The sequence below is a fragment of the Microbulbifer harenosus genome (assembly GCF_005771435.1).
GTDB lineage: Bacteria > Pseudomonadota > Gammaproteobacteria > Pseudomonadales > Cellvibrionaceae > Microbulbifer > Microbulbifer harenosus.
Genome location: NZ_VANI01000004.1, coordinates 344,763 through 402,299, shown reverse-complemented (window position 1 = coordinate 402,299; position 57,537 = coordinate 344,763). Strand labels below are relative to the sequence as shown.

The 57,537-nt window shown below is 59.0% G+C and carries 52 protein-coding genes (2 of these 52 running past the window's edge); 15 read left to right on the top strand and 37 right to left on the bottom strand.

Annotated features, from left to right (window positions below):
* The 10 genes from FDY93_RS03995 to ampC form a co-directional block, all read right to left on the bottom strand.
* On the bottom strand, window positions 1-749 hold the 5' portion of the coding sequence (locus FDY93_RS03995) for an FUSC family protein (protein WP_138234441.1). It extends 265 nt beyond the left edge of the window; only the first 749 of its 1,014 coding nucleotides appear in the window; its start codon is at window positions 747-749; its stop codon lies off the left edge, out of view.
* A gap of 119 nt (window positions 750-868) precedes the next feature.
* Window positions 869-1,336 (bottom strand): MarR family winged helix-turn-helix transcriptional regulator, encoded by a 468-nt coding sequence (locus FDY93_RS03990; RefSeq protein WP_138234440.1) that lies wholly within the window; start codon window positions 1,334-1,336, stop codon window positions 869-871.
* A 140-nt stretch (window positions 1,337-1,476) separates the two neighbouring features.
* Complete coding sequence (locus FDY93_RS03985) at window positions 1,477-1,908, bottom strand: acyl-CoA thioesterase (RefSeq protein ID WP_138234439.1); 432 nt, start codon at window positions 1,906-1,908, stop codon at window positions 1,477-1,479.
* A 23-nt stretch (window positions 1,909-1,931) separates the two neighbouring features.
* Window positions 1,932-3,095 carry an iron-containing alcohol dehydrogenase gene (locus FDY93_RS03980; protein WP_138234438.1) on the bottom strand — a complete coding sequence of 388 codons (1,164 nt, stop codon included), beginning with the start codon at window positions 3,093-3,095 and terminating at the stop codon, window positions 1,932-1,934.
* Window positions 3,096-3,199: 104 nt separating this feature from the next.
* The gene (locus tag FDY93_RS03975; RefSeq protein WP_138234437.1) at window positions 3,200-3,889 is read right to left on the bottom strand and encodes a TetR/AcrR family transcriptional regulator; all 690 of its coding nucleotides are present in this window, start codon (window positions 3,887-3,889) and stop codon (window positions 3,200-3,202) included.
* 175 nt (window positions 3,890-4,064) lie between these two features.
* A complete protein-coding gene (locus tag FDY93_RS03970) occupies window positions 4,065-5,855 on the bottom strand; it encodes a tetratricopeptide repeat protein (RefSeq protein ID WP_138234436.1) in 1,791 nt (596 codons plus the stop codon).
* Window positions 5,856-5,884: 29 nt separating this feature from the next.
* Window positions 5,885-7,933, bottom strand: coding sequence for a DUF3857 domain-containing transglutaminase family protein (locus FDY93_RS03965; protein ID WP_171018880.1), 2,049 nt, complete (start codon window positions 7,931-7,933; stop codon window positions 5,885-5,887).
* Window positions 7,934-8,135: 202 nt separating this feature from the next.
* Entirely contained in the window at window positions 8,136-8,894 is a 759-nt protein-coding gene (locus tag FDY93_RS03960) for a 4'-phosphopantetheinyl transferase family protein (RefSeq protein WP_138234434.1), read from the bottom strand.
* Between the two features lie 21 nt (window positions 8,895-8,915).
* Window positions 8,916-9,128, bottom strand: a complete 213-nt coding sequence (locus tag FDY93_RS03955; protein WP_138234433.1) for a hypothetical protein — start codon at window positions 9,126-9,128, stop codon at window positions 8,916-8,918.
* 4 nt (window positions 9,129-9,132) lie between these two features.
* Window positions 9,133-10,365 carry a class C beta-lactamase gene (gene ampC, locus FDY93_RS03950; protein WP_246068447.1) on the bottom strand — a complete coding sequence of 411 codons (1,233 nt, stop codon included), beginning with the start codon at window positions 10,363-10,365 and terminating at the stop codon, window positions 9,133-9,135.
* 196 nt (window positions 10,366-10,561) lie between these two features.
* On the opposite strand from ampC, the gene FDY93_RS03945 reads away from it, so the two are divergent.
* Window positions 10,562-11,152 (top strand): NUDIX hydrolase, encoded by a 591-nt coding sequence (locus FDY93_RS03945; RefSeq protein WP_138234432.1) that lies wholly within the window; start codon window positions 10,562-10,564, stop codon window positions 11,150-11,152.
* A gap of 15 nt (window positions 11,153-11,167) precedes the next feature.
* On the opposite strand, the gene hutG is transcribed toward FDY93_RS03945, so the two are convergent.
* On the bottom strand, window positions 11,168-12,121 hold the full coding sequence (hutG, locus tag FDY93_RS03940) for a formimidoylglutamase (RefSeq protein ID WP_138234431.1): 954 nt from the start codon (window positions 12,119-12,121) through the stop codon (window positions 11,168-11,170).
* Window positions 12,105-13,334 (bottom strand): imidazolonepropionase, encoded by a 1,230-nt coding sequence (gene hutI / locus FDY93_RS03935; RefSeq protein ID WP_138234430.1) that lies wholly within the window; start codon window positions 13,332-13,334, stop codon window positions 12,105-12,107. The genes hutG and hutI overlap by 17 nt, the downstream gene beginning before the upstream one ends.
* Before the next feature lie 434 nt (window positions 13,335-13,768).
* On the opposite strand from hutI, the gene hutC reads away from it, so the two are divergent.
* From hutC to hutH, 3 genes are all read left to right on the top strand, one after another.
* Window positions 13,769-14,500, top strand: coding sequence for a histidine utilization transcriptional repressor HutC (hutC, locus tag FDY93_RS03930; protein WP_138234429.1), 732 nt, complete (start codon window positions 13,769-13,771; stop codon window positions 14,498-14,500).
* Between the two features lie 294 nt (window positions 14,501-14,794).
* Window positions 14,795-16,468 (top strand): urocanate hydratase, encoded by a 1,674-nt coding sequence (gene hutU, locus FDY93_RS03925; protein ID WP_138234428.1) that lies wholly within the window; start codon window positions 14,795-14,797, stop codon window positions 16,466-16,468.
* 130 nt (window positions 16,469-16,598) lie between these two features.
* Window positions 16,599-18,146, top strand: a complete 1,548-nt coding sequence (gene hutH, locus FDY93_RS03920) for a histidine ammonia-lyase (protein ID WP_138234427.1) — start codon at window positions 16,599-16,601, stop codon at window positions 18,144-18,146.
* A 141-nt stretch (window positions 18,147-18,287) separates the two neighbouring features.
* On the opposite strand, the gene FDY93_RS03915 is transcribed toward hutH, so the two are convergent.
* The 13 genes from FDY93_RS03915 to FDY93_RS03855 form a co-directional block, all read right to left on the bottom strand.
* Window positions 18,288-18,887: a LysE family translocator gene (locus tag FDY93_RS03915; RefSeq protein WP_138234426.1), complete on the bottom strand. Its 600-nt coding sequence runs from the start codon at window positions 18,885-18,887 to the stop codon at window positions 18,288-18,290.
* A gap of 113 nt (window positions 18,888-19,000) precedes the next feature.
* A complete protein-coding gene (locus FDY93_RS03910; protein WP_138234425.1) occupies window positions 19,001-19,594 on the bottom strand; it encodes a nitroreductase family protein in 594 nt (197 codons plus the stop codon).
* A 104-nt stretch (window positions 19,595-19,698) separates the two neighbouring features.
* On the bottom strand, window positions 19,699-19,995 hold the full coding sequence (locus FDY93_RS03905; protein ID WP_138234424.1) for a 2Fe-2S iron-sulfur cluster-binding protein: 297 nt from the start codon (window positions 19,993-19,995) through the stop codon (window positions 19,699-19,701).
* 70 nt (window positions 19,996-20,065) lie between these two features.
* Entirely contained in the window at window positions 20,066-20,926 is an 861-nt protein-coding gene (locus FDY93_RS03900) for an ABC transporter ATP-binding protein (protein WP_138234423.1), read from the bottom strand.
* Window positions 20,914-21,864, bottom strand: coding sequence for an ABC transporter ATP-binding protein (locus FDY93_RS03895; RefSeq protein WP_138234422.1), 951 nt, complete (start codon window positions 21,862-21,864; stop codon window positions 20,914-20,916). Before FDY93_RS03895 ends, FDY93_RS03900 begins: the two co-directional genes overlap by 13 nt.
* Entirely contained in the window at window positions 21,861-22,712 is an 852-nt protein-coding gene (locus FDY93_RS03890) for an ABC transporter permease (protein WP_205827963.1), read from the bottom strand. The genes FDY93_RS03895 and FDY93_RS03890 overlap by 4 nt, the downstream gene beginning before the upstream one ends.
* Window positions 22,702-23,739: an ABC transporter permease gene (locus FDY93_RS03885; RefSeq protein WP_138234421.1), complete on the bottom strand. Its 1,038-nt coding sequence runs from the start codon at window positions 23,737-23,739 to the stop codon at window positions 22,702-22,704. The genes FDY93_RS03890 and FDY93_RS03885 overlap by 11 nt, the downstream gene beginning before the upstream one ends.
* Before the next feature lie 2 nt (window positions 23,740-23,741).
* On the bottom strand, window positions 23,742-25,349 hold the full coding sequence (locus FDY93_RS03880; RefSeq protein ID WP_138234420.1) for an ABC transporter substrate-binding protein: 1,608 nt from the start codon (window positions 25,347-25,349) through the stop codon (window positions 23,742-23,744).
* 81 nt (window positions 25,350-25,430) lie between these two features.
* The gene (locus FDY93_RS03875; RefSeq protein WP_220446087.1) at window positions 25,431-26,225 is read right to left on the bottom strand and encodes a 2OG-Fe(II)-dependent halogenase WelO5 family protein; all 795 of its coding nucleotides are present in this window, start codon (window positions 26,223-26,225) and stop codon (window positions 25,431-25,433) included.
* Between the two features lie 16 nt (window positions 26,226-26,241).
* The gene (locus FDY93_RS03870; RefSeq protein WP_138234419.1) at window positions 26,242-27,528 is read right to left on the bottom strand and encodes an MFS transporter; all 1,287 of its coding nucleotides are present in this window, start codon (window positions 27,526-27,528) and stop codon (window positions 26,242-26,244) included.
* A 145-nt stretch (window positions 27,529-27,673) separates the two neighbouring features.
* Entirely contained in the window at window positions 27,674-28,909 is a 1,236-nt protein-coding gene (locus FDY93_RS03865) for an ATP-grasp domain-containing protein (RefSeq protein ID WP_138234418.1), read from the bottom strand.
* 13 nt (window positions 28,910-28,922) lie between these two features.
* The gene (locus tag FDY93_RS03860; RefSeq protein WP_205827961.1) at window positions 28,923-29,720 is read right to left on the bottom strand and encodes an iron-containing redox enzyme family protein; all 798 of its coding nucleotides are present in this window, start codon (window positions 29,718-29,720) and stop codon (window positions 28,923-28,925) included.
* Between the two features lie 49 nt (window positions 29,721-29,769).
* Window positions 29,770-30,183 carry a DUF2000 domain-containing protein gene (locus FDY93_RS03855; RefSeq protein WP_138234417.1) on the bottom strand — a complete coding sequence of 138 codons (414 nt, stop codon included), beginning with the start codon at window positions 30,181-30,183 and terminating at the stop codon, window positions 29,770-29,772.
* 284 nt (window positions 30,184-30,467) lie between these two features.
* Here FDY93_RS03855 and FDY93_RS03850 point away from each other — a divergent pair, with 284 nt between their 5' ends.
* From FDY93_RS03850 to FDY93_RS03815, 8 genes are all read left to right on the top strand, one after another.
* Window positions 30,468-31,370, top strand: a complete 903-nt coding sequence (locus FDY93_RS03850; RefSeq protein ID WP_138234416.1) for a LysR family transcriptional regulator — start codon at window positions 30,468-30,470, stop codon at window positions 31,368-31,370.
* Between the two features lie 222 nt (window positions 31,371-31,592).
* A complete protein-coding gene (locus FDY93_RS03845; protein WP_138234415.1) occupies window positions 31,593-31,982 on the top strand; it encodes a MerR family transcriptional regulator in 390 nt (129 codons plus the stop codon).
* A gap of 45 nt (window positions 31,983-32,027) precedes the next feature.
* Window positions 32,028-33,197, top strand: coding sequence for an isovaleryl-CoA dehydrogenase (locus tag FDY93_RS03840; RefSeq protein ID WP_138234414.1), 1,170 nt, complete (start codon window positions 32,028-32,030; stop codon window positions 33,195-33,197).
* 176 nt (window positions 33,198-33,373) lie between these two features.
* Window positions 33,374-34,981 carry a carboxyl transferase domain-containing protein gene (locus FDY93_RS03835; protein ID WP_138234413.1) on the top strand — a complete coding sequence of 536 codons (1,608 nt, stop codon included), beginning with the start codon at window positions 33,374-33,376 and terminating at the stop codon, window positions 34,979-34,981.
* 287 nt (window positions 34,982-35,268) lie between these two features.
* A complete protein-coding gene (locus FDY93_RS03830) occupies window positions 35,269-36,066 on the top strand; it encodes an enoyl-CoA hydratase/isomerase family protein (protein ID WP_138234412.1) in 798 nt (265 codons plus the stop codon).
* Between the two features lie 287 nt (window positions 36,067-36,353).
* On the top strand, window positions 36,354-38,366 hold the full coding sequence (locus tag FDY93_RS03825) for an acetyl-CoA carboxylase biotin carboxylase subunit (protein WP_138234411.1): 2,013 nt from the start codon (window positions 36,354-36,356) through the stop codon (window positions 38,364-38,366).
* Window positions 38,363-39,283, top strand: a complete 921-nt coding sequence (locus FDY93_RS03820; protein ID WP_138234410.1) for a hydroxymethylglutaryl-CoA lyase — start codon at window positions 38,363-38,365, stop codon at window positions 39,281-39,283. The genes FDY93_RS03825 and FDY93_RS03820 overlap by 4 nt, the downstream gene beginning before the upstream one ends.
* A gap of 98 nt (window positions 39,284-39,381) precedes the next feature.
* The gene (locus tag FDY93_RS03815) at window positions 39,382-40,650 is read left to right on the top strand and encodes a DUF945 family protein (protein ID WP_138234409.1); all 1,269 of its coding nucleotides are present in this window, start codon (window positions 39,382-39,384) and stop codon (window positions 40,648-40,650) included.
* Between the two features lie 129 nt (window positions 40,651-40,779).
* Here the strand turns inward: FDY93_RS03815 and FDY93_RS03810 are convergent, their stop codons facing one another.
* From FDY93_RS03810 to alaE, 3 genes are all read right to left on the bottom strand, one after another.
* Window positions 40,780-41,133, bottom strand: coding sequence for a DUF4870 family protein (locus FDY93_RS03810; RefSeq protein WP_138234408.1), 354 nt, complete (start codon window positions 41,131-41,133; stop codon window positions 40,780-40,782).
* A gap of 100 nt (window positions 41,134-41,233) precedes the next feature.
* Window positions 41,234-42,637 (bottom strand): ATP-binding response regulator, encoded by a 1,404-nt coding sequence (locus tag FDY93_RS03805; protein ID WP_171018879.1) that lies wholly within the window; start codon window positions 42,635-42,637, stop codon window positions 41,234-41,236.
* A 247-nt stretch (window positions 42,638-42,884) separates the two neighbouring features.
* A complete protein-coding gene (gene alaE, locus FDY93_RS03800; protein WP_138234406.1) occupies window positions 42,885-43,448 on the bottom strand; it encodes an L-alanine exporter AlaE in 564 nt (187 codons plus the stop codon).
* A 394-nt stretch (window positions 43,449-43,842) separates the two neighbouring features.
* Between alaE and FDY93_RS03795 the strand changes: the two genes are divergently transcribed.
* Entirely contained in the window at window positions 43,843-44,403 is a 561-nt protein-coding gene (locus tag FDY93_RS03795) for a PadR family transcriptional regulator (protein ID WP_138234405.1), read from the top strand.
* Window positions 44,404-44,437: 34 nt separating this feature from the next.
* On the opposite strand, the gene FDY93_RS03790 is transcribed toward FDY93_RS03795, so the two are convergent.
* The 9 genes from FDY93_RS03790 to panC form a co-directional block, all read right to left on the bottom strand.
* Window positions 44,438-46,486 (bottom strand): TonB-dependent receptor, encoded by a 2,049-nt coding sequence (locus FDY93_RS03790; protein WP_138234404.1) that lies wholly within the window; start codon window positions 46,484-46,486, stop codon window positions 44,438-44,440.
* A 168-nt stretch (window positions 46,487-46,654) separates the two neighbouring features.
* Entirely contained in the window at window positions 46,655-47,029 is a 375-nt protein-coding gene (locus tag FDY93_RS03785) for a VOC family protein (RefSeq protein ID WP_138234403.1), read from the bottom strand.
* 86 nt (window positions 47,030-47,115) lie between these two features.
* The gene (locus FDY93_RS03780) at window positions 47,116-47,535 is read right to left on the bottom strand and encodes a RipA family octameric membrane protein (RefSeq protein ID WP_138234402.1); all 420 of its coding nucleotides are present in this window, start codon (window positions 47,533-47,535) and stop codon (window positions 47,116-47,118) included.
* Between the two features lie 22 nt (window positions 47,536-47,557).
* Window positions 47,558-48,409: a universal stress protein gene (locus FDY93_RS03775; RefSeq protein ID WP_138234401.1), complete on the bottom strand. Its 852-nt coding sequence runs from the start codon at window positions 48,407-48,409 to the stop codon at window positions 47,558-47,560.
* A 478-nt stretch (window positions 48,410-48,887) separates the two neighbouring features.
* Window positions 48,888-50,825, bottom strand: coding sequence for an acetate--CoA ligase (acs, locus tag FDY93_RS03770; protein WP_138234400.1), 1,938 nt, complete (start codon window positions 50,823-50,825; stop codon window positions 48,888-48,890).
* A gap of 374 nt (window positions 50,826-51,199) precedes the next feature.
* Window positions 51,200-52,126, bottom strand: coding sequence for a histone deacetylase family protein (locus FDY93_RS03765; RefSeq protein WP_246068446.1), 927 nt, complete (start codon window positions 52,124-52,126; stop codon window positions 51,200-51,202).
* Between the two features lie 2 nt (window positions 52,127-52,128).
* Entirely contained in the window at window positions 52,129-53,994 is a 1,866-nt protein-coding gene (locus FDY93_RS03760) for a bifunctional acetyl-CoA hydrolase/transferase family protein/GNAT family N-acetyltransferase (RefSeq protein WP_138234399.1), read from the bottom strand.
* Window positions 53,995-54,465: 471 nt separating this feature from the next.
* Window positions 54,466-54,855: an aspartate 1-decarboxylase gene (gene panD, locus FDY93_RS03755; protein ID WP_138234398.1), complete on the bottom strand. Its 390-nt coding sequence runs from the start codon at window positions 54,853-54,855 to the stop codon at window positions 54,466-54,468.
* Between the two features lie 33 nt (window positions 54,856-54,888).
* Window positions 54,889-55,737, bottom strand: a complete 849-nt coding sequence (gene panC, locus FDY93_RS03750; RefSeq protein ID WP_138234397.1) for a pantoate--beta-alanine ligase — start codon at window positions 55,735-55,737, stop codon at window positions 54,889-54,891.
* A 230-nt stretch (window positions 55,738-55,967) separates the two neighbouring features.
* On the opposite strand from panC, the gene FDY93_RS03745 reads away from it, so the two are divergent.
* A complete protein-coding gene (locus FDY93_RS03745) occupies window positions 55,968-56,702 on the top strand; it encodes a DUF6515 family protein (RefSeq protein WP_138234396.1) in 735 nt (244 codons plus the stop codon).
* Window positions 56,703-57,024: 322 nt separating this feature from the next.
* Window positions 57,025-57,537, top strand: partial view of a biosynthetic arginine decarboxylase gene (gene speA, locus FDY93_RS03740; RefSeq protein WP_138234395.1) — the beginning only. The gene runs 1,410 nt beyond the window's last position; the window shows 513 of its 1,923 coding nt (coding positions 1-513); its start codon is at window positions 57,025-57,027; its stop codon lies off the right edge, out of view.

Sequence of the window (57,537 nt, the reverse complement as noted above, 5' to 3'; positions counted from 1 at the left end):
ATCAGCACCCAGACCGAGGGGCCGCATGACAGGATCAACCAAACCAACCCCGCGCCCAGCACGGTGCCGAGCATACGCTGCAGCGCACGGTGCATATTGGTGTGCAGATGTGCCCCCTGCATCACCGCCACCGCGCCCATTGCGGCCCAGGCGGGAAAGTGTGCGCCCATGACTTTAGCCGCGCAGGCCGCAGCCAGTGCACCGCTGCCGATGCGCATCGCAACCACTAGGTGCTGGCGGGGAGACCGCACTGGGTCAGCGGGGAAGGAGATGCCGTCGCGCGCTTGCTGGCGGATAAATTCCGTCAGTACACACACCACCCAGGCCAGTGCGGCCACACCGGCCGTCGCCGCGCCACGCTCCAGCACCGCCTGCCAGCTCTGCACCTCGCTCATCGACGCGCCGGCCGCGAAGATGAAGATCAGCGGACCCGGGGGACCGAACTTCCCCTGCACGGCCACCACCGCAAACAGTCCACACAGCACCGCGAGCAGTAGCAGTTGCACCGCAAACGGCGCGCCGAGCCAGATGGCCGCGGACACGCTGAGCACCGCAAAGGTTTGCCAGAAACCGCTGGCCAGTACGATCCGGTTGCGCCCGGTACCCTGGGCGAAACGCCCGAACAGTGCCGCCAGGGTACCGAGGGACGCGTAGCCAATCAGGTGCGACCAGGGGGAGAGATACACCAGCGGCAGCGCGATAACGCCTGTCAGCGCCGCCTGCATACCCGCCAGGGCGGAATTGCGCATAAATGGTTGCGGCGCCAATGCCAGGCTCTCGCGTACACGCGCAGGGCGCAGAAGATGGCGTGCTGCGTCCCTACGTCGTACCGGCTCGGCACGGCCCTCGGTTGGCCACCACCGACTCTTCACTGCGCCTCCGGTTTTTCCGGCTGCAGTGCATCGATCCGCTGCGCAATGTGTTCAAAGTGCCCGAGCATAGTGCTGATCTCCGCATCAGACAGATCCGCCAGCAGCGCTTCCTCCGCCCGCAACAACTGCGCGCGAATTTCCGCCACGCGTTTTCTGCCGGCAGGAGTGAGGTAGATCCGGCGGGCGCGGCCATCGGTGGTATCGGCACGGCGCTCCAGCAGCCCCTCGCGGGAAAGGATATCCAGCAGCCGGACCAGGCTGGAGCTGTCGATGCCCACCAGTGCCGCCAGCGTTTTCTGGGTCATGCCATCGCCACTCTCCTGCAGGTGCACCAGCGGAACCCAGGTGGCGTCGGTGAGCCCCGCCGCAGCGAGATGGGTATCGATGGCACGGCGCCAGCGCCGCGCCAGCAGGGAAAAGCGGATACCAAAGTGTTCGCGCACGTTACTTGAATGGTTGGTCATAGCATCCGGCCAATAAATTGATTTGCAATTCAAATTAATTTAACCGAAATATCGGCAACGGTCAAAGCAGGTGTCGACCATTCCGGGAACAACTGCCAGATGCGGGATTGCGGGAGACAGGCAACAAACCTGTCGTCTCGCTAGGTGATGCTCTCCAGTGCCGCACGGATATCGGCGGGAATCGGGGCGGAACGCTGAACCGCGCGCTCGACAAACACATGGGTGAAGCTTCCGCTGGCGGCCGCCTGCCTCTCCCCCGCAGCGAAGATTCCCACCCGGTACACCACAGAGCTGTTGCCCAGTTTCTCCACCCGGATACCAGCTTCCAGTTGCTGCGGGTAGGCCAGGGGGGCGCGGTAATCACAGCTGGAGTTGACCACGAAGGCGACAACAGGCGCACTGTGGACATCCATCCCACCCTCTTCAATCAGGTAGCGGTTTACCGCGCTGTCGAAATAGCTGTAATAGGTCACGTTGTTGATATGGCCGTAGATATCGTTGTCGTGCCAGCGGGTGGTGATGGGGTAAAACACGCGGTAGTGATCGCGCGTGAACGTATCGTCATGGGTCATGGCTGTGCTTACTTCCCGGTGCTTCAGAAGGCGGCGCGGTAGATCGCCAGGGCGTCTGCCTCGGTGACAGCGCGGGGGTTGTTGACCAGCAGTCGCTGCTGTTGCATGGCATCTTCTGCCAGTTGCGGCAGGCGATCTTCCGTTACCCCGCAGTCCCGCAGGCGGCTGGGCAGGCCCAGTTCGACAATCAGGCTTTCCAGCCAGTCGATTAGCTGCCCGGTTTTCTGCTGCGGGCTGCCGGTAACACACTGGCCACCCATCACAAGTGGCGCCAGCTCCGCGTACAGTGGGGCTGCCGCCGAGGCATTGAACCGCAGAACATGCGGCAGCACCAGGGAATTACTTAGGCCGTGGGGAATATGGAAGTGGCCCCCAAGCGGATACGCGAGCGCGTGCACAGCGGCCACCGGTGCATTGGCGAATGCCTGGCCCGCATAGAGCGCGCCCAGCAGCATTTGGCTGCGGGCGTTCAGCTCATTCCCGCGGTGGGTGGCGTTGGCGATATTGCCAGCGAGCAACCGCAGCGCCTCGCGCGCCAGCATGTCGGAGACCGGATTTTTTTTGTGCGCGGAGGTATAGGCCTCAATAGCGTGCACCATAGCGTCGATACCGGTAGCCGCAGTCACCTTCGGCGGTAGCCCCAGGGTGAGCTGTGGGTCCAGCAGCGCAGTGTCCGGTTGCAGGTGCGGGGAGACGATACCGGCCTTGGTGGTTTTGCCGGTAGTGATGATGGCGATGGGCGTCACTTCGGAACCGGTACCGGCGGTGGTGGGCACCTGCAACAGGGGTAGCCGCGGTCCGCAGATGCTACCAACACCGTAGAGCTCATCGAGTGACTGGCGACAATCGGGGTGCGCCAGCACCGCGACCACCTTCGCCACGTCCATGGCGCTGCCGCCGCCAAAGCCGACGATCATTTCCGCTCCGAGCGCACGCGCTGCATGTACCGCGGCCTCCACCGTGGCGCTGCTGGGGTCCGCCTCCACCCGGTCGAAGATGCCGAGGCGCAGATCCGAACGGTCAAAGCCCGGCAGCACGCCGTCCAGTAGACCCGCATTGAGAATACCGGCATCGGTAACCAGCAAAACCCTGCCCGCGCCAGCGGCGCGGCAGCTCTCTGCCAATAGCCTGGCAGCGCCGGCCTCACACACGATGGTTTTGGTGGTGGAAAAGGTGAAGTTCTGCATAGGTCCCCCGTCAGGTTCAGGAAACCATTGAACGACCGCGACCGGGCCTTGGCCATTACCTCAGATTTCCGGTGCTGCCGGCCGCGGACTCAGCCCTCTGCCGGTTACGACCGCAGGAAGCCGCGCAACAAGCGCTCGACCATCTCGCGGCCCTCGCGACGGTCAGAGGGGGCGCTGCCGACGGCGCTGAACTCGAGATACTGAACTACCGCCAGCAGCAGGGCGCCATCGGTCTTCAGGTGGTGGTTCGACAGAGGAGCGCAAAACTGTTCCGCGACTTTTTTCAGGGTGGCGGTGTACTGCTGAACTTCGCGTGCGAGGACGTCTGGCAGGAACTGCGCAAACATGAACTGGCTCTCAATGGTCAGCTGCCGCCGCCGCGACTCCAGCGCGCTGTCAAAATACGCGTCAAACAGATCGCCGATGCCAGTGATGTAGGCTTCCTTTTCTACCAGCACCCCATCCCTGTTTACACATTCCCGCATCAGCGTCTTCTGATTCTCACCGAGCTCCGCCAGCACCGGCTGCAGATTCTCGAGAAACAGATGAAAAGCCGACAACAGCAGATTGTCGAATGTCTGAAAATAATAGGTGGTCATCGCCAGCTGCACGCCGGCGGCTTTGGCGATGTTGCGGTGCGACAGAGACGAGAGACCTTCGTCCGCGATCAGGTTCAGAGTGGCGTTGAGGATCTTGCGCTTGGCGATTTCCCGCTTCTCTGCCTTCTTGTTGACGGCCGACTGGCGGCCACCACTGGCTGAAGTCTTGTGCTGAGTTCCACTACTGGAAACCATGGATCACGCCTCGGGCGAAAATTCTGGGAAACCTTGTACTTCAGTACATAAAGGCGCAACCCTATACAAAGGTCATTTATTGGTCAAACGTGCAATAAAACGCCGCCGAGGTGCAGCTTACCCCGCTGAGCGCGGCCGTCATGGTTCAGACGGCTGCCTGAAGACCCACAAATGCTTATTGCCGCAAACTTCCCTTTTCCAACTCCAGCAATGCCTGCCGGTGCCCTTTCTGTGCCGCTTCACTAAACGCTGTGCGCGCCAGCTCAGGGTTGGGATCCACGCCCTCGCCACTCAGGAATAGCTTGCCCATCTGGTAGAGACACTCACTGTCTCCGGCGGTGGCGCACATCATGTACCAGAGAACCGCAAGCTCCGGGTCGGCACCGGGCAGGCGCTGCTGCTGGTGCAGCTTCGCCATCCCTAACTGGCCGGCGCTATCCGACATGGCCTGCCAGTAGGCTTTCTCAGCGCCCGGGAAATCGCGCTCCCCCCATCTGAGATCACCCTGCAGAGCGTAGGCGGCATCCGAGTGCACCGCCAGCGCGGCGTCCAAAAAAGTATTGGCAAGCGCGATGCGCGCCGCGGACTGCGGTGAAGATGCGGTCAGCACCCGGCGCGCGTAGGCGACGCGGGCACCGGTGTCCCCCGCTTCGGCGATCGGCTGCAGACGCGGCAACAGGGCTTCCAGATCCGCGTCCTGCCATCCCTGCTTCAGTTCAGATTGCAATATCAGCAGTTGCGCGGGGAGGAATCCCTCTTCGGCCGCCCGGCGCACATACGGAATGCCCTGGTGCAGTGAGGCATCCCAGCGCTCGGAAAAAAAGTACGTAGAGAGCAGCATCCACGCCCGCCCGGGCTCCAGGCGCTGGTCCGCCGCCGCCATGAACTGCTCAAACAGTTCCTCATTCGGTTCAACGCCGAGGCCCTGGCGATAGGTAAATGCAAGCCCGACCATGGCATTCGCGCTGCCTTTCTGCGCGGCGGACATCAGGAAATCGACGCCCTCCGCCTGCGACAGCGAGGCCAGCTTACCGGTCAGCGCGAGTATCCCGAGGCGAAACTCTGCCGTCTCGCTGCCGGCGCCAGTGGCATTTAAAAACTGCTGTGCCGCCAGCTCCGCCTCACCGCTGTCTTCCAGCAGCCGCCCGAGCCCGATCTGTGCCGAGGGGGTAGCGCTCTCGGCCAGCGGACGCACGATCTGCTCGACGTAATTGCCACCGACACCAGCAAAGGGATAAGTTGCGCCGAGCAGGACATTAATCGCGCGCTCGTTTTCGAAGAATACTTCCCGCTGTACACCAGTGTCCGGATCTTCCGCGGTCACCACGTACACCAGTCCGATACCGCCCACCACCGGCTGCAACACACTGTCGCGCACCTGATAGCCGGCGAGATGCAGGATTTCACCCGCGTGGTCCAGCAGCGCGATTTCATAGGCGGTGTCTATGCTCTGACCGTCGCCACTGCCAAGCACGCCGCGCAAAATATACTGCACCGCGTTCTCGTGCTGGCGGGCAAGCTCGGTCTCACCGAGATACTGATAACACTCCTGCGCCGCCAGGTGCGGTTCAAGCTCAAGGAAACTCCGCGCGCTCCACAGCTCCCAGTCCATCGCGGAGCAATCGTTGTTTTCATCGGCGGCCAGCCGGTCCATTTCCGCCTGGAAGGACTCGCGATCGTCCACCGCGGTCAGCAGGTACGAACTCTGGAGATATGCGGACCAGAATTCCGCGAAGGGCACCGCGTCGGGATCGCGTCGTATTCTCTGCGCAAGCTCGTCCAACCTTGCGTTGGCCTCGCGATACATTTCCGGTGAAAAGGCGCTGGTATCGGCCGGTGCCGCAGCGGGCAGCGACTCGCGCGTTGACGTTAGCGGTGTGCCGGAGTCCACAGCCCCGGGCGCCGCGCAGCCACTCAGCAACGCAGCCAACCCCGCCCACAGCCAGTGTCTTTTGAAATTGGCCATAATTTTTCCTGTCTGATTTTCTCGCATCGCTATTTGCGCTCGAGCAGCTCCCGCGCCAGGTTGCGCGCGCGGTCGCGCCGCTCGTTCGGTGTCACCGATACGGGTGCCAGCCATATGGAATAGGTCAGGCTGGGGTCGAGCCGGTCGATGGCCTGCAGGTATTCGCCGAAGCGCTCCGGCGCAACGGATTTGTCCAGTGACTGATAGCGGTAATTCACCGTCACCTGTTTCGGCGACTTCTCCACATCGCGGGAGAATTCGAACCAGGGATTATTGATGGTCTCGGCATTCTGTCCATTCAGCCAGCGCAGATCGCCGCTGTTTTTGGCGATCACGGTGAAGCGCTCATCCACCTGCAGTTGCCCCGGCAAGCGAAATGGGTATTCGCGCTGGCGCGCCTTTGGCAGAGAAATATTCGCCACCACGCTGGCGGCAGCGAGCTTCAGCAGGTTCTGGCCGCCGCTGTTCTCGCCGAGATTGCGCAGCCGATATTTTTCCCGCACACGCAGCTCGTTGCGCCCTTCGACTTCCGTGATTTCCACCGGTTCGAGCTTTTCGATGGCGGGAAAATAGCGCGCGTAAAACTGCAGGAAATCATTGGTGACGGTGTCCACATCGCGGTAGCCGGCGTAAGCGCGCATGTCTTCCGCACTCCAGCCCACATAGTGGCTGATTACTTCGAACACCGCCGACTGGCGGTTGTGATCCAGGGTCAGGGTTTCCTCCACGGAAATGCGCGCGCTCAGCTGCTCCGCCGCCACCGGCTCGATTCTGGTGAGGCTTTCGCCCTCGCCGTCGACCACCAGCGCCCAGTTGAAATCCGGCAGCGACATGGCCTGCAACGCACCGCTCTGGCTGGTAGCGGTGGGGTCTACCCAGTAGCGCTTGCCGTCGAGTTCAAACGTGGTAATCACATGGTCAAACTGACCCGGGGACGGCAAGCGCGCATCCAGGTCCAGGTTTTCCACCGAAGACACCAGCGCCGGGTGCGCCTCAATGCCGAGGTGGCGCAGTGCCGCGATCAGCAGCACGGTTTTGTCCTTGCAGTCACCGAAGCGCCGGTCGTAGGTTTCCAGCGGCGATGACGGCAGGTGGGAATTCACTCCGTGTTCGATGCCGAAATAGCGGATGTGCTCCTGAATCCACTGGGTTGCAGCCGCGGCCTTGTGCGCGGGGCTGCCGCGCAGTTCCTGCAGCCAGCGGCCAAACTCCGCCGGCACCGGATCGGCGGCGGCGCCGTAGAGAGTATTCGCCCAGCCGTTTACCTGTTGCCAGTCGGTGTACTGGGTGTATTCGAGATAGGGATAGGGGGAGAGCCACTCGGGCACGCCGTCTTCCTGGCGCAGCGCCGCGCTGTTGCGGATGTCGACAAAGTAGCGGGTCAGTTCGCCTTCACTGCGTTTTTTGACCCTGGTGATGCCATCGCTGGTGCGCACATACAGCGGTTGTGCCTTAGGACTCAGCAGACCGATGTATATCCGTTCGATAGCCACGCCCCAGGCCAGCAGTTCACGGCCGAAGAAGCGGTCGCCCAGCACCGGATTGCTGCCGCGCACGGTGTAGCTGTACTCGACGATATCGCCGATACGCAGGTCTTTCAGCAGCAGCATCGCGGTCCAGCGCTCCGCGTACAGATCCTTGTCGAGCTCCTCTTCGCGCTGGAACAATTTGATGTCCGCCGATTGCAGTCGGTCGCTGCGCACACCGTCGCGCACCACGCTGACATCGTGAATGATCAGTTCTTCATAGGCCGGGGAGAAGCCCAGGCTGATGCTGGAAATCTGCTGCAGGCCCTGCTGGCGCAGCGGCTGCATCACGAAGCGGAAAAAGCGCTCTTTCTTGTCGCCGGCGAGATTGATCTGGCTGTCCAGCAGCAGATTGCGCAGACCGTCGTCTGCCGGTGCCTCGCCGCGTCCCTCGCCCTCCGGCAGCGCCAGCGGCTGTACCCAGTCGGGGCGCGGCGCCAGCTGGTATTCCGCCATGCTCACCGGCTCCGCCTCGGCGGAGGAAATGACCAGAAGGGTGACAATTGACCACAAGACGCGCGCGACGCGGCGCGGCAGCAACATCTGCTTCATTATTTTTTCACTGCATACAGACAAAAAGATGGACCGCAGGCGGCCTTGCTCATTGTGCGGCCGCCTGCGGTCCATCATATAGGCTGGACGGGGGGAGCACCACGCCCGGAAGAGCGGGCTGCGGCCGGTCAGAAAAATCCGGCAAACAGCCCAGGGGGATCAACCATGCAGGAAGCAGACCGACATCCTATTCAACAACTCGTTAACACACAGGTTCAGGAAACTTGCCACAGGTGACCGACTGAATCCATTTCTCACCCAGCGTGAACTGGCAGACGTAATCCCGCGTCAGGCCGTGTTTCGCGGCGAAGTGCTCGGTAAGGCGCAACACCAGCGTCTGCTCCTCAAGGCGCAGTTCGACGGCCTCGGCGACTTCGAAACCGAAATAATCCCGCACCGAAGGATACAGCGCTTTAAACAGGCTCTCCTTGGCGGAAAAGATGAGTGTGAGCGCGACCCGCTCGGACAGTCCCTGATTGCTGAGCAGTTCCCGCTCCTGGCGAGTTGCCACTATTGTGGCGATCTCGCGGCAGACCCGGGCGGGGATGAGAGCCTCCACATCGATACCGAGATAATCCATGTCCACACGGTGATTCACCGCGCATACCGCCACACGGTCCATATGGGAGATGGAGCCCACCACACCGTCCGGCCACAGCGGATTGCGCTGCTCGCCAATCCCCACCTGCACATCCCGGTAGCGCGCCGGCGCAAGGTCCTGCAGAGCCAGCCGCGCGACATAGCGCCCCGCGAGAAACTCTGCCTGTCGTTTGGGCACCGAACGCGCGATAGCCTCGGGCATGGCAATGCCCAGCTCCGCGTACAGCGTCGCCTGGTAGCCGGCAGAATCAAATTCACAGCGCACATGGCGCACGCCGGTTCTCGCGTCCGTTTCGGAGTGCACCGTGCCGACAAAGGGGCGTTCATTCACCGACATTTTCTTCGCGGCTGCGTCGCGCATGCAATATTCCTGCTTACACCGTCAGTTTCCGCTTTCGTTCAGCAGCTCTTGCCGTTCGCGCTCGTATTCCCGGTAATCTTTCTGGTATTGCGCCACGCACTCGGCATACTGGCTGTCCGGGTACCGCTCGCAGTGCTGTATGCGATTCTGTTGGATGCCATCGTATAGCTGCTGGTTGCTGCACGCGGCTAGCGCCGTGGCCGCGATTGCCATCAGGACATAGGTTGGTTTCACAGGGTCACTCCTTTTCTGTGGTTGCCGCAGTGGCCTGGGGGATCAAGGACTCCAGAATTTCATACAACACCGCTACCCGCTCTTCGTTGGGAAAATACTTGTTGGCAAGCAGCACGAAACCGAAGCGTTTTTCCGGAATGAACGCCACATAGGTAGAGAAGCCGCCGGTAGAGCCGGTCTTGTTGATCAGAACATTGTTCTGCGGTTGCAGCGCGGGCACAATCCCGCGCACCGGGTGGTCGCCGGCAATCATCGCCCGCGAATTTCCCGCCAGCAGCTGGCCCCGATCCACAGGTAGTGTGTACTGTTCCCACACCATGTCCTGCACATAGTAATCCGTTTCGAAATAGCCGTGACGGGTCTGTTGCAACGCTCGCCCCAGGTCCGCCCCCACTTTAACCATCTGCATCTGCGCCGCCAGGTACCGGGTCAGGTCGGCGGCGCTTGAGCGCACGCCGTAGGCTTCCCTCCCCAATAGCCCCATATCCAGGCGCACCGGCTGGTGACTACTGTTGTGACCCTCGGCATAGCCCGCCATTTTCTCCTGCGGCACGTCGATATAGGTCTCGGACAACCCCAGGCCGCGGAAGATGTGCTCCTCCATCGCGCGGGCGAACGGCTGGTTCAGACTGCGCGCCGCGACCAACCCCAACAGGCCGCTGCCGGGGTTGGAGTAGGTGCGTTTGCTGCCGGGTGTGTACTGTGGTTGCCAGGCGCGAAAATAGTCCAGCAGTTGCTGGTCGCTGCGCACTTCCGCCGGCACCTGTAGCGGGAAATGCCCGGCGGTGTGGGTGGCGAGGTTGAGTACAGAGACGGAATCCATGGCGCTGCCACGCAGCGGTGGCAGATAAGTACTCACGGGCTCGCCGAGATCCAGCGAACCTTTCACCGCCGCGTAGGCGGCCAGGGTGGCGGTAAAGGTTTTACTCACCGAGCCGATTTCAAACAGGGTGCGCTCGGTGACCGGCACCCCGCCTTCGAGGGCAGTGTCACCGACGTTGAAAAAAAAGGGTTCACCGTCAATAGTTAGGGCGAGCGCCATCCCCGGTATCTGGTATTTTTCCACCAGCGGCTCAATCGCGGCGATGACCACGGATTCGAGCCGCGCGGGCTCAGTGGCGGCAGCAGCCGGACCGTCTTCCGCTGCCTGCGCGGAGGCGAGGCCTACCACCCCCGCCATGAGCAGACCGGTGAGAGGAGGCCAGGCAGCCAGAATCCGGGAACGAATTGACGACATAACGTGATTCCTTGGCGGGCTGCCGCGTAACGGGGCCGGCGAAACCGCGGGTTATTATTGGGGTCTGACCATGCAGCGGGCAGTTAGTGCACTATAGCCCGAAACAAATTCCGGGCCCGCAACCGAACTCGAAAGCGCCGACACGGGTCGGATACACTCTGACAGTCATTGTGGTGAAAGAAGCAGTCCCGGGACCATGCGATCATTTGTGAAAAAAGCCATTCTCCTACTGCTGGCGCTGGGACTGCTGACGGCGAGCGCCTTTGTGGTATTTCCCGGGCTCAAATACGAGCTCTATCGCAAGCTGCCGCCGAAAATACGCTGGAATATCTCTTACGCACTCACCGACAAGTTTGTGGTGGGGATGGTCTACTTCGTCGAGCGCAACAATCAGCTGCTGCTGGTGCGCCACACTTACCAGGACAAGTGGGCACTGCCCGGGGGCTGGATGGAGCACAATGAGTCGTTCGAGGAGTCGGCGCGCCGCGAGTTGCGCGAGGAACTGAATATCAAGATCGACGAGTTCGAGGTACTGGAGGTGAACAAGGTGCCGCGCTCCGGAATCATTAATATCGCCATTCGCGGACGCCTGAAGGATCAGCACATCGCCATTGGCGACGGGGAAATCTACGGTTATCGCTTCTTCGACTTGCACCGGCTGCCGGACGATGTGATCTACACCCACAAGCCGTATATCAAGCGGTATCTGGAAATGCGCCGTCCGCCGCGGCAGCTGCCCCCGGAAGAGCCGCCGGCAGCGGCGCCACCGGAGCGGCAGTCACCCTGAGGGGGCGGCCGCCGGTCAGCCCTTGATGCCGTTGGCGATCTGGAAGATCACCCGCGCCGCGGTGCGCGCGGCGTGGTCCTCGATATCGAAGTAGGGGTTGAACTCGGCGATGTCCGCCAGGCATACCTTTTTCGATTCCAGCACCGTATCCAGCAGCGGTTCGAACAATTCAAACGCCACCCCGCGCCCGGCGGGCGCACTCACCGCCGGCATAATGGCCGCGGGGAACACGTCCAGGTCGACGGTGAGATACACGAAATCCACCCGATCGATAAAGTCGGCGATCTGTTTCTGTACCAGTTCGATGCGCCAGGGCACGATCTCGCGATCGGAGATTACCTGTGCCCCCAGCTCTTCTGCGCGCTGGTAGAGCGCGGGTGTGTTGGCGGTGGCGGCGGCACCCACGCACAGGTAGTGAAAAGGGCGACCGTTCAGGTCGCACTGCTCGGCAATCTGGTAAAACGGCGTGCCGGAGGAACCTTTCGGTGCCGGCAGACGGATATCCAGATGGGCGTCGAAGTTGATGATGCCGAGGGTCTTGTCCCGGTGCTGCTCGCGCATCCAGCGCGCAATGCCCTGATAGCTGCCGTAGGCAATCTCATGGCCACCGCCGAGCACCATGGGGAAATGGCCGGCGGCCATCAGTTCGGTAATACGCGCGCCAAGCATGGCCTGGGCGGACTCCAGGTCCTCCTTCTCCACCCGCACATTGCCCGCGTCGTAGAGCGGCGCGCGGAAGGTCTTCGGCAGGTTCGCCAGCGCCAGCCGCAGGATGCGCGGGCCCTTGGCCGCGCCGATACGCCCCTTGTTGCGGCGCACCCCTTCGTCACTGGCGAAGCCGAGGATGGCAAAACCGGGCGGGCTGTCGAGGTGCAGCGGCACGATGTCCTGGTGCCAGCGGCGGCCGGCCTTGCCGTCCTCCCTGTCGATCCGACCGCTCCATAAGCGCATATCAGCCAGCTGTAACATGGCGACCCCCAAAAAATACGTCTGCAGGTTGTAGCGCGCCCAGTTCATAGGCGAGCTGGTCCGGGCTCTCCATCGGCCACAAGACCATGTCGGCGCGCAGGCCGGCGCGCAGCACGCCGCGGGAACAGCAGATGCCGAGGGCGCGAGCGGCGGCGCGGGTGACGCCGGCGAGGGCTTCCGCCGGGGTCAGGCCGAACAGGTTGCAGCTCATGTTCATCATCAGCCGCAGGGAGGCAATAGGACAGGTGCCGGGGTTCAGATCGGTGGAAATAGCCATGGGCACGCCGGCGGCGCGCAGCTTGTCCACCGGCGGCACGCGGGTTTCTTTCAGGGTATAGAAGGCGCCGGGCAGCAGCACTGCGGCGGTGCCGCTCTCGGCCATGGCGGCGACATCCTCATCGGTGATGTATTCGATGTGGTCCACGGACAGGGCGCTGGCGCGCGCCGCCATGCGGGTGGCGCCGGTACTGGCGAGCTGCTCGGCGTGGACTTTTACCGGCAGGTCGAGCCTGTGCGCGGCGTCGATGACGCGCTGGCACTGTTCGACGGAGAACGCGATGTTTTCGCAGAACATGTCCACCGCGTCCGCCAGCTGTTCTTTCGCCACCGCGGGCAGGATTTCGTCGCACACCAGCGCGATGTAGTCGTCGGCGCGGCCGTCGTACTCCGGTGGCAGGGCGTGGGCGGCGAGGCAGGTGGTGGTCACATTTACCGGGTGATGCTGGGCGAGGCGGCGGGCGACACGCAGCTGTTTGAGTTCGGTGTCGAGGTCGAGGCCGTAGCCGGATTTGATTTCGACGGTGGTGACGCCTTCGCGGATGAGAGCTTTGAGGCGCGGCTCGGCACTGCGGTAGAGGTCGGCGGCGCTGGCGGCGCGAGTGGAGCGCACGGTGGAGAGGATGCCACCACCGGCGCGGGCGAGGTCTTCGTAGCTTTCGCCACCGAGGCGGCGCGCGAACTCGCCGGCGCGGTGGCCGCCGTAGACCAGGTGGGTGTGGCAGTCGATCAACCCGGGGGTCAGCCACTGGCCCTCGCCGTCGACGATCTGGTCGGCGGCAGTCTCGGGCAGCTCGCGGCGCGGACCTATCCACACAATTCTGTTGCCGGTCACCGCCACCGCAGCGTCTTCAATCGCACCGTAGGCCCCCGGCAGGGACGGGTCCATGGTGGCCGCGTGGACATTGGTAATCAGCAGATCACAGCGTTCAGTCATCTTCGCTCACTGAGTTGGCGTTAATTCTAACAATAGCCCGGGTTGGGATTTTTTGGCGTGGATTCTCTTGTCTGACCACACAGGGTCGTAACTCTGCTCCGGCCCCGTGGCGGTGAAGCACCGGGTATGGCTTTTTGAAACCGGGCTAGGCGCCCCCCTTCAATACATCCCTGTACGCTGCGTCAGCGGCGTCCATGCCGCTGACGCTTTCAAAAAGCCATACCCGGCACTCCACCTTCAATTCTGATTTCAGCACTTCGCACAGCCTGCCGATCTCGGCCTCCCCCCTGTAGGAGCCTGCCTGCAGGCGAACACCCGCCCCCTATTGACACCCAGCCCCACCAAATCCATAGTTGCATCACCCACAAACTTGTATATACAAGAATGTACAACCGGGTAGGCACTTTACCCGAGCAGACGAAGACCATACAAGCATGAGCAGTCAAACGACAGCCGCAGAAAGCAGCAGCCAGCCCCGCTACGCCGCGATCAAGGCACATATCCGCGCGCAGATCGAAAGCGGCGAGTGGCCCGCGCACTTCCGCGTGCCCTCGGAAAACCAGCTGGCCCAGGACTTCGGCGTCAGCCGCATGACCGCCCGCCGCGCCCTGTCCGAGCTTACCGACGAAAACGTGCTCATACGCTCCCAGGGCCTCGGTACCTTCGTCGCCGAACCGGTCCCCGCCGGCTCCCTGCTGGAAGTGCGCAACATCGCCGACGAAATCGCCGCCCGCGGCCACAGTTACGCCGCGCGCATCCTCAAACTGGAGCAGACCGTCGCGCACACCGAAGTGGCCGTCGCCCTCGGCCTGACCGAAGGCAGTGTTGTGTTCCACTCTATCATCGTGCACCTGGACAACGGCCTGCCGATTCAGTTCGAGGAACGCTATACCAGCCCGACACTGGTGCCGGAATACCTGCAGCAGGACTTCACCGCGGCCACTCCCAACGAATACCTGACCCGCGTGGCGCCGCTGACGGAAGTGGATACCACGGTAGAGGCGATTGGTGCGGATGAGGCGGTTGGGAAGGCATTGGAAATCAAAGCGGGGACGGCCTGCCTGCAGATCTGGCGGCGCACGAAAAGCAGTGCGGGTACGGTGAGTTTTGCGCGGTTGGTGCATCCGGGGAATAGATACCGGCTGGGCGCGCAGATCAGGTTTTAAGTTTTTCTAATTCGTCGCAGGCCGCGGCGGTTCGCCTGCAGGCAGGCTCCTACGGGGTGCCTCTAGTTAAGAACGCAGCAATACGAATTTAAGGCGGGGTGCCGGGTGTAGGTTTTCAGGATCGTCGTCGCCATGGATGGCGGCGCCGAAGCGTACATGGATGTACTCGCAGCAGTCCTGAAAACCTACACCCGGTGCCCCGCCGCCACGAAACCAGTTTTAAAACTCCGGGCCAAAAGCCCACAGAACTCCGATTCAAAGTTATCCACAGAATTTGGAAACAGCGAGGCCAAAATGACCGACAAACGTCACGACCCCAGCCGCAAAATCATCGCCCCCACCGGCACCAAACTGAATGCAAAAAGCTGGCTCACCGAAGCGCCGCTGCGCATGCTGATGAACAACCTCCACCCGGATGTTGCCGAACGCCCGGAAGATCTGGTCGTTTACGGTGGTATCGGCCGCGCCGCGCGCGACTGGGAGTGCTACGACAAAATTGTCGAAGTACTCAAACGCCTCGAAGACGACGAAACGTTGTTGGTGCAATCCGGCAAACCCGTCGGCGTATTCAAAACCCACGCCGACGCCCCCCGTGTACTGATTGCCAACTCCAACCTCGTCCCCCACTGGGCCAACTGGGAACACTTCAACGAGCTGGATAAAAAAGGCCTCGCCATGTATGGCCAAATGACCGCCGGCTCCTGGATTTACATCGGCTCCCAGGGCATCGTCCAGGGTACCTACGAAACCTTCGCCGCGGTTGCGCGCAAACATTTCGACGGAATAGCGAAAGGCAAATGGATCCTCACCGGCGGCCTCGGCGGCATGGGTGGCGCGCAGCCACTGGCCGCCACCATGGCCGGCTTCTGCATGATCGCCGTCGAGTGCGACGAAACCCGTATCGACTTCCGCCTGCGCACCGGCTACGTGGACAAGAAAGCCACCAGCCTCGACGAAGCCCTGGCGATGATCAACGCCGCGATGGAAAAGGGCGAAGCCATTTCCGTAGGCCTGCTCGGCAACGCCGCCGATGTGTTCCCGGAAATTGTCGAGCGCGGCATTTTACCGGATTGCGTTACCGACCAGACCTCCGCCCACGACCCGCTGAATGGCTACCTACCGAAAGGCTGGACCATGGAATACGCCGGCGAAATGCGCAAAAAGAACGAGGCGGCAGTCGTTAAAGCGGCCAAGGAATCCATGGGTATCCAGGTCGAAGCCATGCTGAAGCTGCAAGAGCGCGGCGCCGCCACCCTCGACTACGGCAACAACATCCGCCAGATGGCGTTTGAAGTGGGCGTAAAAAACGCATTCGACTTCCCCGGTTTCGTGCCGGCGTATATCCGCCCGCTGTTCTGCGAAGGCATCGGCCCGTTCCGCTGGGCAGCCCTGTCCGGTAACCCGGAAGACATCTACAAGACCGACGCCAAGGTCAAAGAATTGATTCCAGAAAACCCACAGCTGCACAACTGGCTGGATATGGCGCGCGAGCGAATCCAGTTCCAGGGCCTGCCCGCACGTATCTGCTGGGTCGGCCTGAAAGACCGCGCGCGTCTGGCGCTGGCGTTCAACGAGATGGTGGCGAACGGCGAGCTGGAAGCACCGGTGGTGATCGGCCGCGACCACCTCGACTCCGGCTCCGTGGCCAGCCCCAACCGCGAAACCGAATCCATGCTGGACGGCAGCGACGCGGTCTCCGACTGGCCGCTGCTGAACGCACTGCTGAATACCGCCTCCGGTGCCACCTGGGTGTCCCTGCACCACGGCGGCGGCGTGGGCATGGGTTTCTCCCAGCACAGTGGTGTGGTCATCGTATGTGACGGTACCGAGGCAGCGGCAAAACGCATCGGCCGCGTACTGTGGAATGACCCGGCCACCGGCGTGATGCGCCACGCGGACGCGGGCTATGACATCGCCAAACAATGTGCGAAAGAACAGGGCCTGGATCTGCCCATGCTCAAGGACTAACCCCAGAACCTGAACATATCCACCCTGTAGGAGCCTGCTTGCAGGCGAACCGGGCAAAGCGCCAAGACTGTTCGCCTGCAAGGCAGGCTCCTACAGGCAAGAATCAATTTCGGATTTCGGTAAAAAATTTATGTACCAACTGGAAATCACCCCCGGCCAACTGAGCCTGGAACAACTGCGCCGCGTCGCCCGCGCGCCGGTGCAGCTGAGCCTGAACAAGGACGCACACCCGGCCATCGCCGCCTCAGCTAAAACCGTGGCCGATGTGCTGGAACAGGGCCGCACCGTGTACGGCATCAACACCGGTTTCGGCCTGCTGGCGAACACTCGCATCGAAAAGAAAGACCTGGAAACCCTGCAGCGGGCCATCGTACTTTCCCATGCCGCCGGCACCGGCAATTTCATGAGCGAGAATACCGTGCGCCTGCTGATGGTGCTGAAGATCAACTCCCTCGCGCGCGGTTTTTCCGGCATCCGCCTGGAAGTGATCGAAGCGCTGATCAAACTGGTCAACGCCGGCGTTTACCCGGCAATCCCCGAGAAGGGTTCCGTGGGCGCCTCCGGTGACCTGGCGCCGCTGGCGCACATGAGTGTAGTGCTGCTGGGCGAGGGTGAGTGCTTTATCAATGGCGAGCGCAAATCCGCCGCAGAAGGTCTGCGCTTTGCGGAAATGCGCCCGCTGGTGCTGGCGCCAAAAGAGGGCCTGGCCCTGCTGAACGGTACCCAGGCGTCCACCGCGTTCGCACTGGAAGGATTGTTCGCCGCCGAAGACCTGTTCGCGGGCGCAGTGGTAACCGGCTCCCTGACCCTGGAGGCCGCCAAGGGCTCGCGCCGTCCGTTCGACGATCGCATCCACGCCGCCCGCGGCCAGAAAGCCCAGCGCGATGTGGCTGCGAGCTACCGCGACCTGCTGGGCGACAGCAGCGAGATCGGTGAATCCCACCACGACTGCGCCAAGGTGCAGGACCCCTACAGCCTCCGCTGCCAGCCCCAGGTCATGGGTGCCTGCCTGCAGCAGATCCGCTTCGCCGCCGAGGTGCTGCTGGCAGAAGCCAACGGCGTTTCCGATAACCCGCTGGTATTCACGGATGGGGAAAACCCGGAAAACTCCGACATCATTTCCGGAGGCAACTTCCACGCGGAGCCGGTGGCGATGGTGGCGGACAACCTGGCACTGGCGATTGCGGAAATCGGCGCCCTGTCCGAGCGCCGCATGGCATTGCTGATCGACTCGAGCCTGTCCGGCCTGCCGCCGTTCCTGGTGGACAACGGCGGGGTCAACTCCGGCTTCATGATCGCGCAGGTCACTTCCGCGGCACTCGCGAGCGAGAACAAGACCTTCGCACACCCGGCGAGCGTCGACTCCCTGCCGACGTCCGCCAACCAGGAAGATCATGTATCCATGGCGACCTTCGCCGGCCGCCGCCTGCGCGACATGGCCGACAACACCTGTGGCATTCTCGCGGTGGAACTGCTGGCCGCCTGCCAGGGCCTCGACTTCCGCGCACCGCTGAAATCGACGGAAAAACTGGAAGCCGCCAAGGCCAAATTGCGCGAGCGGGTTTCTTTCTATGATAAAGATCGTTACTTCGCGCCGGATATCGAAGAGGCCAAGCAACTGATAGCCAGCGGCAACTATCTGGACTTTACGCCGGCGGGACTACTGCCAAGCGTCTGACGCCTCGCCTGCAGCGCAAGCCGCAGGGATTTCGCACATTCTTAACCCAGCACAAATGAGTGTCGGCTATCTAAAATAGAGAGGCCGGGAATTTTCCCGGCCTCTTCGTATCTACGCCCGGCACTGTAAACCGGCAGCCGGTCAGCTGCCAAAGAATTGCAAGTAAACCAGATATGCAGCGCAGGCAATCAGCAGGCTTCCCATAATCACATTGAAAATACGTACCCGTATTTCGGTACCCAGCAACAGCCGTACCCGGTCCCCCGCCAGGGCCCACAAGGCAAGCGAAGCGTAGCAAACCAGAAAATATATCGAAACGAAGGCAATCAGGCTGGCGTGGCTTTCGGGTCTGGAAAACAACGCAACTCCGGAAACACAAGCCACCCAGGCCTTGGGGTTCAGCCACTGCAGTAGGAAGCCCTCGTGAAAGCGGGGTCTGGCGCGCTCGGCGATATCGATAGATCCGGACGCCCCGGCGATTTTGCTGCCGATGTAAATAACATAGGCCGAGCCAATCAGCGCCAGGTACTTGAGAAACTGAGGGTAAATTTCCAGTAGCTGGTAGAAGCCAAACCCAATGGCCGCCAACAGCAGGGTAAATCCTATGGTTGCGCCGGAGACAAACGGCATGGTGCGTCCGAATCCATGGCTGACACCAGAGGATACAATCACCATATTTACAGGCCCAGGGGTGATCGACATAACCAGGGAAAAACCGAACATTGCAAAAAAGAGTGACATAGCCAATTCCTGAATTTATTGTGATTATCCGGCTTTAGGGTAGCACCCAGGTCCGCCCCAGAAGGCTGAAATCCCACTGAAAGTGGACCCGAACTGCCATGTTCAAAAAAAGTTTAGATAAAGTCTCCGCACGGCATCGAATTCAAATTAAAAAAATGCCGATGTAGTTCCGGTCGCTGCGCAGCCGGCAGTGGTGATCGCTTCTGCAAACGCCCCAGACACAACAGTCCGCAGATCAACGTGTTTTCCTCCAATCCCAAAGCTGCAGACAAAAGCGGGCTGTAGGCCAGTTTACCGGTCCGCCAGTAACCACTGTGGCCCATTGCTTCCGCCGCTATCAGCATACTCTGGATAGCGGCACCGGCAGAAAGTACCTGTTCGATTTCCGGAACTCGGCCACTTCGATCCACATCCAGCACACAGATGACAACCCGCGGCGCCGTAGCAAACAGCCGCTGCAATGCCTCAGTAATTTCCTCGACTGAGGTATCACCGGCCTCTTGCGCCAGGGCCACCAACCCCACCCTGCGAACCAGTTTTTCGCAATCCTCCCTCGAGCAAAGAATGTATCGCCAAGGTCGCAGCGCCCGGTGATCGGGTGCGGTTAGTCCACACTGCACGATACGCTCTATATCCGACAGAGCAATATCGCCGTCGATTATCGGCTGGGACTTTCTTGTAAGAATATTTTCAATTAAGTCTGACATATTATACTCACCAATTTTTTACCATACGGGTATACATGTGGAATCTCACGCAAGTGCAGGTTGCGCAGCGAAATACCGTAGAGAATGGAATCCAGAAAAAAGGTTCAATAAGGTAGCAAAATATCCCCATCCCCTTGCAGATAAGAGGAACAGGAAAGTACATATTCGTTTAGACGAACACCGTTATCGCGAAGCTCTCCGGAAAGAACCCTTACCCGACAAGATCCGCAACGGCCCCTGCGGCAGGAACTGCGAATTGGCAGCCTCATTTTTTCGATGTTTTCGAGAATCGTCAGCTTCTTGCTTCCCTTTCCCTCGTGCCTGTGGCCATTGATGGTGACCCTCAGACGGACGAGATCACTGTCTGCCTCGCGTTCGTGCAACAGCGCTTCAGCTTCCATGTTTGCCCCCGATCTATTCCTGGCCCGACCCTCACAGAGGGCGGCCCGTTTCCCTGAAAACCCGCGACAGTCAACCGCCGGCCATCACGTTTATCAACTCCTTTCGCACCGGCAAATCCCTGGGCCTACCCGGCATGCTACCCAACAACTGCCGGGTATAGGCTTGGGACGGATTTTCGAGCACCTGATCCACATCGCCCCACTCGACCATGTCACCGGATTTCATCACCAGTACCTGATCGGCAAAGTGACGCACCACGGCAATGTCGTGAGATATAAAAATGTATGTAAGACCCAAGTCTCGCTGGAGATCCTGTAGCAAATTTATGATCTGCGCCTGCACAGAAACATCCAGCGCAGATAGCGGCTCATCCAGTATCAGAATTTCCGGATTCGTGGCCAAAGCGCGGGCAATATTCACCCTTTGGCGCTGGCCGCCGCTAAGCATATAGGGAAAGGCGTGCAACTGGGTCTCCCCCAACCCCACTTGGTGCAGATAGTGAAGCGCGCGTTGACGGCGCTCGTCACGACTCAAGTTCTCGTAATTGCAGAGAGGGGCCGACACTATGCGCCAGATTCTCTGGCGCGGATTGAGCGAGGCGTAAGGATCCTGGAACACCATTTGGACCTTTCGGTACAGGTCTCGTGCTGGAAGATCGGCGACATCGCGCATTCCACTGTCCATACGCAAGCTGACCCGGCCGGCGCTCGGTCTCTGCAGCTTCATAATCAGCTGCGCCATAGTGCTCTTACCACTGCCCGACTCCCCCACGACCGCCAGCGTGCGTCCACGGGTCACCGCCAGATTGAGTTGGTTGAGCGCGTTAAATACCTGACCGCGCGCCCCCGGCAGGCGAAACACCTTGCATAGATTTTCGACGCGCAGCACCACTTCATTGGTGTCAGCGCTAGGCATGCTTACCAGTGACATCGGCTTTCCCTGTGCGAATTCGCCTCCGTACGCTGCATCGTCGGCGGCTGCACGCAGTGGTGATCGGTACGGCTACAGCGCGATCTAAAGCGACAGCCTTCGACCTCTTCGGTTATCGGTATCACGCTGCCATCAATCGTGGTCAGCCGACTCTTAGGCCGCTGGCCGTTGCGGCCAGGCTGGGCCGCCACCAGACCTCTCGTATAGGGGTGGCGGGGTGAGGCGATGACTTCACCAACATTCCCACTCTCCACTATTTGCCCGGAATACATTACCTGTACCCGGTGCGCGCACTGCTCAATGACGCCGATATCATGAGACACCATCATCATCGCCATGCCAGTATCCTGGCGGATCTCCTCCAGCAGCTGCAGTATCTGCGCCTGCACCGTGACATCGAGTGCGGTGGTCGGCTCATCGGCAATCAGCAATTGTGGCGCGGAGGCCACTGCCATGGCGATCATGATTCGCTGCGCCATACCGCCGGACAGCTCATGCGGATAACTTTTCAGTCGCGCGCTGGCGTGGGCGATTCCCACTCGGTCCAGCAAGCGAAGTGCCTCGGCACGAGCGGAGGCGCGGCTCATACCGCCATGCGTGTGTAATACGGATTCAGTCAGCTGACGCTCGATCGTCAGGCAGGGATTGAGGGCACTCATGGGATTCTGGAATATCATCGCCATGTTGCCGCCGCGCAGCGCACGCCAGTCACGTGACCTTGCCCGCAGCAGGTCGATCCCACAGGCCTCCATCCGCTCGGCAGATGCGCTCACACCGTCTGGCAATAACCCCATCAAGGCCATGTTGACCATGCTTTTCCCGCAGCCCGATTCGCCAACCACCCCGAGAACTTCCCCAGCCGCCACAGAAAATGTCAGATCGCGCACCGCCGGTTTTCCGTCGATTGCGATACACAGGTTTTTGACAGACAGAATCATAGCCTTGCCAACTTCGGATCGAGGCGGTCGCGCAGCGCGTCTCCCACCAAATTAAAGCTAAGAACCGTAATCAGGATGCAGACACCTGGCATTACAACCAGGAGAGGGTGAGACTCGATAAACGGGCGCGCGTCTGCGAGCATCGCCCCCCACTCCGCCACCGGGGGCTTAGCACCGAGCCCGAGAAATCCGAGCGCAGCAATTTCCAGAATCGCATCGCTGAAGCCGAGGGCCGCCTGCACTATCACCGGCGGTACACAGTTCGGCAGCACCTCGGACCAAAGCACGCGGAAGCGGGAGCTGCCGCTAGCGAAGGCCGCCATCACATAGGTTTTCTGCATTTCCTGAATCGCGACCGAGCGGACCACGCGCACAAACCGCGGAATACCAATAATGGTTACTGCGACAACGGCATTGACCAATCCGGAACCAAGCACCGCGACGATGACAATGGCCAGCAGGATACTGGGCAGACACATCAGCAAGTCCACCAGCCGCATGATCACGGCATCCAGCCAACCGCCATAGACGCCGGCCAACAGCCCGAGTCCGACACCGACCACCAGCGATACCGCCACCACCACAAAACCAATACCGAGCGAACAGCGCGCACCGTAAACGAGCCGCGCAAACATATCCCGGCCCAGATCGTCCGTGCCCAGTATCGGCGCCGACAGCGGGTTCCAGCTCGGCGGTACCAGCAGCTCGGCACCGATCCGATAGGGAGACAGGTCCAGCAGCAGCGGCGCCAGGAACCCCAATAGCACCATGGTAACCAGCGCGAAAAAGCCGATGTTTCCCCAACCGCCCGGCATCAGGCGATGAACAGCCGTGATACTAGTTTGCACTGTCCCTCCCAACTGCGGGGTTAATCGCTCTATAAACGCACTCGATCAGCCCGTTTACCAGCACCACAAAAATACCGATCAGCAGAATGCTGGCCTGGATCACTGGATAGTCGCGCGCATAAACACTGTTAACGATGTAGCGCCCAACACCGGGCCACGCGAAAATAGTCTCCGTCAGAATGGCACCGGTGATCACTGTAGTGACAAACAGCACACCGCCCACGGTGATAATCGGGATCAGCGCATTGCGAAAAGCGTGACGCCATATAACCCAAAATTCGCTCAAACCCTTGGCACGCGCAGTTCGGACATAGTCCTCCGACAGCACTTCGAGCATGCTCGAACGCGTTGTTCTGGCAAACACGGCAAGCGGTATAGTAGCCATGGTCAGGGCCGGCAGGGCGAGGTGCGCCAGAGCACTGCCAAACGCGGAGAAGCCGTATTCCTGCACTACCTGCGGCGCCAGCGTATCCACCAGCATGAAGCCTGTTATGGGCGCTATGTCGTAGAGGATGTCGATGCGCCCAGCTACCGGTGTGATATCCAGTCCGATCGAAAAGCACAGGATCAACACCAGGCCCCACCAAAACACGGGTATCGAATAACCAAAGATCGAAACTGTCATGATCAGAAAGTCCGCCACGCTGTTGCGGTAGACGGCCGCAATTACACCGGCGGGTATTCCCAAAACACAGGCGATCAGTAGCGCGCTGACCCCAAGCTCAATGGTCGCGGGCCAGCGCGCCAACAACTCCTCAATGACACTCTGCTGGGAAACCACGGAAACACCGAGGTTGCCTTGCAGCGCATTGGCGACAAACTGCAGATACTGTGCGATCAGCGGCTGCTCCAGGCCAAGATGCGCGGCCATTTCCCGGTACTGTTCAGGGTCTGAACCACGTTCACCGATCAGCAACAGCACCGGGTCACCCGGCGCCACGCGGATCAGGAAGAATGCCAATAGCGAGACCCCCAACAATGTGGTAGCCACCTCCAGCAACCGCCTGAGCCCTATGGTACGAAGCATGTTCACTGCTGACGATTGCTCGAAACGGACAGGGGGAAAAAGTTGTCCACGTCGAAGGGGTCCATTACATAACCCTCAACCCTTGAACTCAGCGCACGGAAAACCTTCGAATGAGCGATGGGAATAACCGGTACGTCTTCACTGAAAACTCTCAACGCCTCGCGGTACAGCTGCTCGCGGGTAGCCAGGTCACTCTCTCGCCGCGCCCGCTTTATCAGGGATTCAAACTCGGGCTGGCAGTAGCGGGAATTGTTCGACCCACGCTGTACCGAATCGCAACTGAACAGGGTGTACAAGAAGTTGTCAGGGTCGCCGTTGTCACCGGCCCAACCTAGCTGCACCATGTCGTGCTCGCCACGCTTGACCTTATCCAGGTAAGTGCCCCAGTCGTAACTGACAAGCTCGACCTCGACACCAATTTTGGCCAGGTCCTGCTGCATCATCTCGCCCATTTTCCGACCGTTGGGGTTGTACGGGCGACTGACCGGCAGGGTCCAGAGTGTCACTTTAAAACCATCGGAGTAGCCCGCTTTCTGAAGCAACTTCCTGGCTTTTTCCGGGTTGTACTCGTACTGCGCGACCTCGTCGTTATGGGACCACATGCTCGGGGGGTAGGGGTTAATCGCGAGTTCCGCGTTGCCGAGATAAACCGCATTAATATACGCCTGCTTATTGAGTGCGTGTGCAATGGCGCGGCGTACCTGGACATTGTCGAACGGCGGCTTTTCTGTATTCATCGCCAAGTAGCCAATATTGAGACCGTCCTCCTCCGCCAGTACCATGCCGGACTGAGACTTGATTTGTGCAATGTCGCTGGGAGACGGGTAGACAACCAGATCACACTCACCTTTCTTAAGCTTCATATAACGGACACTGGGGTCCGGGGTAATGGAAAAAACCAGGTTGCCTATTGCTGGCTGCCCCTGCCAGTAAGCTTCATTCGCTTTGTAGCGGATGCTGGTGCCCTTCTGGTAACGGCGAAACTTGAACGGCCCGGTACCCACCGGCAGCATATCGATATCGGCCTTGCGGTTCTCCCGCTGCAATTGCTCGCTATATTCACTGGAAAGAATGGACATGAATGGCATAGCGAGGTTGGATAAAAACGGAGCCTCGGGTTGTGACAACTCGATTCTCACCCTGTGATCTCCCAATTTTTCCACCTTGGTGATCAATTTATCCATACCCATGCCCTGAAAGTACTGGTAAGTACCGCCGCCCACCATGTGATACGGATGCTCCTTGTCCAGCTGTCGATTGAAGGAGAAGAGCACATCGTCCGCATTCATTTTGCGACTTGGCGTGAAGTAGGCGGTACTGTGAAAGGACACATCATCACGCAGTTCAAAGGTGTAGCTGCGGTTGTCCGGAGAGATTTCCCAGCGCTTTGCCAGTGATGGGACCAGTTTGGTCGTACCCGGTTCAAAGTCCAGCAAACGATTGTACAGCGTTGGGGCAGTAGCATTTCTCGCTGTTCCAGACAGTGTTATCTGCGGGTTAAAGGATTCAGGACTTCCTTCAGAGCAGTAAACCAGGTTGCTCGCGGAAAAAGCTGGCATTGACACCAGTACCGCCGAGTAAAACGTCAGCAATGCAAATACTTTATTCATGATTAATACCGGAGTTTCGGTTCTTCATTTCACTTATAAAATGACACAGGATTACCGCGGCTATACCCACCACACTCTTGTTTAAGACCAGAGCCCCAGGCTGCCATCCTCTCGCAAACCGATAAACGATGTTTGCGAAATCCGGTTACCATCCGGGGTTCCGAGGATCTCATGGAAGTTTTGCGTATTGAAAATAATGAGGTCACCCACTTTCGGAATAATCCTCACACAATCCTCCCGCTCCAAAACTTCGTAAGGGAAATAGTAGTCTCCCTCGACTTTCAACTTGTCGTTTTCACGAGTATGAATAGTGTCGTAGATAACCAGCTCCCCGGAATCCGATTCGGCGCAGTAATAGATGTTCCAGGTGAGCTGCTTGCTAATTTTCGTCACCGACCAGGGAGTGCTGATATGACTGGGCGCATGATCAGCATGTAGCTTTCCATGCCCCTTGAAGCTGCGAAAGGCACCGGCAAAATATTTCCCAAAGCCGTCCTCGTGAAATACAGAGACTTGCCGACCACCATTGTCGCGGATGGACTGAATCACCATCTGAACCGGATCTATATTCAGTTCATGGTAGATCTCGTCAACAATCCTTTTGGCTTCCTCACACTTCCCGAAGTAAATGCTTTTATCATCGTGCGCCCACTGATTGTGGCACAAGCCAATTTGGTGCACTGGGATGTCTTTCAGATGGTCATAGTTGGCAAATCGCATCTCCAATAGACGTGAAGCAACCACATCACAGACTTTCCGATCGACAAAATCCTGCACTCTGATAGCCGGAATTTTGTGCTCCAACAGCAAGCTCATGTTCTCAGGCGTCAGATCATGCAACTCACTAGATATCCAATTTCCCATCTTCAACTCCATTTGTTTCTTTTTTTCACTAACCCGCGGAAGCTCTGGAAAGCTGTGCGCGATCAACGGAATATGACCAGCGTCGGTAAAGCGCGTAACTCACCAGAATCAATACGCCATATACGGTCATGAATATACTGACGGTATAAACAAAGTTGTTATTGAACATATCCAACAAGGCACCAGTAACGAGCGCTGTGCTACTGCCGAAAAAACAGCCTACGGCAAAGGTAATTGCAAATACTGATCCCACACGATTTTTCGGCGAAAGGGTGACAATCCCGCTGTATCCAAGCATCCACACAAACTCGAACAGGAATACCATGATGATGAAAAATACTGCACATGCGATTGCCGAACCGGTATAGACTGAGGCCAAGTAGCTTCCGCAAGCAAGTAATGACCCGACTAAAGCAACCAGGAGGACACCGGAAAATTCCCGCTCAAAAATCCTGGAGTACTTGCAAAATACTGCAAATAGAGAAGAACCCAGAACAATTGCGATGCTCGCCATGACGTATGAGGCGGATACTGCCGACGAACCCAGTGCAAACTGCTCGCCCGGATAAATAGGCTGCAAAACACTGTAAGTGCCCTGGAAAAATGCAGCAGTCAGCGGAGGGAGCATGCAGCAGAAAAAAAGCCGAGGATCACTTTTCAGACTTGAAAAATAGTCCGTACATCTTTGCCCAATAGGGCGCTTTCTACCTGACTCCGGGAATTTGTCTTCACTGATATTTCGAATCAAATATACAAGAAAAGCAGAAACGAGGAATGTTACGGCATCAAACAGAACTGCAGTTTCCAGGCTCACTGACGAAACCAGGAATACACCCGCAATTGCAGCCATGGCTATTCCGACATGATAGCCGCTCTGCATGAACGAGGCGTAGTAACTGAGCTTTTCTTTGGGAAATATGTAGGGAGCGATAACAGTCTTGGTAATTCTACTTACATGATCAAACAGACCACGTAGCAAAAGAAGTAAAACAATAGCAATGTAGTTTCCTTCGCCGACGAACGGAATAATCAGCAACGTCAACAAGGCACTGATGATATCCAGAAGATACCAGCGCTTACGCGGTTCCATGCCAAAGTCCCAATCGCTCCTGTACAGAATAACGATAAATACGGGAAGCCATTGCAGAGAAATAAATATAGCAGTAACCAAACCGGATCCTGTTTCACCATATATGGCAAGAGCGAGGACAATGTGCAAGAGCACAGACCCCGCCGAAGATATAGTGAATGCAGTCGCACCGAGGATAAGATTCAGTCTTCCGCGGAAAACCACGGCGTCATTCAATGTGCTCATAGAAACCTGCACTTAGGTAGTACCAAAAAAAATCCGTGGGACTCGCTCAAACGCGAAATATGCGGCAACAAGGTTCCTGAATCGAAGGAACCCGCCTCCCTCCATGGAAGAAAGCCCTGCCTAAGCCGGCAGGGCAATGCCCGCCTTATTCCTTGCCGATACGGGTAAGCTCTGCGGCTCTCTTAATGGCATTGTCCGCATTTATCTTGGCTTGCACCTGGTGCTCACCAGTGCACATTACCTGAAGTATCCAGTGATAGTTGGAGCTCGCGGCGTCGATTTTTTCACCGGTCTTCTTGTGCAACCAAACATGCTCGACACCCGGCAAGCTGGCAACCTCCTCTTCCGTTGGCAGCGCCTCAAGCACACCACTTTCACTGGACACCAAACACTTCCAGGCAGCGCCCTTGCTGTGTCGGTAGAGACGTGTGTTTTTATCCAGATTACCCAGACAAAGCTCCACGCAATCGCCAACAATCGACCGACCTGTCGTCAGGTCCTGCATAATGGAGTGGCCGCTACCACCAACCCGCGTATTGATTTCCACCAAATGTGGACCAGTCTCGGTGATTATCATCTCCACATGGCTGGGGCCGTGGTGGTAACCGATGGCATCCAGGGCGGCGCAGGCTTTCTTTTCGATTTGCTCCGCCAACGGATGCTGCAGAGGAAAAGAAGCACCAACTTCCACACAGTCGTTGATAAGATCCCGGTCCGCGATACCGACGACCTGATGGACCCCTTCACTGAGCGTAAGAATTTCCGCACTAACCAGCCTTCCTTGCAGATAATCCTCGACTACAAATGCCTTGGAAATCCAGTCTTCATCTATACCTGCAAGTTTTCCGATCAGGGCCTCCATGTCATCTTCTCCCCGACAGACCACGGCGCCGATACTTGAATGCCCCTGAACCGGCTTGATGAAGCAGGGGTAGGCAATGTCATTCTTAACCGCAGCCAGAAATTCGGCCGTATCCGCTTTGATACAGCCAACATCATCCACCCCTTTTTCCAACAAGACTTCGCGGAACCGGTATTTGTCCTGCGCGATCTGAATCGACTCCGGATCCGGCCCCTTGAGTTTCAGATCTCGCGCGAGACGCGCTGTCATCTCCGTGCGTATTTCTGCAAAGGTGAGTACGGCGTCGACCCTGTCCAGGTTATCCTCGAGAGCCTGCTTGACCTCAGCGATGTCATTTGAATTTCTGACTTGAATCAGCTGATCCACCTGACCCAGTTTGTACATGCAGGATTCCGGGAACCATTTCTGGAAGCGTTCGTGGCTGTCGCTCACCAGCACAGACTTGTACCCCTTCGACTTGCAGTACAGGATGGCATCCAAGCCACTGAAATTCGTTTCAATAAACACGACTGTAGTCATTGGCACCGCCCTCTCACGCTGTCGCTCTTAGATCGGTTTCCATATTGATAATACGGGCGTTTTGATCCCAGAAACGCTGCCAGAAATCGATACCTGCATCGAATGATTGCTTGAACTCGCGCTTCTGCGTCTCTGTTTTACAAAAACGCAAGTAATTGGCAACCGAATGCCTGATATGCTCCGTCTCGTCCGCTCTGTGTATCTTGAAGAAGGGGCTATCTGACAAGGGCTTTTCACACTTTTTATCATGACAAAGGCAATTGAACAGAGTCTCAATGTTTTCTTCAGCGATAATTTCAAAACTGAGAAGAAGGCCAACGATCCCGAACTGGCTACTGATCCCCACCAGCGTCCGGTCCAGACCGGAAAGCACTTCTTTTATTGAGGCGGCAGACTCATTGATCAGATTGATTCCCGCATCCTTAATGGCATCGAGAAACAAGTTGGAATGAATATATTCTTTATCCCGCCCACCGAGCTCGTCATAGGCGATCTGGATCAGGTGATGCTGACGTTCCGGATCGGTCGTGAGAGCAACTGCCTTACAGAGAAATACGGGAACGTAACGAGTGAAGTCATACCAGGCGGTAGCCATACTTTCTGCGGCAGTAATGCTGCGCTTACTTTGTATAGTGGCATTGATATTGACAAATACGTTGTGCTTTGCCGCTTCTTCCTGGAAATACTTGGTCCAGTAGATGACTTCCGGATGGTCGTAATCGTAAACGCTCTCAGGAATCAGATACCTCACCTCGCGATTCACTGCTGCACCCTCTACGGCTTTCACTTCAGCTACATCTCTTGTGTCCACAGGACTCTCCTTGACTGTTGGTTGATCACTAAGCGACTGGTTACCTCAACTACCTCAACAAAGGCAGATTACCGCTGAACTTATTTACGATCCTTTTATCGCCGTACAATGCGATACCCTGGTACTGCAGCTCTTCTTCCGGCGTTTCCGCGAGCGCCTCGGCATACTCCTCATAGGATTTGGTTACCCGGGTAGCGCCAACAAGATCTATCACCACGAGGTCCGGTTCATACTCTTTCAGCTTGCCTCTCATATCCCGCAGCAAGTCGCCACTACCTTTTAGAGTCGGCAAAGCCATGGTTGTGATTCCACGACGCACATCCCCGGCACAGTCGAACAGATCTCTACCAACAATATCCGGGCAGAACTTACCGATACTCACAGCCAAAACAGCGGCGGTGTTGGCCACCACACCAACCGGCAGGTCCTCATCTATAATCAGCACACACTTTCTATCAGACATGATACGGCCCCTTATCGGCATCTAATCCATTCATCAATGATCCACAGAAGTTACAGCCGGCAAGCAGAATATTTTTGATACAAGCCGTAACGCACCATTTTTGATCACACTTATGATGCAGTTCCTTTTTTGACAACTTTCCTGGATAAGCGATACAGCCCGGATAGTGCTGCTCATCGGTCGGAGACTCTATCCCAGACACTTCCAATTGATTACCCACGAAAAATTAAAATATACTTTTTATTTACCAACATGGCTCAGGTCATATAAATGGAGTTATTGGCGTGTTAAGGGATGTCCGCTATCTGATCGTATTCGCGAAAGTAGTTGAGGAAGGCTCTTTTCGCTCTGCAGCACAAGCATTGGATATGTCTATATCCAGTGCCAGCCTGTACGTTTCCAAGCTGGAAGAAAGCCTCGGTATCGCGCTTCTGTATCGCAATACACGCAAGCTTTCACTAACGCAGGATGGAAAGGCCGTATTTGAAGTCGCGCAGCAAATGCTTCAGCTGTATTCCGACAATCTCTGTGATTACAAGAATGCCAAGAGACGGGGAGGCGGCAGGCTAAAAATTGCCATTCCAGCCATTCTTATACACAGTCGACTGGTATGTAAGATCTCTGCATTTGCCGCTCGCGAGCCGGATTTACATTTGCACCTGCAGTGCAGCGATCATCACAACGACATCATTGGTGAGGGTATCGACCTCGCGATCCGTCTCGGCGATATGCCCGATAGCGGTCTCAAGGCACGTAAGATCTTTATGTTGGACAGAGTCCTAGTTGGCAGTACTGATTTTTTGCGCCGCTACGGGCCACTGAAACACCCCCGGGATTTACAGGAGCTCCCGTGGATCGGTCTCACCATGCGCCCAAGCAGCCGCACTTTTTTTCACCCGAGCCAGGGCAGCTTCGAGATTTTTTATAATCCAGTCGCAACGGTGGATAGCGTCGAAGCCTCTTATCGTTTGGCCGCGTGCGGCCTCGGCTTGGCTGTGCCGCCAAGGTTTCTGTTTGATACCGCTGACGGTGTCGAAGAGCTGCTACCGGAATGGAAGCTACCCCCGCTGCCCGCCTACGCCGTGTGGCCCGCGAACGCGCCTGACGACAGCCCGGCACAACGACTTATTTCTCATCTCAACACCCAAGACACGCAATTGGAGGCCTGTGAACTGGTTGAAATTTAAACTTTCCCCTATGCAAAGCTGGGGGTATCCCCAGCTGATCCACGACAGTCCCGCCAACCCATTGGCAAGATAGATTTTTGTCAAGTTAACACTCCCGAGACACCTGGAAACCACAATCCCACCAACAGTCACTCTTTGGCTCAGATTGACGTTTACGTTAACGTAAAGGTCAACTATCCTTCAGACACATCTGAGGAATGCCCCATACAACGGCCCAACCCCATGAGTACAACCACTACCAGTTACAGCATCTCAGCGCTCGCCCAGGAGTTCGGGATCACTACCCGCACCATCCGCTTCTATGAAGACAAGGGGCTGCTCAGCCCTGAGCGGCGCGGGCAGACGCGGATTTACTCGCCGGAAGACCGGGTGCGCCTGAAGCTGATCCTGCGCGGCAAGCGCCTCGGGTTCTCGCTGGATGAGAGCCGGGAAATCATCGACATGTACGATCCCAGCAAGGGCAATGTGGACCAGTTGAACCGCCTCCTCGAACGCATCGACGCCAAGCGCCAGCAGCTGCGCCAGCAGCAGCGGGACATCGAGAAGATGCTCGCGCAGCTGGATGAGGCAACTGCCCGCACCCGGGCGGCGCTGAAAGAACAGACATCCTGAATCTGACCGTTTTAAACCTCTGACTGACTTCAAGCGGAGCAATCCATGAATACACCCTACCCAACCCTCAACTTCGGCCTCGGCGAAGACATCGATATGCTGCGGGACATGGTCTACAAGTTCTGTCAGGCGGAACTGGCCCCGCGTGCGGCGCAGATCGATGAGGACAATCTGTTCCCCGCCGATATGTGGAAGAAGTTCGGTGATCTGGGCCTCCTCGGCATGACCGTGGAGGAGGAGTACGGCGGCTCGAACATGGGCTACCTGGCCCATGCGGTGGCGATGGAGGAAATTTCCCGCGCGTCTGCGTCGGTGGGCCTGTCCTACGGCGCCCATTCGAATCTGTGTGTGAACCAGATCCGCAAGAACGGCACGCCGGAACAGAAGGCAAAGTATCTGCCAAAGCTGTGTTCCGGTGAGCATATCGGCGCGCTGGCGATGAGCGAGCCGAATTCCGGTTCCGATGTGGTGAGCCTGCAGTTGAAGGCGGAGAAGAAAGGCGACCGTTTTATCCTGAACGGCAACAAGATGTGGATCACTAATGGTCCGGATGCGGATACGTATGTGATTTACGCGCGCACGGAGCCGGGTATCAGTTCCGGCGGGATTACGGCATTTATTGTGGAGCGCGGCTTCAAGGGGTTCACCCAGGCGCAGAAGCTGGACAAGCTGGGGATGCGCGGCTCGAATACCTGTGAGCTGGTGTTCCAGGATTGTGAGGTGCCGGAGGAGAATATCCTGGGTCAGCTGAATGGCGGTGTGCGGGTGCTGATGAGCGGTCTGGATTACGAGCGCACGATTTTGTCCGGTGGCCCGGTGGGGATCATGCAGGCGTGTCTGGATATCGTGGTGCCTTATTTGCACGAGCGTAAGCAGTTTGGCCGGGCCATCGGTGAGTTCCAGCTGATGCAGGGCAAGGTGGCGGATATGTATGCGGACCTGAATGCGAGCCGCGCGTATCTGTATGCGGTGGCGAAGGCGTGTGACCGCGGTGAGGATTCGCGCAAGGATTCTGCAGCGGTAATCCTGTTTACTGCGGAGCGTGCGACGCAGATGGCGTTGCAGGCGATTCAGACGCTGGGTGGCAATGGCTATATCAATGAGTACGCTACTGGTCGTCTGTTGCGGGATGCCAAGCTGTATGAGATTGGCGCGGGCACTTCCGAAATCCGTCGCATGTTGATCGGGCGCGAGCTTTTTAACGAGACTCGCTAAGTTTTTTATTTATTCCGGTGGCGGTGCCACCGCTGGTGGGGGTTCGCTGGACACGCCGTGAACCCATCCCTGGGGGCTCTTCTAAAACATCCCTGTTTTAGAAGGTCCAGCGAACCCCCACCAGCGCCGGCCCCTTCGCATCAAGATTCAGACTACGAATGGCCTCGTAATTTTTTATGAATCAGATTCAGAGCAAGATTAATTCCCGCGATGCGGCGTTTGCGGAAAACCGCGAACAGATGCAGAAGATCGTCGACGATCTGCGGCAAAAGCTGGAAACCATCGCCAAGGGCGGCAATGAGCGCGCGCGGGAGAAGCACGTTTCCCGCGGCAAGTTGTTGCCGCGGGATCGCATCGATGCCCTGTTGGACCCGGGCAGTCCGTTTCTGGAGTTTTCCCAGCTCGCCGCCTATGACGTTTACGGTGAAGATGTGCCCGCAGCCGGTATTCTTACCGGTATCGGTACTGTGTCCGGCCAGCCCTGTGTGATCGTGGCCAACGATGCGACGGTGAAGGGCGGTACCTATTATCCGCTGACGGTGAAAAAGCACCTGCGCGCGCAGGCGATTGCGGAGCAGAACAATCTGCCGTGTATTTACCTTGTCGACTCCGGCGGCGCCAACCTGCCGCGGCAGGACGATGTATTTCCGGATCGCGAGCACTTTGGGCGTATCTTCTTTAACCAGGCCAATTTGTCGGCGAAGAACATTCCGCAGATTGCGGTGGTGATGGGCAGCTGTACGGCCGGCGGCGCTTATGTGCCGGCCATGGCGGATGAGTCGATCATGGTGAAGGAACAGGCGACGATTTTCCTGGCGGGACCGCCGCTGGTGAAGGCCGCTACCGGTGAAGAGGTTTCCGCGGAGGATCTCGGGGGTGCGGAGGTGCACTGCAAGATTTCCGGGGTTGCCGACCATTTTGCCAATAACGATACTCATGCTTTGCAGATCGCGCGCAATTCGGTGGCGCGGCTGAATCGGGTGAAGAATCCGGGGCTGGACGTCACCAAGCCGGTGGAACCAATTTATCCGCCAGAAGAGATTTACGGTATTGTGCCGAAGGATTCCCGCCAGCCGTTTGACGTGCGCGAGATTATTGCGCGGGTGGTGGACGGTTCCGAGTTCGATGAATTCAAGGCGCTGTACGGTACGACACTGGTGACTGGGTTTGCGCGTATTCACGGGTATCCGGTGGGTATCGTGGCGAACAATGGCATCCTGTTTGCCGAGAGTGCGCAGAAAGGCGCGCACTTCATTGAGCTGTGTGCGCAGCGCAATATTCCGCTGGTATTCCTGCAGAACATCACCGGTTTTATGGTGGGCAGGCAGTATGAGGCGGGCGGCATTGCGAAGCACGGGGCCAAGATGGTGACGGCGGTGGCGACGGCGAAGGTGCCGAAGATCACGATCCTGATCGGCGGCTCTTTTGGTGCCGGCAACTATGGGATGTGCGGCCGCGCTTACGATCCGAATTTCCTGTTCATGTGGCCCAATGCGCGCATCTCGGTAATGGGCGGCGAGCAGGCGGCGGGCGTGCTCGCACAGGTGAAGAAGGACCAGATGGCGGCGCAGGGCGAGGACTGGAGCGCGGAAGACATCGCCAAGTTCAAGCAGCCGATCATCGATGACTACGAACACCAGGGCCACCCCTACTATGCATCCGCGCGGTTGTGGGATGACGGCGTGATTGACCCCAAAGACACGCGCACCGTGTTGGGATTGTGTCTGGCGGCGGCGACTTATAAAGAGCCAGAGGAAACGAAGTTCGGGGTTTTCCGAATGTAGTTCGGAGCTTTGGGATAGTTTTGCGCGGGTCCTGCTGCCGGTATTAATTTGCTGGACACGAGCTGGGCGCCCCCCCCTCAACCCATCCCTGGACGCTCTTCTAAAACATCCATGTTTTAGACTAAGCGGCGAGAGCCGCTTAGGACGCCAAAGGCGCCCGAAGGGTGAAGGCCGAAAGGCCTGAATCAACGTCCGGCAAACAAGTTCCGGCATCAGGACCTCTCGAGCTTCGAACCCACAGGTCCTACCAGCCTGAGAACTAACGAACTGTTTTGAGCGAGAACGCCATGACCGAAAAAATGCTGTGCGAAATTGACAACGAAGGCGTGGCTACGGTTACCCTCAACCGTCCGGAAATTCACAACGCCTTCGACGATGACCTGATCCGCCAGCTCGGCGAGACTTTCGATAACCTCGCCCGCAGTGGCGGCATCCGCGCACTGATCCTCGCCTCCACTGGCAAGAACTTCTCCGCCGGCGCCGACCTCAACTGGATGAAGCGCATGGCGGATTACAGCGAAGAGGAAAATCGCCATGACGCCGCGGTGCTCGCCGCCATGCTGCACAAACTCGACCAGTTTCCGGCACCCACCATTGCCCGAGTACAGGGCGCGGCGTTCGGCGGTGCGGTCGGCCTGGTGAGCTGCTGCGATATCGCCGTCGCCGCCGAGCGCGCCAGCTTCTGCCTGAGCGAAGTAAAGATCGGCCTGCTCCCCGCCACCATCAGCCCCTACGTGATCAACGCCATTGGCGCGCGCCAGGCACGCCGCTACTTCGTCACCGCGGAGCGCTTCTCCGCCGAGCGTGCGCGGGAAATCGGGCTGGTTTCCGAGGTCGTGGCGGAAGGTGAACTGGACCTGACCGTGCAGAAACTGGTGAACAGCATCGTCGACAACGGCCCCAACGCCGTGACCATGGCTAAGCAGTTGGCCATGTCCATGTCGAACCGTGTAATCAATGAAGAACTGCAGGGGCAGACCAGTGCGTTGATTGCGGCGGTGCGGGTTTCATCGGAAGGGCAGGAAGGGTTGAGCGCGTTTTTGGAGAAGCGCGCGCCCAGTTGGATGAATACCAGCGAGGAATAAACCTCGCAGCTGGATCCCGGATCAAGTCCGGGATGACGGCACCGGTCATTCTGAACTTGATTCAGAATCCAGAAGCTACGAAGAAAAGAAATTCGAATTGAAGGCCGGGCGCCGGGTGTAGGTTTTCAGGATCGTCGCAAACAGGATGTTTGCGCCGAAGCGCCCAGGGATGGGTTCACAGCGGTCCTGAAAACCTACACCCGGTGACCGGCCGCCATGGTCCGGGAACTATGCACCCAATGGCTGTGGCACAAACCAAACACAGCGATGAAAAACCAGAGCCAGACATGATTCGCAAACTGCTGATCGCCAACCGCGGCGAAATTGCCTGTCGTATTATCCGCACTGCGCGTCGCCTCGGCATCGCCACCGTCGCGGTCTACTCCGACGCAGACGCCAACGCCCTGCACGTCCAACAGGCCGACGAAGCCGTGCACCTCGGCCCCGCGCCCGCCAGGGAGTCCTACCTCGACATCGACAAAGTCCTCGCCGCCGCCAAACAGACCGGCGCCGACGCCATCCACCCCGGCTACGGCTTCTTGAGCGAAAACGCCAAATTCTGCCGCGCCTGCGAAGAAGCCGGCATCATCTTTGTCGGCCCCCCCGCCGCCGCCATCGAAGCCATGGGCTCCAAATCCGCCGCCAAGCGCATCATGGAAGAAGCCAAGGTACCGCTGGTGCCCGGCTACCACGGCAACAACCAGGACCCCGGCATTTTAGAGGGCCATGCCAATCGCATCGGCTATCCCGTACTGCTGAAAGCCGCCGCTGGCGGTGGCGGCAAAGGCATGCGGCGTGTCGACAAGCCCAAGGACTTCCACGAGGCTCTCGCCGCCGCCAAGCGCGAAGCGCAGAACGCCTTCAGCGACGACCACATGCTGATCGAGCGCTACGTGGTCAACCCGCGCCATGTGGAAATCCAGGTGTTCTGCGACAAGCAGGGCAAGGGCGTGTACCTGTTCGAGCGCGACTGCTCGGTGCAGCGCCGCCACCAGAAGGTGGTGGAGGAAGCACCGGCCCCCGGCCTGCCCGCGGAGACCCGCAAGAAAATGGGCGAGGCCGCGCTGCGCGCGGCCAATGCCATCGGCTACGTGGGCGCCGGTACCGTGGAGTTCCTGCTGGACGCCAGCGGTGCGTTTTATTTCATGGAAATGAACACCCGCCTGCAGGTGGAACACCCGGTAACAGAAATGATCACCGGTCAGGATCTGGTGGCCTGGCAGCTGGCGGTGGCCGCCGGCGACGGGCTGCCACTGGAGCAGGACGACCTGCACATCGTCGGCCACGCGTTCGAAGTGCGCATTTATGCAGAAGATCCGGACAACGACTTCCTGCCCGCCACCGGCAAACTGCTGCGGCACCAGCCGCCGATGGAAGACAAATCCGTGCGCGTCGACACCGGCGTTCAGACCGGTGACGAAATCAGCGTGCATTACGACCCGATGATATCCAAACTCATCGTGCACGGGCGCAACCGCCGCGAGGCGCTGGGCAAACTCGACCGCGCGCTGCAGCAATACCAGATCGCCGGGCTGCGCCACAATATCGAATTCCTGCGCCGGGTGATCAACCACACCGCGTTTGTAAATGGCCGCGTCAGCACCCATTTCATCGGCGACCACGAACAGGAAATCCTGCAACAGGAACAGCAACTGCGCTCACAGCAGTGCGCCGCCATGGCCGCCTTCCTGTACCACCGCGAAGCGCGCGCGCAGCACCGCGCCGCGCCCAAGACCGACCCCTTCTCGCCCTGGCACAGCGGCAACAACTGGCGCAACGGCCTGACCTTGTGGCGCAGCCAGAAAGTGGAAGTACACGGCCGTGAGATCGAGATCCGCTTTGCGGGAAGTGAAAGCAATCTGCAATGGCAGTGCAGCGCCGCGGTGGACGCGCAGAGCGGCAACATAACGGCATTTCACGGCCAGGGCGTGGCAGTGCTGGATGGCCGCCGGGTGAATTACTCCAGCGTCGCCCACAACAACGAGGGCACGGTGTTTATCAGCGGTGAACAGCTGGATTTCAAAATTCTGCCGCCGGATATCGGCGAAAGCGCGGATGCCGCCCACGGCCTGGAAGCGCCCATGAACGGCACCATTGTTGCGCTGCTGGTGGAGCCCGGTGCGGCGGTGGAAAAAGATCAGCCGCTGCTGGTGATGGAGGCGATGAAAATGGAGCACACACTGCGCGCACCGGCGGACGGTACCGTGAATCAGTTCTTCTGCGCCGCCGGCGAACTGGTGGATGGCGGCAGCCTGCTGATCGACTTCGCTGCGGAGAACACACACGAGGAGACACCATGAGCCTGCCGGATCGGGTAAAAATGGTCGAAGTGGGCCCCCGCGATGGCCTGCAAAATGAAAAGCAACCCATCTCGGTGCAGACCCGGGTACAGTTGATCGACCTGCTGAGTGACAGCGGCCTCAAGGTGATCGAGGCCGGCAGCTTCGTGAGTCCCAAATGGGTGCCGCAAATGGCGGCAAGCGAAGAGGTGTTGGCCGGCATCCAGCGCAAACCCGGTGTGATCTACAGTGCGCTCACCCCCAACATGGTGGGTTACGAGCGCGCGCGCGACGCCGGCGCGGACGAGGTGGCCGTGTTTGGCGCAGCCTCCGAAAGTTTCACGCAGAAAAATATCAACTGTTCCATTGAGGAGAGCCTGCAACGTTTCCGCCCGCTCGCCGAACAGGCCCGCGCCGACGGCATTCCAGTGCGCGGTTATGTTTCCTGTGTGCTGGGCTGCCCCTACGAGGGTGAGATCCGCGCGGAAAAAGTGGCGGAAGTAAGCCGCGCGCTGCTGGACATGGGCTGTTACGAAATCAGCCTCGGCGACACCATCGGTGTCGGCACCCCGGAAAAAGCGCGCTACATGATTGAAACCGTGGCGCGGCAGGTTCCAATGGAAAAACTCGCGGTGCACTTCCACGATACCTACGGCCAGGCGCTGGCCAATATCTACGCGGCGCTACAGACGGGTGTCAGTGTGGTGGATTCGGCAGTCGCCGGGCTCGGCGGCTGCCCCTATGCCCGCGGCGCCTCGGGCAATGTGGCGAGCGAAGACGTGCTGTACATGCTCGACGGCCTCGGCATTTACACCGGCGTGGACCTGGGCAAGCTGGCGGAGGCCGGCAACTTCATCTCCCGCGCGCTCGGGCGCGAGAGCAACTCGAAAGTGGCAAGGGCTATTGCCGGCGAGTGCGGAACCATCGAGGGCGATTAGGAGTCTCTGGATTCATCTCGATCTGCTAACATCGGGCGTTCTCACAAGAACGCCCTTTTTGTTTGTTCCCAATTCGCCCCCAAACTAGTTGTCGATAGATGAAAGCCCTACGTTACCTCCTCATCGCCGTGTCCGCCCTGCTGTTGCTGGCCGCCTTGATTGCGCCCCGCCTGATTGGCCCGAAGGTGGAAGAAGTGCTGCAACAACAGCTGGCCAACCAGCCCAATATCGAATTGACCGGCTACCAGCGCGGCTGGTTCAGCGCTGAGGCCCTGACCCTGCTGAAGGGCAAGGACGGCGCGACCGAGGTCTTTAGCGAGATTAAGCACGGTCCGTTGCTGTTCACCAGCCGCGGCCCCCGCATCGGTGTGCTCTACGCCAAGACCCGGCTGACCGGCAACGAGCTGGAACCGGCACTGCGCCGTCAGCTGGAGGCCTATTACGGCTCCCTCGACGACCTGGGCCCCGGGCTGAAGAACAGCCCGATCCTGGTAGAGACCTTGGTTGGCGCCAATAACCGTGTCACCAATACCCTGCGCCTGCAGTCCATCGACCGCAATGAAGGCGACCAGCAGATCCAGTTCGAGGGAGCCAGCATCCGCCTGGTCACCGACTATCGGGGCCAGCAGCAGGACAGCAGCTTCAAGCTCGGCGAGTTCGTGCGTATGGACGGCCACCGCGAAGCGCTCTACCTGCAGTCTGGCACTGGCGAGTTCAAGCTGGACCCGAGCGGCGCCGGTACCCTGCAACTCAAGCTGCCATTGGTGCGCACCAACAACGATTCCGGACCGCTGGAGCTGCGGGATGTGACTCTGAGCTACACCGGTAAACTGGTGGCCAGGCACACCCTGAATGTGCAAACCGAACTGTCGCTGCCGGAAATTCAGTCCTCCACCCCGGCCAGCAGCCTGACCCAGCGGGTCAACCTGCCGGAGATCAGCTACGACGACCTGCACCACTACCTCTACAGCCTGCTGCTCAGCCCGTCCGCGCAGCGCAGCTGGCCGCAGGTATTCGCGCGCCCACTCAAGTTGCAGCAGCAACTGGATATCGCCACCGCCAACGGTCCTATGCAACTGCAGCTGGATGTGGACTGGAAAGGCACACCGAAAAACCACTCGGTGCAGAACGACAAGCTGTTCTGGCTCGATAACCTGAACGGCACGGCCAACATCAGTGCTGCGGAGCAGGCGCTGATGCAGTCACCTCTGATTGCCCAGGCCAGCGCGTTGAAACAGTACGGCTTTTTGCAGGAGAGGGACGGGCAACTGAACATGCTGCTGCAGCTGGAACGCGGCAATCTTCAGGTCAACGGCCAGTTATTGCCGGCCGACCTTTTCATACTGGCAATGACCAGCGGTTTCTGATTTCCCCTTCCGCCGCCCCCACAAAAAAAAGCGGCCTTCGGGCCGCTCAACGTTTTCTCTCATGAATTGTCAGCCAACGTTTCTCTCACCGTTTACCGGCATAAGCTGAAAGCGCAGGCTCGATTTCGTTTATCCGTAGGCGGGGCGATTGTCCGCCAGGGTCAGCCAGCCGCGGATCACGCGATACACCATCCATATCCAGCTGATACCCCATACCGCAAAGCCCACCAGAATCCACACCGTGGCCCAGCCCACAACAAACCACAACAGGCTGTACCAGAAGGTACGGATCTGCCAGCGGAAATGAGATTCCGCCAGAGTGCCACGCACATCGCCGCGTTTGACGTAATTGATGATCACCCCGATGAAAAAAGGCACCGCCGTAAACAGGCTGATGGCCTGGATCAGGTAGACCAGAGTGGCGATGTCGCGACCGGCGCGTTCGCGCTCGATCTGTTGCGGAGCGGGGTACTGCTCGGACATGGGCAGAGGTTCCATTGTGAAAGGTAAGCGCTAAGTGTAGGCGCAAATCGCGCTGACGATAACCGCGCGGGACGGCGCCCGGTCGCAGTTAGCGCGGCGTCTACCTCAAAGCCCACTCCGTGTGCACGTTTTTTTCGCGCCAGGATTTCAGCTGCTGGATTGAGGTCCGCATCAGCGCCAGGATCTCGGTACGCTGGTGGCGGCAGTAATCGCGTTCACTGTCGATGGACAGTCGCGCCGACAGCGCCTTGAGCCTGTTGGCCACCACTTCGAGCCCCACGCTCTCCGCCTGTGCAGCAATGGTCTGGGCCTGCTGCTGGGCATCCAGCCAGTGGCGGCCGGTCAGAGCACTGGTAAAGGCAGTGATCTTTTTCGGCAGATTGGCGACGCGGTCTCCCAGCAGCTCGGCGAAGGCCAGATGCCCGAGGGTGTCGCGCTGGCGCTCCAGCGTACTGGGGTTCAGCATTTTAGCGGTGCGCCCGGGCGTGACGGCAACGGAGCCCTGGCGCGTTTTCTGTTCCGCCCACGACAGTATCTGCGACAGCTGGGCATCGCTCGCGGGCAGCGGCAACACACCGGAAAGCCCGCGCTGCACGTACCGCTCTTTGTCTCCGGCGCGAATATCCGTCACCAACCCGACAATGAGGAGTTCGGAGTTGCCGAAATCCCCGCGAATCTTGCGCGCGGTTTCCACACCATCAATCAATGGCAGCCGCACGTCGATCAGCACCAGATCAAATTTTCCGCGCAGCGCCGCGTCGGCGCCATCGACACCATTGGTTTCCCGGCGCACCTTGTGGCCACGGGCTTCAAGCCGCGGGCAAAGTGATGTGTGGGTATCATTTTCCACCAGCAGGATAGCCATCTCACGCAGGCTCGGTTCGGGTATCGAGGCGCTTGCGGCCCCCGGCACGGCCTGCTGACCCGAGCGCTGGAGTTCTTCAATACAGCTGCGCAGCTGCCGGCATTGCCCGATTGCCGCCTCGGCCAGTTGCCGCACTTCGCCATTGGTGGCACGGGCGAGCAAGTTCATGGTGCTGACCAGGGTTTCCAGGGGTTTGCGCATACGGTGACTGGTAATGGAGAGAAAATCGCAGTGATCCTCCCGCACCTGTTCCGCCGCCAGCCTGGCTTCGTCCAGCAGTTTGTCCCGCGCCATCAACTCGTGCAGCCTCGACTGCACCTGGCGAAACAGCTTGGCATTTTCCACCTGCAGATCGGTCACTTGAACCGCTCCCGCTTCACGGGTTGCGCGCTCCCTGACTCTGGCCGCCAACCATGCCGCCGCAAACCCCGTCGCAGCCAGCAGTAGTACCAGCGCCCAAGGCAGCGGTATCTGGATTTCCAGAAGCCCGGCACCGACCTGGGCCTGGGCCGCCGGACTTAGCAACAGGACGGCAAGCCCGCCGAGAGACACTCGCGCCGCCGGTAACAGCGATCGGGAAAAAGAAATAACAGACTGACAACCGCCCAGGGGGCGGGATAAGGGTATGGTGTTATTCATCCTTGTAACCACATTTGGTGCGGCGGGCCAATCCTGCAGCCCGCTGGGTAAGTGGAGCCTACTTGCTCAAATCTGCGAACCCATCTCAGCGATCAATGACTACCTGTCATGTTGAGTCTTGGGTATTCAGCGCGATTGATACTGCAAAGTACCGCGACAAACAAGTGTATTCTACGCCATCTTCCAGATAAACCGTGTCATGTCGGCAGATAGCCTGCAAATAAACACTCGTACCGGTTACATCCACTCAATCAGCAATGGCCGCTGCATCCGCCACCGCCCTGCGTCCCAGCCACAGGCGGCGCAGGCAATCCAGATACATGCCGTAAGGGCGACCCAGTGCGCCGGCGATCAGCATGAAGGTGATACAGGCGGTGGCAATCTCGCCGCTGGAAGCGCCTCCCAGCAGCATATTCAGGATGTACAGCGGCAGCTGGAAGCTAAGGAATACGAAGGTGTCCACGGCATAGTTGTGCATGGCGCTGCCGCGCCCAAAACGCACCAGTATCCAGTTGCGATAGAGACTGAACGGGCGGGCAATCAGGGTATTGAACACCACCGCCAGCAGGCGCACTTTCAGGTGTTCACGCCAGCTCATGCCCGCCAGCACCAACTCAATGGGGATTGCGATCGCCCAGGAGAAGCTGTTCATCGCAAACACGTCCAGCAGCCACTCATTCCAACGGGTGCGGCGATTGCGCTGGGAGTTGGTGGATTGAGGTGTCTCAACCGGCTGTTCGTCTTCCAGCACCATTACAGGCGGCGAGACAGGGATGGCTTCAGTAGCCTGAGACAGAGATTGCGGCGACATGGTGACTGCTTACCTGAGAGGCGGCGCTGGGCTTGTGGCGGACGGCCGCGGTACTACTGGACGATGGGATAGTGACTGCACAATATTCGACCACTTTTGGTGGCGCTGGCGATTATATCCACCAGCGTTGTAATTACTAGTATCCTCATATTAACTTTTTGTTATTCAATCTATTACCATCCTAAATACATGCGCAATGAAGGATACCTATAACATTTCATTCTTGTTTCTGATATGAGCATCCCAATCAAGCTGCCCCTGCACCCCTCGCGCCCTGTGCCAGTAGCCGCAAGAGCCAGTACACTGCGCCACGCTGTACCTCTGCCCGCATGGAGACCGGTTGCACCCCGGACCGGGTATTCCCAACAACCGATACGCCGCGAACATCTGAACCATGTCACTGAGATTTGCCGTACTGAGCCTGCTGGATATTGAGCCCGGTAGCGGCTACGACCTGAAGCGCCGCTTCGAGCGCAGCGTTCATCACTTCTGGAGCGCCAGCCACCAGCAGATGTACCGCGAGCTGCACAAACTGCACGGCGAGGGGTTACTGGATTGCGTGGAAGAGATACAGGATGGACGTCCTGACAAGAAGGTCTACAGCCTCACCGCGGCCGGACGCGGGGCGCTGGAGGCCTGGGTAGCGAAACCCGCCGCTGCACAGAAGATCCGCGACCCATTCCTGATCCAGGTGTTTGCCGGCCACCACCTACCCCCCGCGCAGATGCGCGCGGAACTGCAGCGTCACCTTAGTGAGCACCGCGACAAGCTCGCCACCTACGAGGCGCAGAACGCGCGCTTCTACCGTCGCCCGGCGGAACAGCAGCAAAAGCTGTGGATTTCCCACCAGCCGCTGCTGCTGGGCATCGAAACGGAAAAGACCTGGATTCGCTGGGCGGAGCAGTTGCTGGCCCGGCTGGATGCGGAAATCGCCGACCGGGACACCGCGGGCTGACCCGCGGCGATGTCATACCGGCATGTCCACACAGTCAGAAGCGATAGCGCAAGGAGGCGCGCAGGGTGCGCGGCTCAAAAATGTGGAAGTGGGTGTCCTCCACGCCATCGGCGCTCTCGCCTGGCAGGCGCGAGGCATAGAAGTAGTCTACATCGTGGTCGTCGGAATCCAGGGCGTTGAGTAGATCCAGTTGCAGGCGCCAGCGAAGGATTTCCCGCCCCAAACGCAGATTCACCAGAGAGGAACCAGCGGACTCAACGGCGCCGTCTTCGATCAGCGGATAGGCGCCGAAATGGCGCAGGTGCAGGGCGGCAAACCAGCCGCCGTCGCCGCGGTAATTGAGCGCGGCACTGGCCACCAGCGGTATGGCGCCGGGAATTTTGCCTCCCGCAGGGTCGTCATCGGCGAAAGCCGCATCGGTGTACGACACCTCCAGCTCGCCGCTGACGCGCTCGGACGCGAACCAGTAGATCCCCGCCTCCACCCCTTTGCGCTCGCTGGGGCGGCTGGCCTCGGTATTGCCGGCATCGCCCACGAACAACAGTTCTGAGTCGAGATCCAGCTGCCACAGGGCCAGGGTGGCGTGCAGCTGGTCGGTAATGAACAGGCGCGAGCCCAGTTCAGCCCCGCGGGATTCCACCAGTGGATCCACTGGGTCCACGGCCTCGCCGGAAAGTGGATCGACCTTGATCACGGTGCCGCGGGCGTCATTGGAGTGCAGGCCCTGGCCGTAACTCAGGTAGAACTCCGACACCGGCCACGGCTGCCAGGCAAGGCTCGCTTTGAGTGACGTTTTGCCGTCGCTGCGCCGGCCGCTGTTGATGGTGAGCCCCGCATTCACATCGAACGCGTAGCGGTCGTAGCGCAGCCCAAGATAACTGCGCAGGGTATCGCTCCACTGGATCTGGTTGACGGCGAAAAGCCCCAGGCTGTCTTCGGCCACGGCGTCTTCCCGCACCACGCCAAGCCTCTCGCGGTCGGCGGTGTGATAAAGCCCCACACGCTCGATGTCGTCGCGGCGCCCCTGCAACCCCAGCTGCCAGCGGGTAGCTTCCCGCTGCCACTGCTGGGTCACGTCAAACCCATAGATGCGGCGCGCGTCCCGCTGCCGGAACTGATCGCCGGTATCCGGGTGCTCCAGGCCATAGGTAAAGTTCGACCAGAGATTGAAGTCGTAGTCGACGGCGTAGGCACTGGCCGCCAGTTCGCCGCGGAAAAATGCACCATTCCAGCCGCCGGAGAGACTGTAGCGACGGGTATCGCCGCCGAGGCTGGTATCCAGGGAGCCGTAGGCGTCGATAGCACCTTGCGCCACCGCCCGCGCCGGTATCTGGTCCGGCGAATTCCAGGCGTTGTCATATCCCATCAAGGTGAGATGGGCGTGGCCACCGACGAGATCCCCAGACAACTTGCCCAGCAGATTGACCTTGCCTACATCCTCGCGAATATCGCTCCAGGGGCCGTCATAGGCCTGCCACTCCGCGGCCAACAACAGGTCGCCACTGCCGGCCTCCACCGAGTCTGCCGCCACGCCGCGGCGGTAGCCATGCTCGCCAAAGCTCAGCTCGGCGAGACCGGTGGCGAGTTTTTCCGCCAGCATAAAACTGGCGGAGCCGGCGGAGGAGAAATCCCCCACATCCGCGTAATAAGGCCCCTTGCGATAGCGCAGGCGGGCGACGGTTTCCGGAATCACGAAATTGAGATCGGTGTATCCCTGGCCGTGGCCGTGGGTGCGCAAATTCACCGGCATGCCGTCGACGAAGGTGGCGAAGTCGGTACCGTGATCCAGATTGAATCCGCGCAGGAAATACTGGTTGGCCTTGCCGCTGCCGGAGTGCTGGGTGGCCACCATACCGGGCACAAATTCCATCAGGTCGCCGGTGCGGATCAGTGGCCAGGCGCCAATTTCTGCCGGCCCGACTTCCCCCTGAGAGGCGGAAATCGCCTCACCGTTCAGGTTCAGCTGGCGGCCGAGTACCGAGATCTCTTCCACCGAATCCCCGCCATTTACCGGCCCCGGCGGAGGGTTGGCGGACTCAATGGCGCCATTGGCGGCAAGGGAAAGGACCAGGGCAAGGGACATGCATACCTCGGATTATTTTTTTGCGGACGATCAGGTACAGAAGCGGCACCGATATAAGCCGGCCGCGCTTCGGGATAATCAGGGAGGGTTAGACTGCCAGAACAGGAAAGGTCCTTCTTGCGTCAAATAACGCAGACAGCAAAGATTTTGTTCGGCATCCGATGACGGTCAAAAGGCGTCGGCGGGAATATGGCACACAACTTCGATCTTGTGGCCGTCAGGGTCCAGCACGTAAGCAGCGTAATAATGATCGTGATACTCGGGGCGCAGCCCCGGTGCACCGCTGTCCTTGCCGCCGGCTTTCAGCGCCGCATCGTAAAAGGCGCGCACCGTCTCCCGGTCTTCCGCACTGAATGCAATATGCACCGCCGGCGCGGTGCTGGAGCCGCCCTTAATCAGCAGTTGCGGCTTGTCTCCCCAGCCAAAACCCGCCCAGTCGCCCATTTCCATCACCAGCTCGTAGCCGAGCGGCGCCAGCGCAGACTGATAAAACGCCTTGCTGCGTTGGTAGTCGTGCACGATGAGACCAATATGGTCCAGCATGAAAATCTCCTGTCGCCAGCATGTTCTGCAATTCGGAAACTCAGTATAGAAGCGCCGACGGCCGCAGGAGATGAGGAAAAAAGAAATTATGGGGAATTGAAAAACGTAACCAGGCCGTAAAGCACCACCGCTGTCCCGCACACAAGCTGCCCGAGAATCAGCGCACGGATGGCGAAGGTATAGCGAATAAAGCGGCTGTGGGAGTTGAGGTCGCGGGTAAATACCCGCGCCTCTTCTGACAAATGCTGCTCCAAGGCGCGAAGTCCGGGCACTGCCAGGTTCAACAGCTGGCGGCTGCGCAGGTCCATCACCCAAAACACCGCAGAAACGATGACCACAAAGCCGCCCAGCAACATCACGATCAGCGGGTGGAAATTTTTCTCCACCGCGGTAAACACGCCACCATCCACAAACATGGACAGCACGACGAAGAAATTGAACGCCTTAAGCCGCTGCTCGGCGTTAAAGCGGTAGTGATCACACAGGTACTGCTGTTCGTTTTGCATCGCTTCACTGCCCGCCAATCTCTCAGGGTACGATCAACACATCGGTATTGGCGCGGCCGAGAATACGCTCGGCGGTATTGCCGAGCAGGAATCCTTTGGGGCCCTTGCGCACACCGCGCCCGACCAGAATAGCGCGTGCCTTGTTTCTATCCACCACGCGGTTGACCTCGGCGGCGGGCTTACCGGTAACGAAATGGGTGCGGCTGCAGTTGACCCCGCTGTCGGCGATGACTTTGTCCACGGCCTTGAGCAAGGCACCGGTTTCTTCGCGGAATTTATCCAGGTCGGCCACTTCACTGTGCACGGGCACACAGGCGACCGATTCGAGTTCGGCGTCGAGCAATTTGGACAGGGTGCCGCCGAGGCTGAGCACACGTTGGTTGAGTTCCACATGCAGCGGGTTATCAATCGCCGGGTCGAGTGCGGCGACAATGCGATCGCGTTTGACCCAGTGGGTGCTGACGGCGAGCCACAGAGCGGTGGGCAGGCTTTCGATCAGGCGCCAGTCTATGGAACCGAATCCGCCGCGTCCGAACTGCTTCTGCGCGGTTTTTACCACCAGATCGCAGGGGTTGTCGTCAAGATATTCCAGGGTCCAGTAGGTGATATCGTGGTGCCAGATGACTTCGGCGGTGGAGCCCGGGGGGAGGGAGTACTCGCTCTGCAGGGCCTGCAGCCACTTGCCGCGCTCTTTTTCCAGTTCTTCACTGACATTCAGCATGGAGCTGGAGAGCATGGGCATGGAGGCCAATGGCTCGTATACAAAGCTCACCAGATGCAGTTTTGCGCCGGACTTTTCCGCCAGTTCCAGCGCCCGCTGCAGGGCGATCTGTTCGTGCTTGGGCTTGTCGAGGATGACGAGAATGTTCTGCATGCGGCCTCCGGTGCTACTGGGATCTGATCAATACCTTTGCGGGCAATTAAATCACCGGATCTCGAGTTTGTCTTGGGTTCAGGTCAATTGGGCGTTGGATAGTCCGAGGTCCGCCTTGATTGACCTCCGTGGCGCTGGAGCACCGGGTATAGCTTTTCGAAACCGCTGTAAATACATCCCTGTACGCTGCGTCGGCGACGTCCCTGTCGCCGACGCTTTCGAAAAGCTATACCCGGCACTCCATCTTCGCATTGAGCAAAGCGCTTCGTGAGCTGGCGAGGAGAGAGCCTTACACACTTACGAAGTCGAGGAGTGAAAACTGAAGGGGAAGCACTGGGTGCGGGTTTTCAGGAGCGTCGCAAACAGGATGTTTGCGCCGCAGCTCCCAGGGATGGGTTTACAGCGGTCCTGAAAACCCGCACCCAGTGCTTGCCCGCCACCGGACCAGCTTTAGAGCACCCAGTGGCGGAGATCAAAGCTATTTATTAGCCCGATGATCTACCAACTCATCAACCACCGAAGGATCGGCAAGCGTCGAAGTGTCTCCCAGCGAATCCAACTCATTGCAGGCAATCTTGCGCAAAATGCGCCGCATGATCTTGCCAGAACGGGTTTTGGGCAGACCCGGGGCCCACTGGATGATATCGGGTTTGGCGATGGGGCCGATCTCCTTCACACACAGGTCGATCAGCTCCTTGCGCAACTCCTCGGACGGCTCGCGACCATTTTTCAGGGTCACATAGCAGTAAATACCCTGCCCCTTGATATCGTGCGGATAGCCCACCACCGCCGCCTCGGCCGTGTCCTCGTGCAGCACAATTGCACTCTCGATTTCTGCAGTTCCCAGGCGGTGGCCGGAGACGTTCAGTACATCGTCGATACGACCGGTAATCCAGTAGTAGCCGTCCGCGTCGCGGCGCGCGCCGTCGCCGGTGAAGTAGTAACCGGGAAAGGTGGAGAAGTACGTGTCGATCATGCGCTGGTGATCGCCGTATACGCTGCGGATCATGCTCGGCCAGCTGGCCTTCATCACCAGCGCGCCCTCGCCCTGCCCCTCGATTTCCTGCCCCTTCTCGTCCAGCAGCGCCGGCTGCACGCCGAAGAACGGGCGGGTGGCGGAGCCGGGTTTGAGTGCGGTAGCGCCGGGCAGCGGGGTGATCATGTGGGCGCCGGTTTCGGTCTGCCACCAGGTGTCGACAATGGGGCAGCGCTTCTCGCCGACCACGTGGTAGTACCACTCCCAGGCTTCCGGGTTGATCGGCTCGCCAACGGTGCCCAGCAGTTTCAGCGAGCTGCGGTCACAGCGGGTGACGAAGTCGTCGCCCGCGCCCATCAACGCGCGAATGGCGGTGGGTGCCGTGTAGAAAATATTGACCTGGTGTTTGTCCACCACCTGCCAGCAGCGGGAGGCATCGGGATAGGTGGGCACGCCTTCGAACATCAGCGAGATCGCGCCAGCGCATAGCGGGCCGTACACGATGTAGCTGTGGCCGGTTATCCAGCCCACATCCGCGGTACACCAGAACACATCGCCTTCTTTGTAATCGAAGGCGTATTTGAAGGTCATGGTGGACATCAGCAAATAGCCCGCCGTGGTATGCAGCACGCCCTTGGGCTTGCCGGTGGAGCCGGAGGTGTAAAGGATAAACAGCGGGTCTTCCGCGTTCATCGGCTCCGGCGCGCACTCGACGCTCTGCTCGGCAACGGATTCCGCGTACCAGATGTCGCGCTTGCTGTCCCAGTCGATGTTGGCGCCGGTGCGCTTGACCACGATGGCGGTGTGCACATCCGGGCAGTGGGCCAGTGCCTTGTCCACGTTGGCCTTGAGCGGCACTTTTCTGCCGCCGCGCACGCCCTCGTCGGCGGTGATCACCAAACGGCAGTCGGAATCGAGGATGCGATCCTTGAGTGAATCCGGGGAGAAGCCGCCGAACACCACCGAGTGCACCGCACCAATGCGGGTGCAGGCGAGCATGGCGTAGGCCGCTTCGGGGATCATCGGCATGTAGATGCACACGCGGTCGCCCTTCTTAATGCCGCGAGCTTTGAGCAGATTGGCCAGGCGGCATACCTGCTCGTGCAGCTCCTTGTAGGTGATGTTCTTGCTGTCGGCGGGGTCGTCACCTTCCCAGATCAGGGCAGTTTGCTCGGCGCGGGCCGGCAGGTGGCGGTCGATGCAGTTGACGGAGACGTTCAGTTCTCCATCGGCGAACCAGGCGGCGTGGCCTTTCTTGAGGTCTTCCTCCACCACTTTGGTAAAGGGCTTGCTCCACTGCAGGAAGTCGTTGGCCTGCTGGGACCAGAATGCTTGCGGGTTCTCCACCGACTGGCGGTACATCCGCTGGTAGTCGTCACTGCTGACGAGAGTGTTGGCGGCAAAGGTTTCGGGCACCGGGTAAGTGTGCACTTCAGACATCATTTTCTCCCTTATTAGTATTATCGGGCGCTGCGCGGTCTCGCTGCTGGAGACCCGTTGACTGCAGGTATTGCAGTTGTGCACTCCATCTTTTTAGGTGCACGAATCCCGATAAGTTATACCACTGGCAGCCGCTGAATGACAACGCTGTCACAAGTCCTGTCGTACCATCATAGCCTGACGACTTTTTGGTTTCCCACCCCTGAGTCTGGAATACCGTGCCTTTTTTGGGGTGGGTGGGCAAAATGGCCGAAGTTAGTGATCACATTTCTATTTTGACATTGAGGTGGGCGATATGGCGGTGAAGTTGTTGCGGGTTGCGGAAGGCGGGGCCGCCACTCAGCCTTCGCGTCACGCCCATTGCGTCCGGTCCTTTAGTTGCCGATTAGCCCCTTTAGATGTGCGACCACACTGCGACCCAACGCGGAAAGCGCATAACCTCCTTCCAGCATAGATACCACTCGCCCCTCGCAATTGCAGTCGGCATATTCCCGCAGCCTTTCCGTCACCCAGAAATAATCCTCTTCCCGGAAGCGCAATTGCGCCATGGGGTCTTCGATATGGCCGTCGAAGCCGGCGGAGATAAACAGCATCTGCGGCTTAAATTGTTCCAGTGCCGGCAGCCACTCCTGCTGTACCAGTTGGCGCAGTGCATCGCCGCCGGCACCGGCTTCGAGCGGCGTGTTGACGATGTTGTCGGGTAGATTGCCTGTGCCGGTGAATGGGTAGTATGGGGACTGGAAGCTGGAACAGAGCAAATAGCCTTCGCGGCCGGCGACAAAATCTTCGGTGCCGTTGCCGTGATGCACATCGAAGTCGAGGATGGCGACGCGCTCTAGGCCGTGATGTTCGCGGGCGTGGGCGGCGGCGATGGCGATATTGTTGAACAGGCAGAAGCCCATAGCCTTGTCGCGCTCGGCGTGGTGGCCGGGAGGGCGCACGGCGCAGAAGGCGGAGTGGATTTCACCGCTCATTACGCGGTCGACGGCGTCAATGCCGGCACCGGCGGCGTGCAGCGCGGCGGTGAGTGAATGCGGGCACATGCGGGTGTCCTCGTCGAGGATTTCGATTCCCTGCCTCGGTACGCGGTTGAAGATGGATTCGATATATTCCGCGGTGTGTACCCGCCGGAGTTGTTCTCGCGTAGCCTGGGGCGCGTCGAAGAAACGCAGCACGTATTCCATGCCGCTGCTGAGCAGTTGATCCTGAATGGCATCGAGTCGCGCGGGGCTCTCGGGATGCTCCTCGCCCATATCGTGGCGGTGGCAGGCGGGGTCGGAGAAAAATCCTACGTTGGCCATGTTCAGTCCTTTTCTCCGTCGAGCGCGAGTTCGAGATAGAGTTCGTCCATGCTGTCGCCGGCGCGGGTGGTGAAGCCGTTGTTTTCAAAAATCGACAGCATGGGCTTGTTGTCGCGGCGCACGCAGGCGAACATTTTTGCAATGCCGCGCTTGCGCGCGATGCTTTCCATTTCTTTTAACAGGGTGGAGGCAATGCCCTTGCCACGGCGGCTCTCTTTGATGACAAACGCCACTTCGCAGCTGTTGTCGGTTTCGTAAAAATAATAGCGCCCCACTCCCTGAATCACTTCCCGCGCGCCGTCGCGGTCGGTAAAACACAGCGCCAGATCCCGCCTTTGATCGACACTGACCAGGCTGCAGGATTTTTCCCGGGACATCTGTGTCACATGGTGGTTGTAACGCATCAGCAGGGTTTCTTTGTTGTGGGTGTAGAAAAATTCCTGCAACAGCCGTTCATCCGCAGGTCTGAGTGGACGCAGCGTATAGGTGATGCCGCCAAAAATATATTTCTTCTGCTCTACCGGGCCGAGTTCGGGAACCGAGGTGGGTGCCTGTTCCTGATATTCCGGAACCCAGTAAAATTCCCGCACCTTTTCCAACAATTCGCGACGGAATTCCGGGTGGGCAATGCGGATCATTTCCAGGGTGCGCTCGCGAATACTTTTTCCGCGCAGCGAGGCGATGCCGTATTCGGTCACGACGTAGTGCACATGCGCACGTGAAGTGACCACACCGCTGCCGGGAGTGAGCGATGCAACGATGCGGGAAATCAATTTACCATTCTTGTCTTTGGCCGTAGACGGCAATGCAATAATCGGCCTGCCGCCCTTGCTCAATGCCGCACCGCGGATAAAGTCCACCTGGCCACCGATACCGCTGTACAACAGCCGGCCGATGGAATCCGATACCACCTGTCCGGTCAGGTCCACTTCAATCGCACTGTTGATCGCGACCATTTTTTCGTTGCGCGAGATATTGACCGGTGAGCTGACATGCTCGGCCGGGTACAGTTCCACATGGGGGTTGCCGTCGACAAAGTCGTACAGCATTTTGGAGCCCATACAGTAGCTGGTGATGGTTTTTCCGCGGTGGAAGGTTTTCTTGCGATTGTTGATGACGCCGCTTTTCATCAACCGCGCGACACCATCGGAAATCATTTCCGAATGCACGCCGAGATCCTTGTGGTTTCCCAGGTAGCGCAGCACTGCGTCGTGCACCTTGCCCATACCGATCTGCAGGGTCGATCCGTTTTCCACCAGCACGGATACGTACTGGCCGATCTGTTCCACAGCCTGGTCCATTTCCGGCGGCGGCGATTCCGGAATCGGTGCGTCCGCGGTCATCCAGGCGTGGATCTGGTCGCGGTGGATAAAGCTGTGCCCATTGGTGCGCGGCATGCTGGGGTTGATCTGGGCGATGACGGTTTTGGCATTTTTCACCGCGGAGGAAACCACGTCCACGCTGACGCCGAGCGAGCAGTAACCGAGTTTATCCGGCGGGCTGACCATGATGAGCGCGGCATCCAGTGGCAGCACATGGTCGCTGAATAGTTTTGGGACTTCGGAAAGAAACGTCGGCGTGTAGTCCGCACGCCCTTCCGCCACGGCGTTACGCACAGCAGTGCCACCGATATAAAGCGCGTTGACGGTGAACAGTTCGGCGTATTTGCGCTCGGCCCAGAAGTTATCGGAGAGGGTGAATACCTGGGTGACTTCGATGTCATTGAGGCCGCGGCTGTTTGCGATCAAGTCGGCCATCAGCTGGTTGGGCACGGCGGCGTGGGAACCGAGGAATATCCGACAGCCGCTTTTCAGCAGTTGATCCCAGGGGATCGGGTCGCCGGTTTTTGGATGGGACAGGGATGACATTGCTCTGACTGGCTACCTACCTTTTTGTTGTGTTCATGGTAGGCGGGTGGCCTTGTGGTCACAACCCTTCTGCGGTGGTCAGGTACTTAGCGGGTCTTGTGGCGGCAAAGCACCGGGTGCGGGTTTTCAGGACCGCTGTGAACCCATCCCTGGGAGCTGCGGCGCAAACATCCTGTTTGCGACGCTCCTGAAAACCCGCACCCGGCACTTTGCCTTCGCTTAGAGTCTTGTGCTTCGTGAGCGAATCTGGCTGAACAGTTACGACTATAACCGAGTAAGAAAAATACTTACGAAGTGCAGAAGTTAAAATTGAAGGCGGAGTGACGGGTATAGGCTTTCGGAAGCGTCGGCGACAGGGACGTCGCCGACGCAGCGTACAGGGATGTATTCACAGCGGTTCCGAAAGCCTATACCTGGCACTCCGCCGCCACAGAACCAGCTTCAAAGCGCCCCCCAAGAAAAAGCCCGAAGTCAGGCAGGCTCAGGCATCTGCACCGGAATGGTATTGGTACTCCGCTCAACCCGGTTCTTCTCATTCAAATAAACCAACTTGGGCTTGAACGAATCCGCTTCGGCTTCAGACATCTGCGCATAAGCGGCAATGATCACACGGTCGCCAACCTGTACACGTCGCGCGGCGGCGCCGTTCATGGAAATGATGCCGGAACCGCGCTCGGCGAGGATTACATAGGTGTGGAAACGCTCGCCGTTGGAAACGTTGTAGATATCGATTTTCTCGAACTCGCGCAGGCCCGCCAGCTCCACCAGATCCTCGTCGATCGCGCAGGAACCGTCATACCAGAGCTCCGCCTGCGTCACCGCCGCCATGTGCAGCTTGCCTTTCAGCATCTCGATTTGCATCAGCAGAATCCTCCCGTCACATACTCAGGGAAACTATATTTTCAGAGAAACGTTGTCGATCAGGCGCGCACCGGCGGTGTACATCGCACCCAGCAAAGTGATCTCGCGATCGTCGTGCGCCGCCGGTTGCAGGTCGCGGCTATTGCAGATGGAGAAATAATCCACCCGGAAACCCGCGTTCTCAATGCGGGATTTCGATTCCGCCTCCAGCTCAGCAAAATCACGCCGACCTTTTTCAATCTCCGAGCGCGCCCAGTTCAACGTCTGGTTCAGGATCGCCACCTTCGGGCGCTCCTCCTCCGTGAGATAACCGTTGCGCGAGCTCATCGCCAGGCCGTCGTCCTCGCGGTGCACCGGTGCCGCCACGATTTCCACCGGCATGCACAGATCCTCCACCATGCGGCGGATCACCGCCAGCTGCTGGAAATCCTTGATGCCGAAGATGGCCTTGTCCGGCTGCACGATATTGAACAGCTTCGCCACCACCGTGGTGACACCTTCAAAGTGCCCCGGACGGCTCGCGCCGCACAGCACGTCGGTCATCGCCGGGCAGATCACCTTGGTCTGCTGGTCCATGCCATTGGGATAGATTTCGCTCTCGTCCGGGTGGAACAGGAAATCGCAGTTGGCCGCGCGCAGGCGCGCCATGTCCTGCTCCATGGTGCGCGGGTACTTGTCCCAGTCCTCGTTCAGGCCGAACTGCAGACGGTTGACGAAGATGGACACGACCACCACGTCACACAATTGCTGGGCGCGCTTGACCAGCTCGATATGGGCGTCGTGCAGGTTGCCCATGGTGGGTACAAAGCCGATGGTCTTGCCGTCGCGGCGGGCCGCGGTCAGCGCTTCGCGCAGACTGGCCACGTGGTGAAAAACTTGCATTGCCGGAGTTCCGCCAGAGGTTGCTACGCGCGGCATCTTACCCCCCGGCGCCGGTGGGAACAAATGCGCTGCAAGCAGTCAAAAAACCGCCGTCAAATTCGGTTTTTCGTGCACCGGTAGGCAAATTACCCGGGACGGTTCAGGAAGGATTCAGTGTACAGGGAACAGAATGGCTCCCACAGTAAGAGAAAACACCCCTGAAGCCGCCCCGGCGGCCGTGGAGAGCGACCATGAAAACACTGATCTCAGCCGTTACCGCCGCCAGCCTGCTGCTCGGCGCTGTGCCGGCGCTGGCAGACAGGGACGAGCGCCACCACAACAACGACCACCGCCGCCAGTTCGTGCAGCAACAGCGCGACCGCCGCGATGAGTGGCGCGCGGAGCGGCGTGAACAGCACCGCGAGAACAAGCGTGAAGCGCGGCGGGAAGAAAGAAGAGAGGAACGACGCGAAGACAGACGCAACGATCGCCGCGATCACCGCCGGGACAAGGACGACCACAAGTTCGTCAAATATGTCGGCTACGACCCGCGCTACGACAGGAACCGCCACGGCCACCACGATCGCGGTCATGGACATGGACATGGACACGGACACGGACACGGTCACGATCGCGGTCACGGCCATCACAAGCCCCACCGCCCGGTGCATCTGCCACACAAGCACCGCTGGCGCCCGGCGCACTACGGCTACGGTTACCGCTGGACACGCCTGCCCAGGACTTACGTGAGCCTGAGTTTTGGCGGCCTGGGTTACTACTTCAGTGAGGGCATTTTCTACCGCCCCTACGGCGCTGGCTATGTGGTGGCACAAGCGCCGGTCGGCGCCTTTGTGCAGGCCCTGCCAGGCACCGCGGTGAACGTCAGTTTCAACGGCCTCAGCTACTACGTGGCCTATGACACCTACTACCGCTGGGACGATCACCGCCGTGGCTACCTGGTCGTGCCCAACCCCGGCTTTCTCTGAATCAGTACTCGCAACGCACACCCTGTCTCACAGGACGGATTGTCACATCCAACCCCAAAACCGGATGAAAGTCCGGTTGTTGCCCCTGGCGACTCCTCGGAGTCGCCTTTTTTATTGCTGCGACGAAATTTTTCTCCTATTGGGCTGGCAGGAATCCGGCGCTATAGTTTATTTTCGACTAATAAACCGAATAAAAATTTAGTTTTATCCTTTAAAAAACGGCCATTTTTCTTTTCTATAGTTATTGCTTTCCACATACTCAGGCCCCAAGATTCGCGCCCCTGATTACCCTTACCGTCCCTCATTTCACGAACGAGGCGCCATGAAACAGCAACAGATCGAAAACTGGACCTGCGAAGATTCCGCAGATCTCTATGGCATCCGCAACTGGGGTGCCGGCTATTTCAATTTGAACGACTCCGGTGAGATCACGGTTGAGGTAACGAACACCGCTGGCACCACGCATTCCGTGTCGCTGATGGACATCGCCCACGGCGCCAATGCCCGCGGTCTTGGCATGCCGCTGCTGGTACGCTTCGAGAATCTGCTCGAGGCACAGGTGGCGCGCATCAACAATTCTTTCCGCAGCGCCATCGAGAGCTGCGGCTACCGCAACAAGTTCCGCGGCGTGTTCCCGATCAAGGTGAACCAGCAGTGCCAGGTGATCGAGGAGATCGCCAAGGTCGGCCGCCAGTTCGGCCACGGCCTGGAGGCGGGCAGCAAGGCAGAGCTGATCGCGGCACTGTCGATCCTCGACAACACCGAGGCACTGATCGTGTGCAACGGGTATAAGGATGAGGAGTTCATCAATCTGGGCCTGCAGGCCCAGCGCCTT

Excerpts from the sequence above, each read along its gene's own strand:
- FDY93_RS03865 (WP_138234418.1), bottom strand. The coding sequence starts at position 28,909 with ATGACTACAGTCGTGTTTATTGAAACGAATTTCAGTGGCTTGGATGCC.
- hutU (WP_138234428.1), top strand. The coding sequence starts at position 14,795 with ATGACCGACAAACGTCACGACCCCAGCCGCAAAATCATCGCCCCCACC.
- FDY93_RS03875 (WP_220446087.1), bottom strand. The coding sequence starts at position 26,225 with ATGGAGTTGAAGATGGGAAATTGGATATCTAGTGAGTTGCATGATCTG.
- acs (WP_138234400.1), bottom strand. The coding sequence starts at position 50,825 with ATGTCTGAAGTGCACACTTACCCGGTGCCCGAAACCTTTGCCGCCAAC.
- FDY93_RS03840 (WP_138234414.1), top strand. The coding sequence starts at position 32,028 with ATGAATACACCCTACCCAACCCTCAACTTCGGCCTCGGCGAAGACATC.
- FDY93_RS03915 (WP_138234426.1), bottom strand. The coding sequence starts at position 18,887 with ATGTCACTCTTTTTTGCAATGTTCGGTTTTTCCCTGGTTATGTCGATC.
- FDY93_RS03830 (WP_138234412.1), top strand. The coding sequence starts at position 35,269 with ATGACCGAAAAAATGCTGTGCGAAATTGACAACGAAGGCGTGGCTACG.
- FDY93_RS03795 (WP_138234405.1), top strand. The coding sequence starts at position 43,843 with ATGTCACTGAGATTTGCCGTACTGAGCCTGCTGGATATTGAGCCCGGT.
- ampC (WP_246068447.1), bottom strand. The coding sequence starts at position 10,365 with ATGTCGTCAATTCGTTCCCGGATTCTGGCTGCCTGGCCTCCTCTCACC.
- FDY93_RS03780 (WP_138234402.1), bottom strand. The coding sequence starts at position 47,535 with ATGCAAAACGAACAGCAGTACCTGTGTGATCACTACCGCTTTAACGCC.
- FDY93_RS03880 (WP_138234420.1), bottom strand. The coding sequence starts at position 25,349 with ATGAATAAAGTATTTGCATTGCTGACGTTTTACTCGGCGGTACTGGTG.
- FDY93_RS03835 (WP_138234413.1), top strand. The coding sequence starts at position 33,374 with ATGAATCAGATTCAGAGCAAGATTAATTCCCGCGATGCGGCGTTTGCG.
- FDY93_RS03945 (WP_138234432.1), top strand. The coding sequence starts at position 10,562 with ATGCGATCATTTGTGAAAAAAGCCATTCTCCTACTGCTGGCGCTGGGA.
- hutI (WP_138234430.1), bottom strand. The coding sequence starts at position 13,334 with ATGACTGAACGCTGTGATCTGCTGATTACCAATGTCCACGCGGCCACC.
- FDY93_RS03975 (WP_138234437.1), bottom strand. The coding sequence starts at position 3,889 with ATGGTTTCCAGTAGTGGAACTCAGCACAAGACTTCAGCCAGTGGTGGC.
- FDY93_RS03760 (WP_138234399.1), bottom strand. The coding sequence starts at position 53,994 with ATGTCATCCCTGTCCCATCCAAAAACCGGCGACCCGATCCCCTGGGAT.
- FDY93_RS03970 (WP_138234436.1), bottom strand. The coding sequence starts at position 5,855 with ATGGCCAATTTCAAAAGACACTGGCTGTGGGCGGGGTTGGCTGCGTTG.
- FDY93_RS03820 (WP_138234410.1), top strand. The coding sequence starts at position 38,363 with ATGAGCCTGCCGGATCGGGTAAAAATGGTCGAAGTGGGCCCCCGCGAT.
- FDY93_RS03845 (WP_138234415.1), top strand. The coding sequence starts at position 31,593 with ATGAGTACAACCACTACCAGTTACAGCATCTCAGCGCTCGCCCAGGAG.
- FDY93_RS03775 (WP_138234401.1), bottom strand. The coding sequence starts at position 48,409 with ATGCAGAACATTCTCGTCATCCTCGACAAGCCCAAGCACGAACAGATC.
- FDY93_RS03910 (WP_138234425.1), bottom strand. The coding sequence starts at position 19,594 with ATGTCAGACTTAATTGAAAATATTCTTACAAGAAAGTCCCAGCCGATA.
- FDY93_RS03855 (WP_138234417.1), bottom strand. The coding sequence starts at position 30,183 with ATGTCTGATAGAAAGTGTGTGCTGATTATAGATGAGGACCTGCCGGTT.
- hutH (WP_138234427.1), top strand. The coding sequence starts at position 16,599 with ATGTACCAACTGGAAATCACCCCCGGCCAACTGAGCCTGGAACAACTG.
- panD (WP_138234398.1), bottom strand. The coding sequence starts at position 54,855 with ATGCAAATCGAGATGCTGAAAGGCAAGCTGCACATGGCGGCGGTGACG.
- FDY93_RS03895 (WP_138234422.1), bottom strand. The coding sequence starts at position 21,864 with ATGATTCTGTCTGTCAAAAACCTGTGTATCGCAATCGACGGAAAACCG.
- FDY93_RS03805 (WP_171018879.1), bottom strand. The coding sequence starts at position 42,637 with ATGAATAACACCATACCCTTATCCCGCCCCCTGGGCGGTTGTCAGTCT.
- FDY93_RS03765 (WP_246068446.1), bottom strand. The coding sequence starts at position 52,126 with ATGGCCAACGTAGGATTTTTCTCCGACCCCGCCTGCCACCGCCACGAT.
- FDY93_RS03810 (WP_138234408.1), bottom strand. The coding sequence starts at position 41,133 with ATGTCCGAGCAGTACCCCGCTCCGCAACAGATCGAGCGCGAACGCGCC.
- FDY93_RS03885 (WP_138234421.1), bottom strand. The coding sequence starts at position 23,739 with ATGCTTCGTACCATAGGGCTCAGGCGGTTGCTGGAGGTGGCTACCACA.
- FDY93_RS03985 (WP_138234439.1), bottom strand. The coding sequence starts at position 1,908 with ATGACCCATGACGATACGTTCACGCGCGATCACTACCGCGTGTTTTAC.
- FDY93_RS03990 (WP_138234440.1), bottom strand. The coding sequence starts at position 1,336 with ATGACCAACCATTCAAGTAACGTGCGCGAACACTTTGGTATCCGCTTT.
- FDY93_RS03790 (WP_138234404.1), bottom strand. The coding sequence starts at position 46,486 with ATGTCCCTTGCCCTGGTCCTTTCCCTTGCCGCCAATGGCGCCATTGAG.
- FDY93_RS03815 (WP_138234409.1), top strand. The coding sequence starts at position 39,382 with ATGAAAGCCCTACGTTACCTCCTCATCGCCGTGTCCGCCCTGCTGTTG.
- FDY93_RS03870 (WP_138234419.1), bottom strand. The coding sequence starts at position 27,528 with ATGAGCACATTGAATGACGCCGTGGTTTTCCGCGGAAGACTGAATCTT.
- FDY93_RS03785 (WP_138234403.1), bottom strand. The coding sequence starts at position 47,029 with ATGCTGGACCATATTGGTCTCATCGTGCACGACTACCAACGCAGCAAG.
- hutC (WP_138234429.1), top strand. The coding sequence starts at position 13,769 with ATGAGCAGTCAAACGACAGCCGCAGAAAGCAGCAGCCAGCCCCGCTAC.
- FDY93_RS03900 (WP_138234423.1), bottom strand. The coding sequence starts at position 20,926 with ATGTCACTGGTAAGCATGCCTAGCGCTGACACCAATGAAGTGGTGCTG.
- FDY93_RS03965 (WP_171018880.1), bottom strand. The coding sequence starts at position 7,933 with ATGAAGCAGATGTTGCTGCCGCGCCGCGTCGCGCGCGTCTTGTGGTCA.
- FDY93_RS03745 (WP_138234396.1), top strand. The coding sequence starts at position 55,968 with ATGAAAACACTGATCTCAGCCGTTACCGCCGCCAGCCTGCTGCTCGGC.
- alaE (WP_138234406.1), bottom strand. The coding sequence starts at position 43,448 with ATGTCGCCGCAATCTCTGTCTCAGGCTACTGAAGCCATCCCTGTCTCG.
- panC (WP_138234397.1), bottom strand. The coding sequence starts at position 55,737 with ATGCAAGTTTTTCACCACGTGGCCAGTCTGCGCGAAGCGCTGACCGCG.
- FDY93_RS03980 (WP_138234438.1), bottom strand. The coding sequence starts at position 3,095 with ATGCAGAACTTCACCTTTTCCACCACCAAAACCATCGTGTGTGAGGCC.
- FDY93_RS03960 (WP_138234434.1), bottom strand. The coding sequence starts at position 8,894 with ATGCGCGACGCAGCCGCGAAGAAAATGTCGGTGAATGAACGCCCCTTT.
- FDY93_RS03825 (WP_138234411.1), top strand. The coding sequence starts at position 36,354 with ATGATTCGCAAACTGCTGATCGCCAACCGCGGCGAAATTGCCTGTCGT.
- hutG (WP_138234431.1), bottom strand. The coding sequence starts at position 12,121 with ATGTTACAGCTGGCTGATATGCGCTTATGGAGCGGTCGGATCGACAGG.
- FDY93_RS03905 (WP_138234424.1), bottom strand. The coding sequence starts at position 19,995 with ATGGAAGCTGAAGCGCTGTTGCACGAACGCGAGGCAGACAGTGATCTC.